We start from the raw sequence: 56,918 nt of genomic DNA, 5'->3' as shown, positions 1-56,918 counted from the left end.
GGATCTCGCGGCCGATGTCCACGGTCCACCCCGCCGAACGGGCCCGGCCGGTCTCCGCCGCGATGCCGAGCCGCAGGTCCGCGTACCCGTCGAAGCCCACCGCCCGGCAGAACCGGGTGATCGTCGCGGGCGAGGTGCCACTGCGCTCGGCCAGCTCGACGATGGTGGCCCGGGACGCCGCGGCCGGGTCCGCGAGAACCTGCTCGGCCACCCGCTGCAGCGCACCGGTGAACTCGGGAAGCAGCGTGCGCACCCGCAGCAGCACCCCCTCGCCACCGCCCATCTCGGGCCGCGCGGGCACCGCGGTCGCGATCCGCTGGCTCCCGTTCAGGGCGGCCTTGTCGCGAACCAGCGAGTCGGCGACCGCAATCCGCGCGGTGCCGTCCATCTCCGGCTCAGCCATCGGACACCCTTTCAGGAAGGACTGTTTACTGTCGCGGTAAAAGTTCTTACTAACCGCCCCTTCGTGTCAAGACCGTGGGTGAAGTTTTCAAACCGTTACCTGACCTGCGGTGATGAACTTGTGTTTCGGAGCAGGCAGATGACGTCCATCAATCAGCAAATAACCCTTACGATGTGTCCGCCATCACATGTCCGCGTTAAGCGCGTTTTGTCATAGGCCGTTCGTCCAGTCGCGCGCTAGCCGTTCGAACCATCCGCTATCAACCGTTAGGCTGATCTCCAGGACGCGGCGAAATCTTCCCGACACCCCGGAAACATTTCTCGTACGGGGCCGGCCCCACCACAGACGCAGCCACAACTCCCACAACCACCCAGGCCGGCGCGGCACCGCGCCGGCCGATCCCGCCCCCACCAACCCGGCCGACCTGACGCAACCAGCGCCCACCGGTCACTCACAGCGACTTCCACACCCGCCCGGCCGCCCGGAATCGGCGGCGGAGGGGTGTCGGGTTTGTCGCTTTACCACGACTGGAGCGGTGCTTCCTGACACTCGCGCCACCCCACCCCACGCCACGCCACGCCACGCCGCGCCGCGGGCCGGAGCCGGGATGCGGGGCCGGGACCGGGATTGCGCGCCGGGGCCGGGATGGGGCGCCGGGACGGGATGCGGGACCTGATGTGGGGCCGGGGCCAGGCCGGAATGTGGCGCCGGGACCGGGATGCAGGGCCGGGATGTGGGCCGGGGCCAGGGCCGGGATATGGGCCGGGGCCAGGGCCGGGATATGGGCCGGGGCCAGGCCTGGATATGGGGCCGGGGCCAAGGCCGGGATGCGGGCCGGGGCCAGGCCTGGATATGGGGCCGGGGCCAAGGCCGGGATGCGGCGCGAGGCTTGGGGTCGGCATTCAGGGCGAGGCTGAAGCCGACTGCCGGGAACCGGCGTTTGGGGCCGCATGGGGAGCCGACCGGCCGCAACGCGGCTGGAGGCCGGCGGATCAGAACGCGCCCGAGCGTCAGCGGGCCGGAACGCCACTAAGGACCAGTGGGCCAGGACGCAGCGGGGAGGTCGGGGTCCGGGGTCGGCGCCGAGGCCGACGGCGGCGCGGCCCACCGAAGGGGGAGCCGGCGGGTCGTCCACGAGCTTTCACCGAATAGGCAGGAGCCCTCGCCGGATACTGGCCGCCCCAACCAGCGACGCTGACAGCCCGCTGCGCTTTCTGATCAACCCTGGAGAGCCGATTGGTCGGTGCGATATGTCTCGCGTCGAGACCAGCAAGCGCAGCTGTCACCCACGGTCGCCCCACAGCACCCTCCGCCAGCCATGAGTGACAGCCAGCAGCCAGCTGTCACCCACGGTCGTCCCGCAGCACCCCGCACCAACCGTGGATGACAGCCCGCAGCCAGCTGTCACCCACGGCCGTCCCGAGGCACCCTGCACCAACCATGAGCGACAGCCCGCAGCCAGCTGTCACCCACGGCCGTCCCGCAGCACCCCGCACCAACCGTGGATGACAGCCCGCAGCCAGCTGTCACCCACGGTCGCCCCGAAGCACCCTGCACCAACCATGAGCGACAGCCCGCAGCCAGCTGTCACCCACGGCCGTCCCGCAGCACCCCGCACCAACCGTGGATGACAGCCCGCAGCCAGCTGTCACCCACGGCCGCCCCGAAGCACCCTGCACCAACCACGAGCGACAGCCAGCAGCCAACTGTCACCCACGGCCGTCCCGCAGCACCCCGCACCAACCACGAGCGACAGCCGGCAGCCAACTGTCACCCACGGCCGCCCCGAAGCACCCTCCGCCAGCCATGAGTGACAGCCGGCAGCCAGCTGTCACCCACGGTCGTCCCACAGCACCCTCCGCCAGCCGTGGGTGACAGCCAGCCCGGCTGTCACCCACGGTCGTTCCACAGCACCCTCCGCCAGCCATGAGTGACAGCCAGGCCGCCCGGCTGTCACCCACGGTCGTCCCACAGCACCCTCCGCCAACCATGAGTGACAGCCGGCTGGACCGGCTTGTGCTTGTGCTTGTGCCACCGCGAGACGTTCTTCGCGACCACCAGCACGAGTTGGGCAGAGCCGGCTTGCACTTACGGTCGCCGCCGGCCGTCTACCGGCGGCACGGTCCGGACCGATTCGCGCTCGTGGTTGCTGCGTCGATCCCAGGGTCGTGATCATGCGCTGTGCGCTGCAGTCGGGCAGGGTGAGAGCCGGGCACGGCAAGTAGGCCCGATCCGAACCGGGCGGAGCAGGGCAACCCGATGGAAACGAAGGGGATCAGGCGAGCCCTGCAAGCCAAGCCCAACCTGCGAACCTGGCCAACCCTGCGAACCGGGCTACCCCCGTAAACGAACGACCCTCGCAAATTAGGTTGCTCGCGAACCGGGCTAACCCCACAAAACGAGCGGCCCCGCGAGCCGCGCCGGCCCCTGCGGATTGGGCCCACCCCGCAAGCCGAGCCGGCCCCCGTGAATTAGGCCCACTCAGCAAGCCGAGCCGGCCCCCGCAACCTGGGCCCGCCGCCGCGGATCGGGTGGGAGTGGCGGATGGGTGGGGGCGCCGGGAGTGGCTGCCCGGGAGGGGCCACTCGGCGGTGGGGGGCCACTCGGCGGTGGGGGGCTACTCGGCGGTGGCTTTGATGGCCTCCAGGAAGGCCTCGGACCGGTGTTCGAAGTTGCGGAAGCGGCCGTAGCTCGGCGCTGCCGGGGACAGGAGGACCACTCCGCCGGGTGGGGTCAGGGTGCGGGCCAGGCGTACCGCGTCGGCCAGGTCTTCGGCGGAGGCTGTTTGGATGCCTGACAAGTCCGACAAGTCGGAGAGGATGCGGGGGCCACTGTCGGGGAGGCCGATCACGGTCAGTGTGCGGGAGGAGAGGAACTCACGTAACGGTGCGTAGTCTAGGCCCCGGTCGGTGCCTCCGACGAGGACGGTCAGGGGGCGGTCCTCGTACGCCTCGATGGCGTGCATCGCCGAGTATGGGCTCGTCGACAGGGTGTCGTCGACGAAGGTCAGGCCGGAGGGGTCGGCGATCTCGGCCAAGCGGTGCGGCAGGCCGCCGAAGGTGCGCACCGCCTGCTCCAGGACGTCGCGCAAGGCGAGCACGTCCAGGCCCATGCCGTCCAGGACGGCCAGGGCAACGCACAGGTTCCGCTCGTTGTGGCGGCCCTTGAGCGGCAGCGACGCGCGCGGGAACAGGGGCTCGTCGCTGCAGAAGACGGTGCCGTCCTCGACGCGGAAGCGGGAGTCGCCGGCGGCCGCGGGTACGGGCGGGAAGCCGTTGCGGTCGATCTTGCCGCGGATCTCGTCGCGCAGCCGTTTGTCCTCGCCGTTGACGACGATGAGCTCTGGACCGTACGCCAGGAGGTTGAGTTTGTCCCGGTAGTAGGCCTGTTCGCTGCCGTGCGAGTCGAGGTGCTCGGGGAAGAGCGAGGTGACCACGGCGACCCGGGGCGAATCGGTCAGGTCGGCGCACTGGTAGCTGGAGAGTTCCAGCACGTACAGCTCGGACTCGGGCAGGTCGAGGAGCGGGACGCCGATGTTGCCGCCGTACGCGTTGGGCCGCCCCGCCGCCGCCAGCAGGTGACTGATCAGGCTGGACGTGGTGCTCTTGCCCTTGCTGCCGGTGACGCCGACGGTGCGTTCCGCGTTCGCCGCCATCCAGAGGGCGCTGCCGCTGGTCACCGTGACGCCGCGGCTGCGCAGCTCCCCGAGGTACGGGTGGGTCAGCGGCACACCCGGCGAGCGCACCACCACGTCGGCCGTGTAGAGCGCCGCCTGCGCGTGCTCCCCGCCGGCCAGGGGCGCGAGCGTCGCCAGCTCACCCTCCCACGGCGTGGCCAGGTAGTTCGCGCTGTCGTCGACGGCGATCAGCCGGGCCGGCTCGTGTTTCGCGATCGCGGTCACCGCGGCCCGGCCCTCCCGGCCGGTGCCCCAGACCGCCACCGAGCGGCCACGCAGATCCTCCAGGCGCACGTCTCTCCCCCACCGTTCGCTGTGACCCCGGCCGGGGTCGAACTAATATTGCCCGTCGGCCAGATGACAGGAGTTTCCGGGTGCAGTTCGACGTCATGCGTTTCCCCTCGTACTCGTTCGATCCCTCGACCGGGGTGGCGACGTTCGACTACCTCCTGGAGGGTCCGGAGCCACTGCGCTTCACCGAGACGATCACGTTCCCGCTGCCGGACTCGCGGGCGGTCCCGGAGGAGTTCCTGCTGGTGCTGGACCTGCTGCACGTGGTGGCCGGGGTGAGCTACTACAAGGTGGGCGCGCCGGGCCGGGTGGTGGCGCCGATGCCGGTGCCGGAGGTGGTGCAGGATTTCTTCACGGCGGTCTACACCGAAGGGCTGGCGGAGTACGCGTACCGCAACCAGCTGCCGCACGTGCTGGAACTGACCGTGGAGACGCCCGGCGACCTGCAGCCGGCCGAGGTCCGGGACATGCCGGGCCGGCCGCTGTCGGCCGTCGGCGGCGGCAAGGACTCGATCGTCACCCTGGAGATCCTGCGCGCCGCGGGCCTGGACCCGGTGCCGTTCTCGGTGAACCCCAATCCGGTGATCGAGAACGTGAACGCCGCGTCCGGCCTGCCCGCCCTGGCCGCCCGCCGCAAACTCGACCCGCGGCTGTTCGAGCTCAACAAGGCCGGCGCGCTGAACGGGCACATCCCGGTCACCGCGATCAACTCGCTGATCGCGATCGCCACCGCGGTCTGGCACGGGCTCGGCCCCGTGGTGATGTCGAACGAGCGGTCCGCCTCCGACCCCAACCTGATCTGGAACGGTCACGAAGTCAATCACCAGTGGTCCAAGGGCGCGATCGCCGAGGGGCTGCTGCGGGACGCTGTCACGGCGTACACCGGGCTGGCCGACCCGTATTTCTCGCTGCTGCGCACGCTCTCCGAGCTGCACATCGCCAAGCTGTTCGCCGGTCACACAGCGTACGACGACGTCGTCACGAGCTGTAACAAGGCGTTCAAGCTGCACGACCCGACGGCCCGCTGGTGCGGTGACTGCCCGAAGTGCCGGTTCGTCTTCCTGGCGATGGCGCCGCACATGTCCCGGGAACGGCTCACGCACATCTTCGGGCACGACCTGTTCGCCGACCCGGCGCAGGTGCCGGGTTTCCTGGAGCTGCTCGGCGTCGACGCGCACAAGCCGTTCGAGTGCGTCGGCGAGGCCGAGGAGTGCCTGGTGGCGCTCTCGATGCTCACCGACGACGCCCCGGTGCTGGTGGCCCTGCGCGCCGCCGTGCCGGCCTCGGCGTGGGACGACGCCTCGCACAGCGCCGTGTTCACGCCGGGCGGGACGAACCACATCCCGGCGGCGTACCGGAAGATCCTCGACGAGGCCGTGTGATCGCGCACGGCACCGCCGGTGGGGCGTGGGCCGAGGTCGCCGAGGTCTTCGCGGCGCTCCCCGAGGACCCGGGCGCCCAGCTGGTGGTCCACCACGACGGGCGGCTCGTCGTCGACCTGTGGTCGGCCGCGTCCGGCGGCGGGGACGCGCTGACCGGGATCTTCTCGGCGACCAAGGCCGCGGCCTACCTGGCGGTCGCGCGCCTGGTCGACGACGGCGTCCTGGAGCTGTCCCGGCGGATCGTGGAGTACTGGCCCGAGTTCGGCGGGGCCGGCAAGGACGGGCTGACCCTGCGGGACCTGCTCGCCCACCGCACCGGCGTGATCGGCGTGGACGGCGGTTTCACGGCCGCCGAGCTCGCCGACGACCGGGTCCTGGCCGAACGGCTCGCCCGGCAGCAGCCGTTCTGGCGGCCCGGCGCGATGTACGGCTACCACGCCTTCGTGATCGGCGCGCTGCTCGGTGCCGTGGTGTGGCGGGCCACCGGCCGCACCCTCCAGCAGCTCCACGCTGATCTGATCCGGGCACCCTACGGCGTGGACGTCTTCCTCGGCGGGGCCAGCGAGGAGCGGTACCGGCCGGTCGTGCGCGACGGCCGCCGGACCCGGATCCCGCCCGGCAGTCTCACCGAGGTCGCCTTCAACCAGAACGCCGACCCGCCCACCGACGCCGTCGAGTGGATCAACACGCCGCACGTGCGGGCCCTCGGTCAGGCGTCCGGTGGCGGCGTCGCCAGTGCCCGGGGGCTGGCCGGGATGTTCGCGGCGGCCCTCTGGGGCGCTGCCGGCGCCCCGCCGCTGGTCAGTCGCCAGACGCTCGCGGAGTTCGCCGAGATCTCCTCGCCCGGCTTCGACCGGGTCACCGGCGAGCGCTCCCACTTCGGGCTCGGCTTCGAGGTCCAGCACCTGCGGCACCCCGGCCTTACAGCGACCGCTTTCGGTCACAGCGGGGTGTCGGGCACGCTCGCGCTGGCCGATCCGGGGCACGGTCTCACCTATGCGTACACGCGACAGCGGTGCACGTACCCGGGAGGCGCCGCCGCCGAGAACGCCGCGCTGATCCAGGCGGTCCTGCGGGCCGCGCGGGGCAACGGGCGGACCGGGTGACCGAACCGGGCCGATGGGCGGGCCGGGTGACCGCGAACCGGGCCGGTGGGCAGGCCGGGTGACCGACCGGTAGCGTCGGCGGGCGTGACAGACGGGATCTATGTCGGGAACGCCGACCCGGACGCGCTCGCCGACCACGGCTGGCTGCTCGGCCACTTCAAGCCGGAGGGCGACCTGCGGCACAGCACGGATGTGGAGATCAAGTGGGGCCGGCACCCGAAGGGTGACCGCCGTGCCGCGTGGGTGCGCGGCGAGCACCGTACCGCCCTGCTCGTGCTGATCAGCGGGTGCTTCCACATGGAGTTCCCGGAGCGCACCGTGGTCCTGGACAAGCAGGGCGACTACGTGGTGTGGGGGCAGGGCGTCGACCATTCGTGGGTCGCCGCCGAGGAGTCGGTGGTGCTGACCGTGCGCTGGCCGTCGATCCCCGGTTACGCCGTCCGCTGAGCCGGAGATCCCCGGTTACGCCGTCCGCTGAGCCGTAGATCCCCGTTACGCCGTCCGCTGAGCTGTCACTCCGGCGGGTCGTGGTGGAGCCGGCTGATGTCGATCCCCAGGTACCCGAGGGCGGAAACGGCGGAGGCGACCATCAGTGGCGGCCCGGCCACGTAGATCTCGTGCCGGGCCCACTCGCCGTGCGCGGCCACCGCGTCGGTGACGACGCCTGCCGCGTACGGCCCGGGGCTGCCCTCGGACACGACGGGTACGACGGTGGCCCGGGGCGCCTCGTGGGCGATCGCGAGCACGTCGTCGAGGTCGTAGAGCTCGGTCAGGTCCCGGACGCCCCAGAACAGCGTCGCCGGCCGCGGATCGCCGGTGGCGGCGAGCTGGGCGAGCAGTGCCTTCATCGGGGCGATGCCGGTGTCCCCGGCGATCATCAGGAGGCCCCGGCCCGGCTCGGACGGCAGGACCATGTCGCCCTCGGGCCGGCTCAGCCGGATCCGGTCGCCGACGCGCACCCGGTGCACGAGGGCGTGGCTGACGCCGGCTGCGGACCGGGCGCGGACGTGCAGTTCCACGACCTCGTCGCGGTGCGGCGTGCCGGCCGGCGAGTACGGCCGCCAGACCCCGGGCAGCCCGTCGACCTCGACCCGGGTGTACTGGCCGGGCCGGTACGGCATCGGCAGGAACGGCCGCACCCGGATCACCGCGAGCTCCGGCCGGCGCAGTTCGTGGTAGACCACCTCGGCGGTCCAGAGGGTCGGCTCATACGCCGCGAGCGTCCCGCCGTGCACGATCCACTCGTAGGTGTGCTGCCACGTCCAGCGCCACGTCTGGTCGAAGTCCTGCCGCCACGCCCCCGGCGCCATCCCGGCCCGCATCGCCTCGGCCAGGGCGGCACCGACGAGCTGCAGCTGGTTCCACTGCACGCCGCACTCGGCGAGCGCCGCGCCGAGCCGTCCGCAGCCGGCGACCACGGTGGGCGGCGCGTCCAGGTTGTGCACCAGCCAGGTCAGCGCCCGGGCCAGCTGGCGGCGCTGGGTCTCGGGCGTGCCGGGCAGGGCCGTCAGCAGGTCCGGCTGGGCCTGCATCAGCGCGTCCCAGAGCCGCTCGGCCACCTCCGCGGTGCCGCCGGCGAAGGTCAGGCTGGTGCTGAGCAGGCGCTGCGTGTCGCGCAGGGCGGCGTCGTCGGCCGGGTCCATGCCGTCGGACCCGGGCGCGTTGCGGATCGGCGGCGGGTCGTGCGGCGCGCGCGGCGTGTAGCCGGACTGGGACGGGTCCGGCATGAACTCGGTGCCGGACGGGCCGATCGGGCGGATCCCTTCCAGGCCGGGGATCGGGCCGACGGGCGTGGTCGGCCCGCCCGGGGTGATGCCGGTGATCGGGTTGATCCGGCCGGCGGCGGCACCCCAGACCCCGCGCGAGGCGGCGGCCTGCCGGCGACCGGGCGGGGTACCCAGGCCGGACCGGCCGAGGGTGGCGCCGGGGTCACCGCGCCAGAGCAGTTCGGAGGTGGGGCGTTCGGCCGGTTTCTCGGCGGGACGCGCCGGCCGGGGTGGCGGCGGTGGCGGGATCCGGCTCGGGTGGGCGGCGGGCTCGTCGGGGAAGCTGCTTCCCGGGGACACTTCGCCTCCGTAGCCGGGGTCGGGCGCCTGGCCGGTACGCGATCTGCCGCCTGATCCGGAGCCGGAGCCCGGCGTCCCTCCCGGGGCGTCCCGGGTCGAGGGATCCTTGCCGGAGGCCCGCTCCTGCGACGCCCGGGCGTTGGCGGCGATCTCGGAGAGCGCGGCGGCGGTGTCGGCCGCGCCCGCGGCGGCCGCGTCGGGCGCGTTCTGGCGCAGCCGGATCGCTCGCAGCAGGGCGAGCAGATGCGGGTCGGAGCCCGGTCCCGATCCAGCCGACACTGACACCCCCAGAGCGATCCGTCGTCAGGTCCATCCTCTCTCACCATATGCCTGATCTGCCGGAAAAATCCGGCCTCATCGGGCCGCCGCGGGTGGATGCCGGCGGCTCCGGCGCGACTCGGCACAATGCCCTGGTGCCAGCTCTCAGCATCACCAGCCCCGACGACCCCCGTATCGCCGACTACCGCGCGCTGACCGACGTCGAGCTACGGACGAAGTGGGAACCCCCGAACGGGCTGTTCATCGCCGAAGGTGAACTCGTCATCGAGCGTGCGCTGCGCGCCGGGTACCGCCTGCGGTCCGCCCTGGTCGACGAGAAGCGGGCCGGCCAACTGACCGCCCTCCCGGCGGACGCCCCGCTCTACACCGCGCCACCGGCGCTGCTCGAGTCGATCACCGGGTTCCACGTGCACCGCGGCATCCTGGCGTCGTTCCACCGCCGCCCGCTCACCCCGCTGGACGAGCTGCTGTCCGCCGCCAAGCGCATCGCCGTGCTGGAGGGCCTCAACACGCACACCAACCTGGGTGCGCTGTTCCGCAGCGCCGCCGCCCTCGGCATCGACGCCGTCGTCCTCTCCCCCAACTGCGCCGACCCGCTCTACCGCCGGGCGGTGCGGGTCAGCATGGGCGAGGTGTTCGCCATCCCGTACGCCAAGGCGGAGGACTGGCCGGCGACGCTCGCCGCCGTCCGCGAGGCCGGGTTCACCCTGCTGGCGATGACCCCGGCCGACGACGCGGTGGCCCTGCAGGAGCTCACCCCGGCCCACCGCGAACGCCCCGCCCTGCTGCTCGGCGCCGAGGGACCCGGCCTGACCCGGCAGGCGCTGGCGGCCAGCGACGTCCGCGTCGCCATCCCGATGCGCAACGGCGTCGACTCCCTCAACGTGGCCACCGCGGCGGCCATCGCCTTCTGGGAGTTGTGCCGCTGAGCGTGCAAGCGGGAACCCGGCGCGGCTTGCTAGCGGGAACCCGGCGCGGCCGGCGCGTCGGCCAGTTCGTCGGTCACCAGCAGGTCCTCGCGGACCCGGCCGGAGCGGTACCCGGCCCGCCCCACCATGTGTGCCGCCACCGGGGCCGTCGCCATCTGGAAGACCGCGACAAGCGCCATCACGCCGACATGGTCGCGCATCCGCAGCGCACAGCCGGTCAGCACCAGCAGCAACCCGAGCACCTGCGGTTTCGTGGCGGCGTGCATGCGGGACAGCAGGTCCGGGAAGCGGACCAGCGCCACCCCGGCGGAGAGGCCGAGGAGCGCGCCGGTGATCAGGCAGAACCAGGCGATCGCGTCGATCATCGCGGCGGCCTCCGGGTGGCGAAGCGGGCCACGCTCACCGACCCGATGAAGCCCAGGATCGAGAGCACGACGAGGATCGGCAGGGCTGTCGCGTCGCGGGAGAACGCCGCCTCCGCGCCGATCGCCGCCATCACGATGGCGAGCAGCACGTCGGTGGCGATGATCCGGTCCAGCAGGGTCGGCCCGCGGACCACGCGAACCAGGGCCAGCGCGGCGCCGGCGGTGAGCAGCACGGTGATGATCACCGCGACGACGGTCGTCACCGTCATGGTGTCGCCTCCTCGACGATGCGGCGTTCGGCGGCGGAGCCGAAGGCGTGGACGATGCGGCGTTCCAGGGCGAGTACCTCGCCGCGGAACCGTTCCACCTCGGCCAGCGACGACACGCCGAGGACGTGCACGTAGAGCACCCCGCGCTCCCGGTCCACCTCGACGATGAGGCTGCCCGGCACCAGCGAGAGCGCCTCCGCGGTCAGGGTCAGCCCGAGGTCGCTGGGCGCGCGCATCCGGACCGCTATGACAGCGCTGCGGGGTACGGTGCCGAACCGGAACGCCAGGACCGCCACCTGCGCGCTCGCCACCACCATGTCGACGGCGAACCGGGCGGCGAAGCGGAGCACGCCGATCGGGTGGATCCGGCCGGCGTAGGTGACCGCCGGCAGCGGGAAGACGGTCAGCACGACGGCCGAGACGATCAGGCCCCCGACCACGGTGAGCGGGGTGACCGAGCCCCAGAGCATGGTCCAGATCAGGGTCAGGGCGGCCGCTGCCACACACCTGTCCCGCCGGCGCCCGGTGATCACGGCGTCTCCTCGCCGAGGACGGCCTGCGCGTAACCGGCCCGGTCCCGCAGATCGCCGGCGGCCTGGTCACCGACCTCGAACAGCGGACCGGCCACCACGGTCAGGGCCACCCCGAGCGTGACCAGGGCCAGGGTCGGTACGACCATCATCGGCGGGCACCTTCCGGCGTCGGGGGCGGGCATCGACGGGTGGGGCGCTCGCCAGAACGCGAGGTTCCACACCCGGGCGATCGCGTAGAGGGTGAGCAGGCTGGTCAGGACGCTGCCGACGACCAGCAGCCAGGCGAGGGGCCCGCCGTCGGCGACACCGGCCTCGATCAGGCCGAGCTTGCCGATGAAACCGGAGAACGGCGGGATGCCGGCCAGGTTCAGTGCCGGTATCAGGAACGCGATCGCCAGCACCGGGTTGAGCCGGGCCAGGCCGCCGAGCCGGTCCAGGGCGGTGCTGCCGCCCCGTTTCTCGATCAGGCCGGCGGCGAGGAAGAGCGTGGTCTGCACGGTGATGTGGTGGACCACGTAGAAGATCGCGCTGGACATGCCGAGCCGGCTGGTCAGGCCGACACCGAACAGCAGGTACCCGATGTGGCTGACCAGGGTGAACGACAACAGCCGTTTGATGTCGGACTGGGCGACGGCGCCGAGGATGCCGACCAGCATGGTCAGCAGCGCGGCGACGAGCAGCACCACGGTGGCCCGGCCGCCGGGGAAGAGCAGCGTCTCGGTCCGGATGATCGCGTAGACGCCGACCTTGGTGAGCAGGCCGGCGAAGACCGCGGTGACCGGTGCCGGCGCGGTCGGATAGCTGTCCGGCAGCCACGAGGAGAGCGGGAAGACCGCCGCCTTGATGCCGAAGGCCAGCAGCAGCATGCCCTGGAGCACCAGTTTCAGGTGGTCCGGGAGCGTGTCCAGCCGGCCGGCGAGCTGCGCCATGTTGAGCGTCCCGGTGGCGGCGTAGATCAACCCGATCGCGGTCAGGAAGATCACCGAGGAGAGCAGGCTGACCACGACGTAGGTGGCGCCGGCCCGGATCCGGTTCTCCGTGCCGCCCAGGGTGAGCAGCACGTAGCTGGCGACCAGCAGGATCTCGAACCCGACGAACAGGTTGAACAGGTCGCCGGCGAGGAACGCGTTCGTCACGCCGGCGGTCAGCACCAGGTAGGTCGGGTGGTAGACCGAGAGCGGCGTCTCCTCGTGGCCGTCGGCCATGCCCTGCCCGATCGAGTAGATCAGCACGCAGACCGTGACCGCGGCGGAGACCACCAGCATCAGGGCGGCCAGTTCGTCGGCGACGAGCACGATGCCGAGCGGCGCCGCCCAGCCGCCGACCGCCACCACCAGCGGTCCGCCGGTGGTGGTGAGCGCGAGCAGGGCCGCCGAGACGAGCAGGGTCGCGGTCAGGGCGGTGAGACTGATCGTGCGCTGCGCCCGCGGCCGCCCCGCCAGCATCAGCGTGAGTGCCGCCCCGAGCAGCGGGATCGTCACCGGCAGCGGTACCAGCCAGGTCACGACTGTTCCTCCGTGTCGTCGGTGCCGGAGCCCTCGTCCCGCTCGGCGAGCAGCATGATGCGCCGGTCCTCCATGTCGTCCTGCACCTCGTCGTGCCCGGACATGGCCCAGCTGCGATAGGCCAGGGCCAGCAGGAACGCGGTCATCCCGAGCGTGATCACGATGGCCGTGAGGATCATGATCTGGGGCAGCGGATCGGCCATCTCCGCCTGCGGGGCGCCGCCCACGATCGGCGGCGCGCCGGCCCGGCTGCCGAGCAGGATCAGCAGGTTGACCCCGTTGCCGAGCAGGATCATGCCCATCAGCACCCGGGTCAGGCTGCGTTCGAGCAGCATCGACACCCCGGCGGCGAAGAGCACGCCGATCACCACGACGTAGACCAGGTTCGGCGTCATACCGGCTCCTTCGCCAGCCCGGGCGTGGCCTCGGGGGAAGCGGTGGCCGCGCCGGGCGGGGCATCGGCGGGTGCGTGCGGCGGCAGCTCCGGCGATTCCTGCGGTACGGCGTCCGACGCGGCCGCCTCGTGCTGGCGGTCCAGTTCGGCGCCGAGGCTCCGCAGGATCTCCAGGACCAGGCCGACGACGATCAGGTAGACGCCGATGTCGAAGGCGACCGAGGTGGCGAAGTGGAGGTGGCCGAGAACCGGCAGGTGCACGTCGACCAGGGCGCTCTGGAGCACCTGGCCGCCGGCGACCATCGCGGCCAGGCCGGTACCGACCGCGGTGAGCAGGCCGGCGCCGAGCACCAGGCCGGCGTCCACCGGCGCGGCGGCGTTCAGTTCGGGCTTGCCGCCGGCCAGGTACCGGGTGGTGAGCGCCAGACCGGCCACCAGGCCGCCGGCGAACCCGCCGCCCGGCTCGTTGTGGCCGGAGAAGAGCAGGTAGATCGAGAACAGCACGATGGTGTGGAACAGCAGCCGGGCCACCACCTGCAGGATGATCGACTGGCGGCGGGCCTCCGGAATGTCACCGGCACGCAGCCAGCCCGCGCCCGGCCCGGCCGCCGGCACCCCCTGCTCGGCGAGCCGGCCGCGCAGCGCGCCGTCCCGCCGGAAGATCAGGCTCGCCACCCCGGTCGCGGCCACCACCAGCACCGAGATCTCGCCCATCGTGTCCCAGGCCCGGATGTCGACAAGCGCCACGTTGACGATGTTGGTGCCGCCGCCGTAGGAGACGGCCAGGCCGGGGAAGTCCACGGAGATCGGGACGGCCTGCCGGCCGCTGACCGCGGCGTACGCCATGCCGGCGGCGGCCAGCCCGGTCCCCACGGCCAGCACGTTGCGCATCACCCGGCTGGCGACAAGCGGCCGGGCCGAGAAGAAGGCCGGCAGCCGGCGCAGCACGAGCAGGAACATCACGATGGTGGCGGTCTCCACCAGGAACTGGGTGAGCGCCAGATCGGGCGCACCGTGCAGCACGAAGATCACCGCGATGCCGTAACCGCTGACCCCGACCAGGATCATCGCCGTCATCCGGCGCCGGGCCCGGGCCGCGAGCAGCGCGGACACCGCCACGACGGAGCCGGCCACCAGTTGCAGCGGGCTGTCCCAGAGGCGGATGCCGGCCGGCCAGGGCGCGCCGAGGCCCAGCGTGACGGCCCCGATGACGACCAGGACCACGAGGATCGTGCCCAGCGAGAACGGCAGGGAACCGCGCTGGGTCGCGCCGGTCACCTCGACGGCGGCCCGGTCGACGGCGGACATCACCCGGCGGTACGCGGTCTCCGCGGCCGGCAGGCGCTGCTCCGGCCACGCACCGCGCCGGGCCGGGCCGAACCAGACCGACAGGCCGATCGCCAGGACCACCACGGAGAGCAGCACCGGCAGGCCCGGGCCGTGCCAGTGGGCGAGGTGGTAGGCGGGACCGCCGAAGGTGTCCGCCCACGGCGCCAGCACCGTGTCCAGCGGCGTCGCGAGCAGGCCGGCGACCAGTCCGGCGACGGCGAGCAGCGCGGCCGGCGCGACGAGCCCGGGACCGGCCCGTTCCGGCACGGCGGCCGGCACCCCGGGCTTGGTGGCGAAAGCACCCCAGAGCAGGCGCAGCCCGTACGCCACCGTCAGGCCGGACCCGGCAACCAGGGCGAGCAGAACCGCCCGGTCCAGGTCGCCGCCCTGCTCGAAAGCCGCGAAGGCGGCCTCCTTGCCCACGAAACCGGCAAGTGGCGGCACACCGGCCATCGACGCCACCGCAAGGCCGGCCGTGACCGCCACCGCGGGCATCCGCCGGCCCAGACCGCTGAGCTCCCGCAGGTCCCGGGTGCCGGTTGTCCTGTCGATCACGCCGACCACCAGGAACAGCGCCGCCTTGAACAGCGCGTGGGCGAGCAGCAGCGCGGCACCGGCCAGCGCGGCCGCCCGGCTGCCCGCACCGAACGCCACGGTGAGCAGGCCCAGCTGGCTGACCGTCCCGTAGGCGAGGACCAGCTTCAGGTCGTTCTGCCGCATCGCCGCCCAGCCGCCGAGCAGCATCGTCGCGACACCCGCGGCCAGGGTCACCGACCGCCACGCCACGACGCCGTCGAAGGCCGGGCCGAGCAGGCCGATGAGGAACACGCCGGCCTTCACCATCGAGGCCGCGTGCAGGTAGGCCGAGGCGGGCGTGGGCGCGGCCATCGCGGCCGGCAGCCAGAAGCTGAACGGGAAGATCGCCGACTTGGAGAGCGCGCCGGCCAGGATCAGCACGGCGGCGGTCGCGAGGTACCCGCCGTCCGGCAGCGGACCGGCCGCGATCTCGGACCAGCGGTAGGTGCCGGCGTGCTCGCCCAGCATCACGAACCCGACGAGCATGGCGAGACCACCGGCGGTGGTGACCACGAGCGCCTGCATCGCGGCACGACGGGCCGCGGCGCGCTCCGGGCTGTGCCCGATCAGCAGGTACGAGAAGACGGTGGTGAGCTCCCAGAAGACGTAGAGCACGATCAGGTCGTCGGAGAGCACCAGCCCGGTCATCACACCGGCGAAACCGAGGAACGTCCCGGCGAACCGGCCCAGGTCCGGGTCGCCCTCGGCGAAGTACCTGGCGCTGTAGGCCAGCACGACCGCGCCGACCCCACCGACGACAAGCAGCAACAGCCAGGCCGGCGGACCCAGCCGCAGCGCCAGGCTGACATCCAGGTGCGGGACCCAGGGATAGGTCTCGGTCCGGAGCTGCCCGGTGTTCGCCAGCGCCCACCCGGAGGCGGCCGCCGGCACCAGGGCCAGGCCGTAGAGCACGCGATTGCCGCCGATCCGCACCAGCAGCGGTGCGGCGAGGGCGGCCACGGCGTGCAGGACAAGAAGAAGTAGCACGCCACACCTTTCCGACTCGCAGGCCGCCCAGCCTGCCCGCGCGATGTGGCACTCCCACCCCGGAACCACGACAGCTTCGTGACGCTTTCCGGCCCGGTCCGCGTCAGGCCGGCACGATCAGCTCGCTGTAGTCCCAGCCCCGCAGCGGCCGGTCGGTGAGGGAGCCGTCGGCCCGGGGAACCCGCAGCGGGTCACCGCCCCGGGTGAACGACACCGACGCCACGTCGGCGCGGGCGGTCAGGGTGCAGACGATCTGGGCGTAGGCGAGCACCTCGTCGGTGCGGGACGCCGCCTCGGCCACCTCCACCGTCACCCCCGCACCGTCGCTGCGCACCGACAGGGTGGTCCCGGCCAGCGCGGTCGCCAGGCCCAGCCCGCGTTCGGCCGCGTTCGGGCCGGCGGTCAGGTCGTCGAGCTGCCGCTGCGGGGTGGGCACAGCACCGACCCGGCGGACCGCCTGCACCAACCGGCCGTCCCGGACCAGGCAGAGCACCTCGGCGACCTCGCCACCCGGCGCCGGGCCGGCCGGCACGGTGTTCAGCGGGCCGCGCGGCAGGTCCACCGGGTGCGGCTCGTCCTGCGCCGGGATGCCGCAGCCCGCCAGCAGCACCAGGGCCACCGCCGCGGCCGTCAGTCTTCTCATGGCACGCATCCGGCCAGCTCCACCCTGAATCGCGCCCCGCCACCGGGCCGGTCGCCCACCGTGGCCCGTCCGTCGTGCGCCGCGGCGTGCCCGGCCACGATCGACAACCCGAGGCCGGTGCCGTCCTTGGCGCCGCGGGCGTTCGCCGCCGGACCCCGCACGAACCGGCTGAAGATCGCCGGCCGGTGCTCCTCGGGCACGCCCGGCCCCTCGTCGTCCACCTCCAGGAAGCACCGCCCGCCACCGGCCGCACCGAGGCGCACCGCGATCGGGCCGCCGCCGTACCGGATCGCGTTGTCGATCAGATTGGCGAGCGTCTGCTCGAAGCGGCGTCGGTCCACCCGCCAGGTGCCCGGCGTGCCCGGCACCACCTCGACGAGCGAGCCCGGCAGGCCCCGGGCGGTGCACACCCCGCGGGCCAGTTCCGCCACGCCGGTCGGCTCCCGGTGGACCGGCTGGTCGCTGCGGGCCAGTTCGAGCAGGTCGTCGACGAGGTTCTGGAAACGGGACACCTCGGCGGCGATCAGCCCGACCGCGGCCGCGGACCGCTCGTCCAGACTGTCCTTGCGGCGGTGGACCACGCTGACCGCGGCCTCCAGGGTCTGCAGCGGCGACCGCAACTCGTGGCTCACGTCGGCGGCGAACCGGCGGTCCCGTTCCAGGCGGCGGGCCAGCTGGTCGGCCATGTCGTTGAAGGCGTGCGACAGCCCGGCCAGGTCCGGTTCGGTGGCCGGGTCGAGGCGGGTGGCCAGGTCACCGGCTGCCACGCCGCGGGCGGCCTCGGCGACCACGGTGAGCGGGCGCAGGGCGTACCGGGTGACGTACCACCCGACGGCGGCGCCGCCGGCGGCCACCATGATGGCGACGGCGGCGAGGACCACCGCGAGCAACTGGAGAGTACGGTCCAGCTCGCGCAACGACACGATCTCGTAGAAGGCGGCCGACCCGGACAGCGGGATCCCGACCACCAGCGCCGGGCCCGAGTCCCGCCGGATGCGCTGGGCGCCGGCCTCACCACGGCCCAGCATCTCCTGCAGCCCGGCCGGGACCGCCGAACCGGCGGCCGGTTCGGCGGTACGCGAATACCACTCGCCGTTCAGGTGCAGCAGCACGTACCGGTCGGCGCCGGTGTCCAGCACCCGCAGCGCCTCCGCCACCTCCGGCGCCGGGCCGGCCACCCCGGCGTTGACCACCGTGGCGTCGACGTAGGCGGCCCGGACCGCGGTCCGCTCGCGCTCGGCGAACAGGGTGTTGCGGATCAGCTCGTACGACACCAGGCTCACGCAGGCCGACAGCAGCAGCGCGCCGACGGCGAACGCCGCGCTCACCCGGGCACGCAGGCCGATCGGCCTCACGGCTGCAGCTTGTATCCCAGGCCGCGCACCGTGACCAGGTGGCGGGGCTTCGAGTTGTCCGTCTCGATCTTGTGCCGGAGCCGCCCGACGTGCACGTCGACCACCCGCTCGTCGCCGAACTCGTAACCCCAGACCCGCTGCAGCAACTGCTGGCGGGAGAGCACCAGGCCCGGATGCGCGGCCAGCTCGCAGAGCAGCCGGAACTCGGTGCGGGTGACGGCGACGGGCGCGCCGTTCAGTCGTACCTCCCCCGCGTCCGGACTGACCTGCAGATCACCGAACGTCAGCACGGTGGCCGCCGGGGCGGTCGCCGCCGCGGCGGCCACCCTGGACCGGCGCCGCAGCGCCCGCAGCCGTGCCGCCAGCTCCTTCACCGCGACCGGCTTGATCACGTAGTCGTCGGCACCGGCCTCCAGTGCGGCCACGATGTCGTGGGTGTCGTCCCGGGCGCTGATCACGATGATCGGCACCTCGGTGTCGCGGCGCAGCTGCCGGATGCACTCGAAGCCGTCCATCCCCGGCAGCATCAGGTCGACGAGCACCGTGTCGGCGGGCCGGCGGCGCTGCTCGGCGAGCCCCTCCTCGGCGGTGGCCGCGGTGTACGCGGTGTAGCCCTCGTCCTCCAAGGCCATGGACAGCGACAGCCGGATCCGGTCGTCGTCCTCGATCAGCAGCACGGCGGTCATATCCGCATGATGCCGCCCCGACCGCCCGGACACCCGGTGGAGGGGCGAGACGAGGACTTTGTCACGCAACTGTCACGCCCGCGGGGAGGGATCGCCACGCCACCGGGCCACGCTGGGCTCCGTTGACGTTTGTTGCTGAACCGGAGGTACGCATGTCGGCCGTCAGCCTGGCAGCCGCGGTCGCCGTCGGTCTCGTCGCCGGGCTCGCCGCGTGCGCCCCGCTGCGCCGCCGCGGCCTGCCCGTCTGGCTGCCGTTCGCGGCGGGCGTCGGCGCCGCCGTGCTCGCCAGCATCGTCACCCGCCTCTCCAACGCCGAGCGGACCAGCCTGACCCTCGTCGAGGTCGTCCTCCAAGTGCTCTTCGCCGCCGCCGGGCTGGCCGCTGTCGCCGTCACCGCGAGGAACGACCGATGACCATCTCCACCTGTTTCGACCTGACGGAGAACCGCGACGCCACGGTGCTGACGCCCCTGGCCGACCTGGACCGCGACATCGCCGAGGAGATCCGGCCGGTGCTGATGTCGGCCGCCGGCAAGGGCCGCGACGTACTCGTCGACCTGCACGCCGTCCACCTGATCGACTCGGCCGGGCTGGGCCTGCTGGTCCGTGCCCACCAGGAAGCCAAACAGCACGGCGGGCGGCTGGCGCTCGTCGCGCCCTCCCGCTTCGTGCAGACCGTGCTGCACACGATGCGGCTGGACGGCGTGTTCCCGCTCTACCCCGACCGCGAGGCGGCCCTCCGCTCCCCCTGAGCGAGGCGCCCCACCGGTCCCGCCGGCGAGGCGCTCTCCGGTACTGGTAGCCAGGCGCCCCGCCAGTCCCGCCGGCCGGGGCGCCTCTCCGGTCCCGCTGGCAGTGCGCCCTCCGGTCCCGCCGGCAACGTCGGCACGGCGCGGGGCGTTGCTTGCCTCCGCCTCCGCTGCGCTGCGCCCGAGCGGCGAAGTTGATCTGCTAGCGATGCGAAATCGCGGTTTCAACCCCATGATCACAGCGATTTCGTAGCGCTAGCAGATCAACATCTCGACCGATACGGGCGCGACGGGGGTGACCGGGGCCAGAACCGGCGCGCGGAGTCCACGCGCGGGCGGTATCGGCTGGACGGCGACCGGGGGCGGCGCCCGCGGGGTCGCGTCAGTCGAATCGGTAGGTCACGTGCGTGGCCTGCCCCGACCCCCGGACGTGGATCTGCCGCATCGACCGGGCCGACAGCCCCGTGAACAGCGGCGTGCCACCGCCCAGCAGCACCGGCGACACGTGCAGGCGCAGCTCGTGCACCAGCCCTTCCTCGATCGCCCGGCGCACCGTCTCGCCGCCGCCCATGATCACCACGTCCCGGTCGCCGGCCATCGCCGCGCCCTTCGCCACCGCGCCGGCCAGCCCGTCGATCACGAAGGTGAACCGGTCGGCGAGCCGCACGTGCTCCGGCGGCGTCCGCGTGACAACGAGGACCGGTGGTTCAGCGTTGCGGCCGGCGCCGTAGCCGCGCTCCTCGTTCCACCCGTGCGGCCCGTCGACCACGTCGAACAGCCGGCGCCCCATGATCACGACCCCGGTGGCGGCGACCGCCTCGTCGAGCACGTCGGCGTCGACCGGGTCCGGCCGCAGGGCCCACGTGTGCAGTGCCTCGCCGCCACGCCCCAGGCCGGCGTCGGGGCCGGGCGCCGGACCGGTCACGTAACCGTCCAGCGAGATCGAGATGTCAGCGATGACACGGGTCATGCGCCAACCCTATGCGCCCCTGCGGATCCCCGCCGCCCGCAACAGCCCGCCGCGGTTCACGAGCGCGGCACGAGACGGCCGCCGGTCCAGGCCAGCCCCATCCCGGCGGCCAGCAGCAGGAGGGCACCCACCGTGGGCAGCGGTTTCGCCGCGTACGACTCCGAGGCGATCGCCACCGCCGCCAGCATCAGCAGCACCCCGTCGGCCGGGTTGACGAGTTTCGACCGGAACACCGCCCAGCCCAGCAGCAGCAGGCCCAGGCCGGTGATCGTGCCGGCGGCCGCGAGCAGCAGCGGCACGTGCCCGGCCATCAGGGGTGCGCTCTCCACCACGGCGTTCTGGGGCAGTACGGCGAGCGGGACCAGCGCGGACGAGCCGGCGAGTGTGATCAGCAGGCCGGCCAGGGCGCTGCGGCGGGTCCGGGAACCGGCGAGGAGGCCGGCCAGGGCGATCAGGGCCACGGTGGCCAGCCAGGCGGCGAGCAGCCGCACCACGAGCGGGCCCGGTGCGCTCGGGACACCCAGCGTCAGCCAGCCGTAGAGCACGGCGGCGATCGGGAGGCCCCACAGCGCGAGACGGGCGTACCTGCGCACCGACCAGATCCACACCGCGTCCCGTACCGGAACAGGGTGGTCCTGCGCCACCAGGCCGGAAGTCGGCGTCGGCGCGCCGACCCATGCCGGTGCCACCCGCAGCGGGCGACCACTCGCGGTCTGACGTTGGCTGATGCTCATGGCTCCGCCTTCTCACAGGGGCCTTGTCGGGGCAACAAGCCGAGCGGCCGGGGGGAACCGGTCGGATCCTGAGGCGAAGCATGCCAAAAAGCGCGGGAGTGTGGGGCGCATCACCTGAATCCGGGAAAAGTCGGGCCGAAAAAGCCCGGTCCCCGAGGGGACCGGGCTGATATCGCCAGGCGCCGCGCCTCCGTGCCTAGCGCTTCTCCACCTGCACCTGCCGGGCATCGACCGGCTCGGGCTGGTCGCCCTCGGCCTCGGAGTAGTCGGCGCTGCCCAGGGCGGCCGCCGACGGCATGGCCGAACCCGTCAGCTGTGCCGTGCCGGTGCTCTCGGCTTCCGCCGCGCGTACCTCATCGTTCACCTTCTGCGCCTCCGCCGCTGCCGCCTCCGCGGCCGCGACCGCCTCGCGCTCGACCGCGCCCGAGTCGACCCGGGGCGACGGCTCGTCACCGACCATGTTCGCCAGGCCGCCCAGCGCACCGCCCAGACCCTCCAGTGCCTTGGTCAGCTCGGTCGGCACGATCCACACCTTGTTCGCCGTGCCGTTCGCGATCTGCGGGAGGGCCTGGAGGTACTGGTAGGCCAGCACCTTCTGCGACGGGTTGGCCGTGTGGATGGCGTCGAAGACCGTCCGGATCGCCTTCGCCTGGCCCTCGGCCTGCAGGATGCGGGCCTGCCGGTCACCGTCGGCGCGCAGCACCTGGGACTGCTTCTCACCCTCGGCGGTGAGGATGGCCGCCTGCTTGTGACCTTCGGCGTTCAGGATCGTGGCGCGACGCTCCCGCTCGGCGCGCATCTGCTTCTCCATCGAGTCACGGATGCTCGGCGGCGGCTCGATCGCCTTGATCTCCACGCGGGTGACCTTGATGCCCCAGCGGCCGGTGGTCTCGTCGAGCACGCTGGAGAGGTGCTTGTTGATCTGGTCGCGGCTGGTCAGGGCCCGCTCCAGGTCGAGCGAGCCGATGACGTTGCGCAGCGTCGTGACGGTCAGCTGCTCGATGGCCTGCAGGAAGTTCGAGATCTCGTACGTCGCCCGCACCGGGTCGACGACCTTGAAGTAGAGCACCGTGTCGATCGAGACCACCAGGTTGTCCGAGGTGATCACGGGTTGCGGCGGGAACGAGACGACCTGCTCGCGCATGTCCACCTTGGTGCGCACCGCGTCGACGAACGGCACCAGCAGGTTGAGGCCCGGTGACAGCGTGCGCTTGTACTTGCCGAGCCGCTCCACCACGTCCATCCGCTGCTGCGGGACGATCCGCACCGACTTGACGAGGGTGGTCACCGCGAGGACCGCGATGGCTATGACGAGGACCAGAAGGATCGCTTCCATGACGCCTCTCAGATAGTTCGTCGTGTGTTTCTAGACGTCGGGAACGTCGTCGTGCCACACCAGCACCGTGGCGCCGCGGACACGGACGACGCGCACCCGGTCGCCGGGCTGGAACGACTCCTTGCCGTCGAACGAGCGGGCCTGCCACAGCTCGCCGTCGATCTTGACCATGCCACGACTCTCGTCGACCTCATCCAGGACGACGCCACGGGCGCCCTCCATCGCCTCGATGCCGAACGGCGTGTCGCCCGTCTCGACCGCCGGGCGGGCATGCCGCATGACGATCGGGCGGACGGCCGCCACCGAAAGACCCGAGACCACCGCGAAGACGATGATCTGGAGCAGCACCGGGGCGCCGAACGCCGCCGCTGCGGCAGCTGCCGCAGCGCCGGCCGCGAAGAAGATGACGAGAATCGTCGCGGTGAAGGCCTCGCCGATCACCAGCGCGATCGCGAGGACGATCCAGAGAACGGCTTCCACATCATCGATCGTGGCACGTTCGCGCACATACGGCACATGACGATTTGGCGTAGCCGATCCGTCATCCAACAGTTAAACCCGTCAGTCCCCCACCCGAGAGGTTTTCCACCGTGTCGCTGCTTCCGGAGACCGCCCGCCGCGTCGACGAGATCGCCGCCCGGGCACAGGCCACCGGTCAGGTGCCGTCACTCGCCCTCGCCGTCGTCCGGGACCGCGCCGTGCTGCACTTCGCCGGCGCCGGGGAGCAGCCCCGGCCCGACCCGAAAACGCAGTACCGCCTCGGCTCCATCACCAAGACGATCACCGCGACGCTGGTGATGCAGCTGCGCGACGAGGGTGCCTTCGCCCTCGACGACCTGCTGTACCGGCATCTGCCCGGCACCCCGATCGGCGGCGTCACCCTGCGCCAGCTCCTCGGCCACGTCTCCGGCCTGCAACGCGAGCCGGACGGCCCGTGGTGGGAACGCAACGCCGGCGGGACCGTGGAGCAGCTGCTCGCAGGGCTGACCTACGAGAAGCTGGCCGGCCCGCCGTTCCGCCGGTACCGCTACTCCAACCTCGCCTACGGCCTGCTCGGCGCCGTCCTGGAACGGGTCACCGGGCAGGGCTGGGCCGAACTCGCCGGTAAACGCGTCCTCGACCCGCTCGGCATGAAGCGCACCAGTTACGCGCCCGTCGAGCCGTACGCCCGGGGCTATGTCGTCCACGAGCTCGACAAGACCCTGCACGAGGAGCCCCGCCTGGACAGCGGCGCGATGGCACCCGCCGGGCAGCTCTGGTCCACGGTCACCGACATGGCGAAATGGGCCGGCTTCCTCGCCGACCCGGCGCCCGCCGTCCTCGCCCGCGAGACCGTCGACGAGATGTGCACCCCGGTGGTCATCGCCGACCTGGAGTCCTGGACCGGCGGCCACGGCCTCGGCCCGCAGCTCTTCCGGGTCGGCGAACGCGTCTACGTCGGGCACGGCGGTTCCATGCCCGGCTACGTCGCACACCTGGTCGTGCACCGCCGCTCCCGGCTGGGTGTGATCATCTTTGCCAACGCGTACGGGCTGAGCGGCGGCCACATCAGCGAGGTCGCGTTGCGGACCCTCACCACGGTCCTCGACGCCTCCCCGGAGACCGTCGCACCGTGGCGTCCACCCACCGCTCCGGTCGGCGAACAGGCCGAGCTGTGCGGCCGCTGGTGGTGGATGGGCCGGGAGTACGAGGTCGCTCCCGACGGCGAGGCGCTGGTGATGACCGGCCCGAACCATCGGACCCGGTTCGTCCGCGAGGCGCCGGACCGGTGGCGCGGCACCGAGGGCACCAACGAGGGCGAGATCCTCGCGGTCGTCCGCTCCGCCGAGGGCGGCGTGGACGCCCTGGACATCGCCACGTTCGTCCACAAGCGCTCACCCGCCCACCTCGCCTGACGCGGTCCCGTCACCGCGGCCCGGTCGTCAGCCGATCACCGCGGCCCGGTCGTCAGCCGATCATCGCGGCCGGGGATCGGGCCGCCCCGGTCCGGCGTTCGGTGAGGCCGAGGGCCAGACCGGCGGCCACGGTGGCGATGCCCAGCCAGACCAGGGGTTGCGGGGGCGGGCCGCCGAGCAGCATCCCGACGAGGGCGGCAGAGACCGGGGCCACGCCGGTCAGCAGGCCGGCGCGGCCGGCGCCGATGCGGGCGACGCAGGTGTACCAGAGCAGGAACGCCACCGCGGTCACCGCCACTGCCAGGTAGGCACCGGCCAGCAGGTCGTCGGCCCGCAGGCGGCCGGCGGCGGCCGGGCCTTCGAGGAGAAGCCCGGCCAGACCGAAAAGGACCGCGGCGAGCCAGGTGGTGTGCACGGAGACGCCGAGCGGGCCATGGCGGCCGAGCAGCGGTACGGCCAGGAGCGTGAACGCCGCCTCGCACGCGAACGTGACGAACGCCCAGACCAGTCCGGTCGCGTCGGTCCGGCCCAGACCCTGCACCAGGGCGGCGCCGGCGGTCACCACGGCGGCCGCCGCGAGCACGCGGGCGGCCGGCTTACGGCCCTCCAGCAACGGGCCGCCCATCGCGAGCAGGATGGGTACGCAGGCCACGGCAACGCCGAGGACGGCCGGTTCGGCGTGCTCGGCCCCGCGGACCAGCGCGACGTTGAAGAGCAGCAGGCCGGTCCCGGTGACACCGAGCAGCCACAGCCACTCGGTTCCGCGCGGCCGGTGCAGCGCGGCACCCCGGGCCCGGTGCAGCGCGGCACCCCGGGCCCGGTGCAGCGCGGCACCCCGGGCCCGGTGCAGCGCGGCACCCCGGGCCGGGTTTCGCGGGGGCGGGACGCTGGCCGAGGCGAACCATCTGGCCCAGGCGACGAGCAGCAGGCAGGCCGCCGCGTAACGCAGGGCCTGGACGGTGAGGAGCGGGGCATCGGTCAGGTGGCCGGAGACGGCGACGCTGCCGCCGACGAAGACCATGCCGGCTGCTCCGAACGCTACGGGTAAGGCTGTCACACCTCGATCCTGCGCCGCGATATGGTCCGGTTGGAGGACCAATCGGGCGCGGACGAAGAGGACCAAAGCCGGTGGCGGGATCGGACTTCCTTCAGCTGCGGGCGGAGACGGCGCCGGCTGGTGGGCTAACCGCCTGGCTCGCGGACGGCCTGCGCGAGGCGGTGGCCACCGGGCGGCTCGTGCCGGGCGACCGGCTGCCGGCCACCCGCCTGCTCGCGGCCGAGCTGGGCGTCTCGCGCGGCGTGGTGGTCCAGGCCTACCAGCGGCTCGCCGACGAAGGCCTCACCGCGGCACGGACCCGTTCCGGCACGGTGATAGCGGGCGGCGGAGCAGCCGCGGCGGGCAGCGGCGCGGGCGATCGGCGGCGGGCGCTGGCGGAGCTGCGGCTGCCTCTCTCCACGCCGGACGGTATCGACATCGACCTGTCGCCCGGCGTGCCCGACCTGTCGGCGTTCCCGCGCGCCGCCTGGTTGCGGGCGGAGCGCGCGGTACTTCACCGCGTGACCGGAAACGATCTGGGTTACGCCGACCCGGGCGGTGTCCCGCGGTTGCGTGCCGAGCTGGTGGGATGGCTGGCCCGTACTCGTGGGTTGCGTGCCGACGCGGACGACGTGATCGTCACCGCGGGTATGGCGCAAGGCCTCGCCCTGCTCGCGCAGGTGCTGTGCCGGGACGGCACGGACGCCGTCGCCGTCGAGGACCCGGGGTCACGCGGGGTCGCCGACCAGCTGGCCTACTGGGGGTTGCGGCCGGTGGGTGTGCCGGTCGACGGGGCCGGCATGCACGTGGGCGAACTGATCAGAACCGGTCTCCGGGCGGCCGTGCTGACGCCTGCGCACCAATTTCCGACCGGGGTGGTGCTGAGCCCCGAGCGTCGCCGGGCCCTGCTCGAATGGCCAGGATTGATCATTGAGGACGACTACGACGCCGAGCACCGCTACGACCGGGCGCCGGTCGCGGCGATGCAGGGGTCAGCGCCGGACCGGGTGGCGTACCTCGGCAGTGTCTCCAAATCGCTGGCACCCGGCATGCGTCTGGGCTGGCTTGTCGCGCCGCGCCGGATGCGTGCCCGGCTGCTCGCCGCCAAGCATGCCGGTGACCTGGGCAATCCGGTGCTGCCCCAGCTCGTCCTCGCCGAACTGATCGCCACCGGCGACCACGAACGGCACCTGCGCGCGGTCCGCGCCCGACAGCGGCGCCGGCGGGACGCGCTGCTCGGCGCGCTGCGCGCCCACATCCCGGGCGTGCGGGTGGAAGGGGTCGCGGCGGGGCTGCACCTGCTGATCACTTTCGACGGGTACGGGCGGACGCCCGACACCCTTCTCGCGGACCGGGTGGCCGCCGGCGGCGTACTCGTGCATCCGCTCTCCTGGCACCGGCAGCGACCCGGACCGCCCGGTCTGGTGCTCGGTTACGCCGCGCACCCGCCGGACCGCCTCGCCGAGGCCGCCGCCCGCATCGGCCGCGCCCTCACCGCCGAGCGTCTCAGTGGTCGAGAACAGTGACGAAATCGATCAGCCGCTCCATCGAGTTGATCAGAGGTGTCTCGACGTCCTTGTAGGTCCGCACCGACGCCAGGATCCGGCGCCACATGTCGGCCGGCTCCCGCACGCCGACCGCCTCGCAGACGCCCTCCTTCCACGGACGACCGGGAGGGATCACCGGCCAGGCCCGCAGACCGACCCGTTCCGGCTTCACCGCCTGCCAGATGTCGATGTAGGGGTGACCCGTCACCAGCACGTCAGGATGGGTCACCGCGGCCACGATCCGGCTCTCCTTGGAACCCGGCACCAGGTGGTCGACGAGCACACCCAGTTTGCGCCGCGGCCCGGGCCCGAACGCGGACACCGCGTGCGCCAGCTCGTCGATGCCGTCCAGCGGCTCCACCACGACGCCTTCGATGCGCAGGTCGTCGCCCCAGATCCGCTCGACCAGCGCGGCGTCGTGGATGCCCTCCACCCAGATCCGGCTCGCCTTGGCGACCTGCGCCTTCACCCCGTCGACCGCGACCGAGCCGGACGCGGTGACCCGGCGCTGCCGGGCGACCGGTGACGCCACCGGGCGGCGCAGCGTGACAGGCTTCCCGTCGAGCAGGAACCCGGCCGGGGCGAGCGGGAAGTTGCGGCGCCGGCCGTGCCGGTCCTCCAGCACCACGGCGCCCAGTTCGAAGCCGACCACCGCACCGCAGAAACCCGAGTCGGCGTCCTCCACCACCAGATCCGGTTCGGCGTCCACCTCGGGTGTCACCCTGCGGCGGCGCCAGTTGCCGGACAGCACATCCTCCCCATACATGACCCGCACGGTAACTCGCGATCACGAACACACCGACGGTGACGCTCCGACCCGAGACAACCTTCCTTACCGGCACGTACCCTTGCTCGCATGTCTCCCGCAACTGGGGCGGCCACCCGCACCGCCCGCCGGTCCACCCGGTTCGTCGCCTGGGTGCGCGCCTGGCGCGCCGGTCTCGTGCCGTTCGACGAGCTGGCCGACGAGATCGCCGTCGGCGAGGAGCACCTGGTCGCCGACGCGCCGGGCACGTGGACCGACGTGCCACTCGCCCAGGGTCTGCCGGTCTTCGCGAAACTGCATCCCGACGACATCCGGCTGGTCCTGCCGGTGCCCGGCGACCCCCGTGGCCTGCCCGGCCCGAGTGACCTGACCGGCGCCGCGCTGGTGGCCGGCGAGGCGGTGATGACGCCCGAGTTCGGTGTGGTGCCCGAGGTGCGGCGGCACACGTCGGGGTCCGGCGTGGAGTTCGAGACCGTGCTGTGGCGGGTGCTGCCGGCGCCCGAGCACCGCCCGGTCTTCCAGATGGGTGCGGCCGAGGCGGAGGCGGAGCTGACCGTCGCGCTCGGCGAGGCCACCACGCAGCTCACCAAACTGGACGTGGCGCAGTGGAAACCGGAGCTGGCAGGCGCGTTGCAGGCGCTGCGCCGACCGGAGAGCACCGCCACCCTGCCACCCGGCTTCGACCCGCGCTCGCGCCGCCTCTTCGCCCGCGCCAGCGTGCTGGACCAGGTGCTGGCGCTCGCCGAGACGAACGCCCCGGGCGGCGCGGTGAACGGCTTCGAGGCCCAGGCGCGGGATGCGGCCCTGCGCCCGCTCACCCGGGCGTGCCGGCAGGCGCTGGTGGCGGCCTGCAACTCCCCGCTGCATCCGTGACATGCCGGACCGGCATGCGCACTGCCCGTTCTGCGGAGCGCGTTTCGAGCCGGGCCGGCCCTGGCCGCGGCGGTGCACGGCCTGCGGCGAGACCAGTTACCTGAACCCGAGCCCGGTCGCCGTCGCCCTGCAACCGGTCGGCACCGGCCTGCTCGCGGTGCGGCGCGGCATCGCACCGGCGCGGGGCCGGCTCGCCCTGCCGGGCGGCTTCGTCGAGCAGGGCGAGACCTGGCAGGCCGCGGCGGTGCGCGAGCTGGGCGAGGAGACCGGCGTGGTGGCGGACCCCGAGGGCGTACGCCTTTTCGACACGATCAGCGCCCCGGACGGCACGATCCTCATCTTCGGCCTGCTGCCCCCGCTGGCCGGCCCGCTGCCGCCGGTCCCCGACACCACGGAGACGTTGGGCCGCGAGGTCCTCGACGGACCGGCCGAGCTGGGTTTCAGCATCCACACCACGATCGCGAACCGCTGGTTCGCCCGGTCAGGAGGGGATGTTCCACGCTGAGGCCCGCAGCGCGATCGTCCCGTCCTGACCCACAGCGGTCACCGACATGACGAGCATCCGCCACGGGATGCCGGCGGTCCTCGCGTCGTTCCGCGAGCTGGTCAGGCAGTAGATGTTGCCCTGACGTACCGGCTCCCGCCCCTGGTACGCCAGTGGGCTGATGGCCAGGAGATCCGCGCAGGCCACCGGCTGGACGGCCTCGGACTCCGCCTTGGCGGCCCGGACACCGGGGCGCAGCGCGAAGTACGGCGGGTCGTTGCCGCACGGGTCCTCGAAATAGAGCTCGGCGATGCCGGAATCCACCTGGACCTGCGGCTCGTCGAAGTCCACGTTCACGGCGTTGTTACAGGCGGCGGGCACCTTCATGGCCTTCTCGACATATGCCTCGGTGTACTGCGTCTGCGGGTCGAGCGTCGGATCCCCGGTTCCCGTGGGGTCCGCCGGGTCGGTGGGCAGCGGCTCGGCCGACGGTGCCGTGGTGGGCGGCGGGGTGGTCGCGGTCGGCTCGGCCGGCACGGCCGGCGCGTTCCCGGCGTTCTCGGCGGCTTCCACGGCGTCGGCCGCGAGGTTGCCGGCGCGCCACGCCAGGACGGCGGCGGCTCCGGAGAGAAGCAGCGCGAGCACCGCCACGAACGTGACGAGCGGGCTCCCCCGGCGCGGCGACCGGGCGGGCTTGCCGGTCGGGGCGGCCGGATCGGGCGGGGTCGGATCGTTGCGGAAGGCGCTGTCGTGGCTCACGGTTGCCGTGTCCTCTGTGATCAGTTCCCGAAAGGTATGCGGCACCCTATCGGGACTCGGGTGCCGCGAAGCTGTCGTACATGCGTCAATGAATGGCACACACGGTCATGGATGGCTGGTCGATAATTTGTGCCCGCATCCGGCGATCCTCAGGTGGGCGACATCGTGAGCACCACTTCCTCCGGGGCTCCCCCGCCCTCCCGGGACGACGCCGCCACCGGCGGCCCACCACGGCGCCGCGGCCGCCGGGACCCGGCGACCGTGCTCGGTGTCCTGGGCCTGCTGCTGACGGTGGTGAGCGTTCTCGTGGCGGTCGGTGCCTGGCTGTGGCCCAACTCGCCGCCGGCGCCCGAACCGTCCGGCTCCGGCTCCGGTCCGGGCTCCGGTTCGGGCCCGAGCCCTTCGCCAGCACCGGCACCGACGACCACCGGCACCACCACGGCACCGGCACCGGCGGGTGTGTTCCTGGACAGCCTTCGTCCGGAGGCCGGCGGTGAGCACCTCACCGAGCTGCCGCGAAAGATCCGCGACGACCCCGCGTACGGTGACCGGCCGCTGGCGATCCGCTGCCCGTCGAACCAGACCGGCGACCAGACGCACGACGTGACGTGGGACCTCGGCGGCTACTACCTGGACCTGCAAGCGGGGGTGCACCCGTTCTACCCGGCGGGCTCGGACACCCGGTCGGCGACGTTCGTGACAGCCGTCGTGGGGACCCGCCTCACCGACGGGACGCTGCGCACCGTCCGGGCCGGCGAGCAACTGCAGGCCCGGCCGGGCAGTCCGCAGCCGCTGGCCGCCGACGTCGAGAAGGGTGCGAAGCTGACCGTCAGCGTCCGGTGCGGTGACCCCCGAGGCACCGTCGTCCTGACCGGCGGCTCGCTGACATCCGCCCGCTGAGTCGCTCAGTCGATCAGGCCGGCCGCGGCCAGCTGGGACACCAGGATCTGGATGGCGGGGGCGCAGCGGGCGATGTCGGCGGTGCCGAACCAGGCCAGCTCGGCGATCTCGTTGGCGGGTGCCGGTTCGGTGGCCGCGCCGGCGTCCGGTTCGCCGGTGAAGCAGATCAGGCGGACACGGGTGCCGGGCGGCCGGTTGTGTGCCGGGGCCTCGATCGTGGTGAACGGGCGCAGCGCGGCCGGGTTGAGCCGGACACCGACCTCTTCGAAGGTTTCCCGGGCGGCGGTCGCGGCGTGGGTCTCCCCCGGTTCCGGTTTGCCGCCGGGCAGGTAGAAGGCGTCCGACCCGGCGGTACGCACCACCAGCACCCGCCGGTCGCGGACGTGGACCCAGGCGGCGGCGACGACGTCGGCCGCGGTGCGGCCCGGTGCGGCGGTCATGCGAGCACGAACGAGGCGCCGGCCTCGAACCGGGCCAGGTCTGCCAGTGCGGCGTGCACCGAGTGGGTGGTGCCGTCCGGCAGGGCGCCGGGCATGTGGAACGCCGCGTCGGTGGTCTCGTCGGTCTCCCGGAGCAGGTCACCGGACCACTCGTCGACCCGGACCGCCAGCGAGACGTGCTGGTAGGGGTGCCCGTACGCGCTGACCGTCACATGCCCGCCGGAGTAGATCGCGAACGGGGTGATCCGGTGCGCGGTCAGGCCGGTCTCCTCGTACACCTCGCGGACCGCGCACTCGTGCAGGTTCTGCCCCAGCTCCATGGTGCCCGCCGGCAGCGCCCACCGGCCGTTGTCGCTGCGCCTGATCAGCAGGACCCGGCCGTCGGGGTCGCGCAGCACCGCCCGCGCCCCCACCGTCATCAGGACCCGGTCCGGTCCGGCGAGTTCCCGCAGCTGTCCCAGATAAGACTCTTCCCAAGCAGGCACGGCAGCGACGCTACCAAGTGCGGGCGGGCACCCCCGCCCGCACCACGGCGGGTGTTGTCAGATCTCGTCGATCAGGTCGGCCACCGAGTTCACGATCCGGGACGGCCGGTACGGGTACGTCTCGCTCTCCATCCGGCTGCTGATGCCGGTGAGCACCAGGATCGTCTCCAGCCCGGCCTCGAGACCGCACAGCACGTCGGTGTCCATCCGGTCGCCGATCATCGCGGTGGTCTCGCTGTGCGCGCCGATCGCGTTGAGTGCCGAGCGCATCATCATCGGGTTCGGCTTGCCGACGAAGTACGGCTTCACGCCCGTCGCCTTGGAGATCATCGCGGCGACCGAGCCGGCGGCCGGCAGCAGGCCCTCGTTGGACGGGCCGGTGGCGTCCGGGTTGGTGCAGATGAACCGGGCCCCACCGTTGATCAGCCGGATCGCCTTGGTGATCGCCTCGAAGCTGTAGGTGCGGGTCTCGCCGAGCACCACGTAGTCCGGCTCGAACTCCGTCAGCACGTAACCGGAGGCGTGCATCGCGGTGGTCAGGCCGGCTTCGCCGATCACGTACGCGGTGCCACCCGGCCGCTGGTCGGAGAGGAACTGCGCGGTCGCCAGCGCGGCCGTCCAGATCGACTGCTCGGGGACGTCGAAGCCCATCCGGTTGAGCCGGGCCTGCAGGTCCCGCGGGGTGTAGATGGAGTTGTTGGTGAGGATCAGGAACGGCTTGCCGGACTCCTTCATCCGGTTCACGAACTCGGGAGCCCCGGGCACCGGCACACCCTCGTGGACGAGCACGCCGTCCATGTCGGTGAGCCAGCTCTCGATAGCCTTGCGTTCCTTCATCGGGGGGCTCCTCGTCGCTGTGGGGGCGGGCAGCAGTTCTCGGGACAGAAGTCCCAGGTCGGGAGCGTACCGAGCGTGGTGTGCGCGGCTTCGGCGGTCCGTTCCTGGACCAGCTCGCGCACCATCGCGACGAACCGGGGGTGGACGCCGGGGGTGGCGGCCCGCGCGTATCCGAGTCCGAGCCGCTCGGCGGTCTCCTTGGCCTCGTTGTCCAGGTCCCAGAGCACCTCGAGGTGGTCGGAGACGAACCCGACCGGGCTGACCACCACGTCGGTGATGCCCTTCTCGGCGAGGGCCTCCAGGTGGTCGTTGATGTCCGGCTCCAGCCACGGGATCTGCGGCGGGCCGGACCGGCTCTGCCAGACCAGGTCGTACTCCAGGTCCTCGGCGGCCGCGGCGTGCACCAGCCGGGCGGTCTCCTCGAGCTGGGCGTTGTAGCGGCCACCGGTCGGTCCGGCCGTCTTGGCCATGCTGACCGGGATGGAGTGGGCGGTGAAGACCAGCCGGGTGCTGGCGCGGCGCGCCGGGTCGAGCGTGCCGAGGGCGGCCCGGACCGCCTCGATGGTGGGCTCGACGAATCCGGGGTGGTCGTGGAACTGACGCAGCTTGAGGATGCGTGGCGCTTTCGGGCCGACGTGGGCCCGGGCCGCGGCGATGTCCTCCCAGTACTGCTTGCAGGAGGAGTAGCCGCCGTACGCGCTGGTCGCGAACCCGAGCGCGGTCTCGATGCCGTCGTCGCGCATCTGCGCCACGGTGTCGGCCAGCATCGGGTGCCAGTTGCGGTTGCCCCAGTACGTCGGCAGGTCGATGCCGTGCGCGGCGAACTCGGTGTCGATAGCGGCCAGCAGATCGCGGCACTGCTGGTTGATGGGTGAGACCCCGCCGAAGTGCATGTAGTGCTCGTACACCTCGGCGAGGCGCTCATCCGGAACTCCGCGCCCGCGCACCACATTGCGCAGGAACGGCATCACGTCATCGGGCTTCTCGGGCCCGCCGAAGGAGAGCAGGACGAAGGCGTCGTATACCACCCACCCATCCTGCCACCGCCTCACGCAGTGCTGGCTGTTGGCCTGCCCTTCTGGCCCTCGCGCACAACGCCGTCGATGGCCGCCGGCTGGGTGCCGCTCGGTGCAGGCGGTCAGGCCCCTACCGCGTGGTAACCCCCGTCGACGTGCACAACCTCACCCGTGGTGGCCGGGAACCAGTCGGAGAGCAGGGCGCAGATCGCCCGGGCCGCCGGCTCCTGGTCGGTCAGGTCCCAGCCCAGCGGCGCCCGCTCCGACCAGGCCTCCTCGAACTGCTCGAAGCCCGGGATCGACTTGGCGGCCATGGTGCGCAGCGGGCCGGCGGCGACCAGGTTGCTGCGGATGCCCTGCTTGCCGAGGTGTACCGCGAGGTACCGGCTCGCCGACTCGAGGCCGGCCTTCGCCACGCCCATCCAGTCGTAGACCGGCCACGCCTGGGTGGCGTCGAAGGTGAGACCGACGACCGAGCCGCCCCGGCCCATCAGCGGCAGGGCCGCCATGGCGAGCGACTTGTACGAGTACGTCGAGATGTGCAGCGCGGTCGCGACGTCCTCCCACGGCGCGTCCAGGAAGCCACCGCCGAGGCAGCTCTGCGGGGCGAAGCCGATCGAGTGAACCACGCCGTCCAGCCCGTCGACGTGCTCGCGGACCTTGTCGGCCAGCCCGTTCAGGTGCTCCGGGTTCGTCACGTCCAGCTCGATCACCGGAACCGGTTCGGGCAGCCGCTTGGCGATCCGCTCGACGAGCGAGAGCCGGCCGAAGCCGGTCAGCACCACGGTGGCGCCGTTCTCCTGCGCGACCTTGGCGGCCGAGAAGGCGATCGAGGCGTCGGTGATGACACCCGTGATGAGCAGCCGCTTACCGGCCAGAAGTCCAGACACAAATCTCTCCTGAGGGTATTGCCGTGGAACCGGGGTTCCCGGGGCTTCAGTGGCCCATTCCGAGGCCGCCGTCGACCGGCAGCACGGCGCCCGAGATGTAAGCCGCGCTGTCGCTTGCCAGGAAGGTCACCGCGGCGGCGACCTCGTCCGCGGCGGCGAGGCGCCCGGCGGGTACGGACTTGATGATTTCGGCCTTGCGGGACTCCGGCAGCACGGCGGTCATCTCGGTCTCGATGAAGCCGGGTGCCACCACGTTCGCGGTGATGTTGCGGGAGCCCAGTTCGCGGGTGATGCTGCGGGCCATGCCGACCAGGCCGGCCTTGCTCGCCGCGTAGTTCACCTGACCGGGGCCGCCGTAGAGGCCGACCACCGAGGAAATGAAGATCATCCGGCCCCACTTGGCGCGCAGCATCTTGCCGCTGGCCCGCTTCGCGCACCGGTAGCTGCCGGTCAGGTTGGTGTCGACGACCCGCTCGAACTGCTCCTCGGACATCCGCAGCAGCAGCGTGTCGTCGGTGATCCCGGCGTTCGCCACCAGGACCTCGACCGGGCCGAGCTCGTTCTCGACGTACGTGAAGGCGGCGTCGACGGCCGCCGAGTCGGTGATGTCGCACTGCACGCCGAGCAGGCCTTCGGGCGCGCCCGAACCGCGGTGGGTCACCGCGACCCGGTCGCCCTGCTTCGCGAACGCCTGCGCGATGGCCAGGCCGATGCCGCGGTTTCCTCCGGTCACCAGAACGGTGCGAGCCACAACCTGCTCCTTCGACGTCATACCCGGGTAGGGGGTGCCGGGTGGCACCGTAGGGTCACGACACCGTCACCGGCCCGCCGTAACCTGCTGGGAATGGAGACTAACGGCCCTGTCCCGCATGGCGGTGTGACGGGGCCGCTGACTTACCTAACGTTCAAGCAGGAGATTCCCAGGCCACCGGCCCGGCGGCGATGGAACGGGTACGCGCTGCCGCTGTCCCTGTTCACCCTCGTGGGTCTCGGGATCATCGCCGGCGAATACCTGGCGGGCACCCGGAACCTGCCGAACGCCGCCGCCGCCGTGCTCGCGGTCGGCTCGGTGCTGCCGGTCGCGGTGTCGTACCGGCGACCCGTGCTGGCCTGGCGGCTCGCGTTCGTGATGCTGTTCGCCGGCGTGATCAACGCCGCGCCCGCCGAGTCCTGGCCGTGGAACACCGTGCAGATCTTCGGCACGCTCGTCGTGCTCGGCCGGCTCGCCGCCACGCAGGAGTCCCCGGTGACCGCCTGGGCCGCCACGTTCACCCTGGCGCCGGTCTTCCTCTTCGCGCCGCGTGGCAACGCCTGGGGCGCCGCGCTGCTGATCGTCGCGGTGGCCGCGCTCGGCGACATCGCGTCCCGCCGCCGCCGGACGCGCGAGCTGCTGGCCGAGCAGACCGAGCTCAACGAGCTGGAGCGGGCCCGCCGGGCGGTCCTGGAGGAACGGGCCCGGATCGCCCGGGAGATGCACGACGTGGTGGCGCACCACATGTCGATGATCGCGGTGCAGGCGGAGACCGCGCCCTACCGGGTGGCGGACCTGCCGGAGGCGGCCCGGGCCGAGTTCACCGGAATCGCGGGGGCGGCGCGCGAGGCGCTCACCGACATGCGGCGCCTGCTGGGCGTGCTGCGGGCCGAGCAGGAGCAGGCGCCGACGGCACCCCAGCCGGGGTACGGGCAGATCGCCGATCTCGTGGCCACCGCGCGACGGGCCGGCCTGCCCGTCACCGGGGAGCTGCCGGACATCGCCGGCCTGCCCGAGGCGGTGGGGCTCACCGCGTACCGCATCGTGCAGGAAGCCCTCGCCAACGCGGCCCGGCACGCGCCCGGCGGCCCGGTGCGGCTCGACGCCCGCGCCGAGGCCGGGCGGCTGGAGTTGCGGGTGCACAACAGACTGACCCGGGAGAACACCGCGCACACCGACGGGCACGGGCTGGTCGGCATGCGGGAGCGGGTGGCGCTGCTCGGCGGGGAACTCGACGCCGGCCCGGACGGTGACGGCGGCTACCAGGTGACGGCACGCATCCCGCGGCAACCGGAGGTCAGATGATCAAAGTGCTCATCGCGGACGACCAGGCGATGGTCCGGCAGGGCTTCGGCGCGCTGCTCGCCGCCCAGCACGACCTGCTCGTGGTCGGCGACGCGGCGAACGGGGCGGACGCGGTCACCGCGGCCCGCGAACTGAGCCCGGACGTGGTGCTGATGGACGTCCGGATGCCGGTGATGGACGGGCTGGAGGCCACCCGCCGGCTGGCCGGCGGCCCGAAGGTGCTGATCCTCACCACGTTCGACCTCGACGACTACGTCTACGAGGCACTGCGCGCCGGGGCCAGCGGATTCCTGCTCAAGGACGCGCCCGCCGCCGACCTGGTCAATGCGGTACGGGTGGTGGCCGCCGGCGAGGCCTTGCTGGCGCCCTCGGTGACCCGCCGGCTGATCGCCGAGTTCGCCGCCCGGCCGCACCGGCACCGGCCACGCCCGGTCGAGCTGAACGCGCTCACCCCGCGCGAGACCGACGTGCTGCGCCTCATCGCCCGCGGCCGGTCCAATCAGGAGATCGCCGCCGACCTCGTCGTGGCCGAGCAGACCGTGAAGACGCACATCGGCCGCATCCTGGCGAAACTCGGCCTGCGCGACCGGGCGCAGGCGGTCGTGCTCGCCTACGAGACCGGGCTTGTCGCGGCCGGGGAACAGCCGTCCGGGTGACCCGATTTCATTAAGTGGAGCGCGAGGAGTACGCTCCCAGGCGGTTCCCAGGTCGGACGAGCTATGGAGGTGATCGCTGTGCGAGATAGCGATCCTCCTAGTCGCGGCCGGGACGCTCGTCAGCGTTTCTGACCGCTGACCAGACTCTTCCGCCCGCACCCACCGGCCCCGCCGTCTCCTCGGCCCGGCCGGGCCGTCGTGTGCGCCACGACATCGGGTGCCGGGTTCGGCCGCGACGTGACCAGCGCCTCACCCTCGCTCAGTCACCAGCGGAAGTGGTTCAACCATGAAGAACTTCGTCGCGCCCCTCGGTTTCACCCTGCTGTCGGCATGGGTGCTCATGCTCTTCGTGCTCGCGCACAACACCCCGTGACCGCCCGGACCCGGCCGTGGGTTGCCACTGTCATGAACGTTCCCTGACAGCGGCAACCGACGGCCGCCGATCAGGCGATCACGGCAGTCTCGACGTCCACAGCAGGCTCATGCCCGCGCCGATCAGGCCGAGCAGCAGGCCCGCCGCGGCGTACCACTGCGTCACCTCGCGTGGCTCGGTGCGGTGCCCGATCGAGCTGCCCATGTCCTCGTAGACCTGCTTGAGCTCGCTCACCGACGCGGCCTCGTAGAAGTACCCCTTGGTGTTCTCCGCCAGGTCCTGCAACGACAACCGGTCCACCGGCACCCGCTGCACCGAACCCCGGATGTCCACCACACCGGTGTCGGTGCCGAACGCGATCGTGGAGACCGGCACGTTCGCCTGCGATGCCGCGGTCGCCGCGTCCTCGATCGACCGGCCCGACGTGCGGTAACCGTCGGAGAGCAGCACGATCCGGGCCGGCGGCGCACCGTCCGCGCCGTCGGAGGGCACCGAGCGGATGGCGTCCAGCGAGGTGAAGACCGCCTCACCGGTGGCGGTCGCCTCGGCAAGCGTCAGCCCGTCGATGGCCGACACCACGGCCGACCGGTCCTTGGACGGCGGAACCAGCACGTTCGCCGCTTTCGCGAACGAGACCAGACCCAGGTTGTACGAGGCCGGCAGCTCGTTGACGAACGCCTTGGCCGCCTCCTGCGCCGCCTCGATCCGGCTCGGCGCCACGTCGTCGGCCTGCATTGAGAGCGACACGTCGATGGCGAGCATCACCGTCGCCCGCTCCAGCGGCTGCTCCGTGTCGACCGACGGCCGGGCCGTGGCCGCGGCCAGGGCCGCCAGCATCAGCAGGAACGCGCCGGCCGAGACGTGCCGCCGCCAGCCCAGGCCTTTCGGCGCCAGGGTGCGCAGCAGGTCGACGTTGGTGAAACGCATCGCGTAGTTGCGTTTGCGGAACTGCCGCCACACATACGCACCGGCCATCAGCAGCACCGGCAACAGGGTCAGCAGCCACCACGGCTCCAGGAAACGGATCATCGTGTGGTCCCTCGGGTACGGGCGTGGCGCTGAGCGGCCACGAAGCGGACCATGTCGAGCAGCCAGTCGGTGTCGGTGCGCAACCGCAGGTGGGCCGCGCCCGCGGCACGCAGCGCGCGGGCGATCCCGGCGCGCTGCTCCCCGGCCGCCTCCGCGTACCGCCGGCGCAGTTTCGGGTCGGCGGTCTGCACCTCGTGCAGCTCGCCGGTCTCCGGGTCGGCCAGGGTGAGCACCCCGACGTCCGGCAACTCCAGTTCGCGCGGGTCGACCACCTCGATCGCCAGCACGTCGTGCCGGACGCCCAGCTTGCGCAGCGGCCGGGCCCAGCCCTCCACCGGCGCCAGGAAGTCGGAGATCACCACGGCCACGCCGCGCCGGCGCGGCGGCCGGTTCAGCATGTCGATCAGCTCGCCTAGGTCGGCGCGACCGGGCCGGATCGGGGTGCGGGCGATCGCCCGGAGCAGCCCCTGCGCCTCCTTGCGGCCGGGACGCGCCGGCATCCGCACCATCGCCGGGCCCGGCGGGGCGGCCGGCTGCGCCGCCGGCCTGCGCCACCACCGGCCCGGCTTCCGCTCGGGCAGGCCCGGCCCGGTGCCGACCACCGCGCCGACCCGGTTGCCGCCGCGGGCGGTGAGGTGCGTGATCGCGGTCGCCGCGGCCACCACCAGGTCACGTTTGAGCCAGCGCGCGGTGCCGAAGTCCAGGCTGGCCGACAGGTCGATCGCCATCCACGTCTCCAGCTCGCGGTCGGCGACCGTGCGGCGCACGTGCGGCAGCGTGGTGCGGGCGGTGACCGGCCAGTCCATCCGGCGCACGTCGTCGCCCGGCCGGTACTCCCGGGACTCGCCGGCCTCACTGCCCGGCCCGGGCAGCAGGCCGACGTAGTCACCCTGAAGCAGGCCGTCCAGTTTGCGGGTGACGAGGAGCTGAAGCCGGCCGAGGACGGCCTCGGCCCGCGCCGACTCCTCCGGCGCGACGGGCGCCGGGCCCGGACCGGTCACGGCTGGCCGTGCCATCCCTGGCCGCCGGCCTGCGGATAGTGCTGCTGCTGGCGGTTGTCGAACCCACCCGGCTGCTGCTGGTTGTCGAAGGGCCCCGGCTGCTGGCGGTTGTCGAACGCGCCCGGCTGCTGCTGGCGGTTGTCGAACGCGCCGGCCGGGACGCCGCTGGTCGGCGGCAGGCCGCCCGGCACGACGGCCGGGGCACCGTGCCCGTTGGGCGGGACGCCGTGCCCGTTGGCCGGGACGCCGTGGCCGTTCGGCGAGGCGCCCTGGCGGGAGGCGACCGACGGCATCGGGACGGTCTGCATGATCCGGGCGACGATGTGGTCGGCCGGGATGTCGTCGGCGAGCGCGTCGTAGCTCAGCACCAGGCGGTGCCGCAGGATGTCCGGCGCGATGTCCTGCAGGTCCTGCGGCAGGGCGTAGTCGCGGCCGCGGAGCAGCGCCAGCGCCCGGGTGGCCCGGACGATGCCGAGGGAGGCGCGGGGACTGGCGCCGTACTGGATCAGCTGCGCGACGTCCGGCATGCCGTGCTGTGCCGGCGCGCGGGTCGCGAGCACCAGGCGGACCGTGTAGTCGATCAGGGCGTTGTGCACGAAGACCTGGTCGGCGCGCTGCTGGAGGGCGAGCAGGTCGGCCGGGGTGAAGACCTGTTTCGGCTCGGGCGCGCTCACGCCCATCCGGTAGACGATCTCGCGTTCCTCGGTGTCCGTCGGGTAACCCACGACGATCTTCATGAGGAAGCGGTCGCGCTGCGCCTCGGGCAGCGGGTAGACACCCTCCTGCTCGATCGGGTTCTGGGTGGCCATCACCAGGAACGGGTCGGGCACCCGGTGGCTCTTGCCGCCGATCGACACCTGGTGCTCGGCCATCACCTCGAGCAGCGCGGACTGCACCTTGGCGGGCGCGCGGTTGATCTCGTCGGCGAGCAGGAAGTTCACGAAGACCGGACCCAGCTCCACGTCGAACCGCTCGCTCGACTGCCGGTAGATCCGGGTGCCGACGATGTCGGCCGGCACCAGGTCGGGAGTGAACTGGACCCGGGAGAAGGTGCCGCCGACCACCTTGGCCAGGGTTTCCACGGCGAGGGTCTTGGCCACGCCCGGCACACCCTCGAGCAGGCAGTGACCGCGGGCCAGCAGGGCCACGAACATCCGCTCGACCATCCGGTCCTGACCGACGATGACCCGCTTGACCTCGAACATGGCCCGCTCGAGCTGCGACGCGTCCTGCGCCGGGGGCACGAACGACGGCGCCGTTGCCTCCTGCGCCGGGGGCGCCGGCGCAGCGGCGTCGGGATCGGTATCGGTCTCGGGCGTGCTCGGCTGCGCCACCGGTCCTCCACAACGGTCGTGTGCGCCGGCATGGATGCCGACGCTCAAGACTTACACGACAGACAACACCACACGGCTGGGAGGTTCCTAAGAGACCACCGGCGCCTCATCGTCATCATCGCCGCTACCGGTCCGCCCGCGCAGCCCGAGCACCATAGGCCAGATGTGTTGATCTTTCTGCGCGATCCGCCGGATCGGGCACGTTCACCGGGTGGCGGCACGCCCCGCGCAAGCGTGTAGCATTTGCCTCGTCGCCGGGCGGCTTCCCCCGTGGCCGCCCGGCGCTAAAACTCCCTTCCGTAAAGTGCACGGAATGGTCGAGGAACTCTCATCACCTCAGGTGCTGACGCCGCAGTGCTCGGCCAAGGGCTGCCGCGCCGACGCCGTCTGGCAACTGCACTGGAACAATCCGAAACTGCACACCCCGGACCGCCGCAAGACCTGGCTGGCCTGCGCCGATCACCGGAAAAGTCTCGGCGATTTCCTGGACGCGCGCGGATTCCTGCGCGAGGTCACGCCCTTCACGTCGGCATCGGATGCGGTCATCTCCTAGGCTTCAGGTGTGAGCGAGCCGTACCGCACCGCTGTCGATGCCCTGGAGCCGTGGCCCGACACGGTGCAATGGCGCCCCGTCTCGAGCAAGCTGATCGTCGTGGAGCTGATCGGGCTGGCCATCTGGATCGCCGTGCTCGTCGCCGGCCTGGTCGCCGGCTGGCTGATCGGCGGCCAGTCCTTCTGGCCGTGGGTGATCGCCGGGGTGCTGGTGCTCGGCGCCTGGCGCGCGGTGATCGAGGTGCGCGCCGTCCGGGCCTGGGGTTACGCCGAGCGCGACAACGACCTGCTCGTCCGGCACGGCCTGCTGATCCGGCACCTGTCCATCGTGCCGTACGCCCGCATGCAGTACGTCGACGTCACCGCCGGCCCACTGGAGCGCGCGTTCGGTCTGGCCACCGTGCAGCTGCACACCGCCGCGGCGGCCAGCGACGCCCGGGTGCCGGGCCTGCCACCCGACGAGGCGTCCCGGCTGCGCGACCGCCTGACCGCCCTGGGCGAGGACCGGGCCGAGGGCCTGTGACAAGCCCCGGCCTTCCGCCCTCCCTCCCGCCGCCGGGCACCCCGCCCTACCCGGCCCCGCCGCCCTACGCGGGCCCACCACCCGGCACACCGCCCTACGCGGGCCCACCACCCGGCACGCCGCCCTACGCGGGCCCACCACCCGGCACGCCGCCCTACGCGGAGCCACCGCCCGGTTGGGCTCCGGCCGGTCATCCGGCCGGCCCGCCGCCCGGGCACCCGGCGGGCGACCCCGCTGCCGGTCTGAACACCCGGCAGCGGCTGCACCCGCTCAGCCCGCTGCTGAAGGGCGCGAAAAGCCTCGTCGTCATCGTGGCCGCGCTCTCCTGGCAGACGCTCTCCCAGCTCGGACCCACCCACTTCGCCATGGTCGTCGGCGCCCTCGCGATCGCCGTGGTGATTTTCTCGGCGATCGGCTGGTTCAACACCGGCTACCAGGTCATCGGGCGGGAACTGCGGATCGCCGAAGGACTGGTCTGGCGGCGCAACCGGGCCATCCCGCTCGACCGGCTCCAGGCCGTCGAGTTGCGACGGCCGCTGCTGGCCCAGCTCACCGGGCTCGCCGAGCTGCGCCTCGAAGTGGTCGGCGGCGGCAAGACCGAGGCGCCGCTGGCCTACCTCACCGTCCGGGACGCCGCCGAACTGCGGGAACGGCTCCTCGCGCTCTCCGGCCGTACCCCTGCCGCGGTGGCCTCGCCGGAGACCGGCCCGGCGGCCGGGGTCGCCGCCGCACCCGCCGCCCCGGTCCCCCTCTACCGCGTCCGGAACCGCGACCTGCTGATCAGCCAGTTGCTCACGCCGCAGGCGTTCTTCCTGCCCGTCGGTGTCGCCTGGGTGATCACGCAGTTCGCGATGGAGAGTTCCTGGTCGTTCATCGGCATCGCCAGCACGGTGACCGCGATGGCCGGTGTGCTGCTGCAGCCGATCCGCCGGGTCCTCAGCGACTGGAACTTCCAGCTCGGACGCGACCGGGACCGCCGGCTCGTCCTGCACTACGGCCTCGTCGAGACCCGCAACCAGGTGGTGCCGCCGCACCGGGTGCAGACCGTGCGCGTCACGTGGCCGCTGCTCTGGCGCCGGTCCCGCTGGCTGACCCTGCGGCTCGACATCGCCGGTTACAGCGGCCCCGAACCCGGCGAGGACAACAGCTCCGACCGCCTCATGCCGGTCGGCGACCTGCCCACCGCCCGCGGTCTCGTCGCGGCCGTGCTGCCCGGCGTCGACCTGACCACCCTCGCCACCTCGCCGCCCCCGCTGCGGGCACGCTGGCTGCACCCGTTCGGGCTGCGGTTCTACGGCGCCGGACTGACCCCCGACGTCTTCGTCACCCGGCAAGGGCGGATCACCCGGGAGATGAGCCTGGTGCCGTACGCGCGGATGCAGAGCGTCCGGGTCGTGCAGGGCCCGTTGCAGCGCCGGCTGGGGCTGGCGACCGTCTACGCGGACACCGCGGGCGGGCGGTCCGGGGTCGCGCACGACCGTGACCTGGCGGAGGCGTACGCGATCGCCGAGCAGCTGGAGGTGCGGGCCCGGCAGGCGCGCACGTAGCTCTGTCCGGCGGCGGCGATGCCGGCGTGTGGCGTGAGAGGCTGAGCCGGGAGCCGTGGAGGGGAACAGGCATGGGCTACGCGATGGTGATGGGTGAGGCACTTGTCGACCTGCTCGAGGCCGAGGCGGACGGCGAGCAGATCTACCGGCAGGCGATCGGCGGGGCACCGCTCAACGTGGCCGTCGGGGTGGCGCGGCTCGGTGGCGACGTCGAGTACGCGGGCTCCATCAGCGACGACGTGCTCGGCGACCGGATGGCGGCCTTCCTGCGGGACGCCGGGGTGGGGCGCACCGGGGTACGCCGGGTGCCCGTGCCGACCACGCTGGCCGTCACGACGTTCGAGGGCGCCGAGCCGACGTTCACGTTCTACGGCGAACCACCCTCGTACGCCCTGCTCGGCCCCGGTGACCTCGACACCGCGACCGTCGGCGGCGCGTCGGTGCTCTACACCGGCTCCATCTGCCTGCTCCGGGAACCGTTCGTGTCGGCCGCGCGGGCGGCGTGGGGGACGCCCGGCCCGCTGAAGGTGTTCGACCCCAACGTCCGGCCCACGCTGCTGCCCGACGACGCCGCCGTGGCGGCGCTGCGCGGCCTGGTCGAGGAGTTCTTCGCCACCGCCGACCTGGTGAAACTGAGTTCCGCCGACGCGGTGGTGCTCTACGGGGAGGCGGATCCGGCGGCCGCAGCCCAGCGCATCCGCGCCCTCGGCGCCTCCGCCGTCGTCGTGACCTGCGGTTCCCGGGGCGCGTTCGTCGCCTCCGCCGACGGTGCCGCCATGCTCCCGGCGCCGGAGGTCCGGGCCGTCGACGCCACCGGCGCCGGCGACTCGGTGATGGGTGCCCTGATCCGCCGGCTGCTCCAAGACGGCCGGCCGTCCGGGCAGGCGGACTGGGAACGGCACGTACGGTTCGCGCTGGCCGTGGCCGGTCTGGTGTGCGAGCGGCGGGGCGGCGCGACGGCCATGCCCACCGCAGCGGAGCTCACCGGCCGGTGGGGCGCGCTGGTCTGACCGGAGGGGCCGCCCGGTCCGGCCGGAACGGGTGCGCCGGTCAGTCGCCGAAGGCGCGGGCGATGAACTTCTGGCGGTCCAGGATCACCCGCTCGATGCGCACCTCGGCCACCACCGCGTCGCCGTCACGCACCACCACGTCGAAGTGCAGCTTCCGCCCGTCCACCGTGGTCAGCGTCGCCTGCGCCACCACGCGGCGGCCCAACGGGGACGGCGCCCGGTGATCCACTTCGGCCCGGCTGCCCACCGTGGTGACACCCCCGGGGATCTGCCGCGCGGTGGCGGCCACGGTCGCCGCCTCGGCCAGCGCCAGCAGCCGGGGAGTGCCGAGCACCGGCACGTCACCAGATCCGAGGGACTGCGCGGTGTCGGCGTCGGTGACCGTCAACTCGACCCGGGCGCTCATCCCCGGTGTGAACTCCGGAAACTCCATGCGCACAGCTTAAGCCGTGTCTCGTCGATCACGCGGGGCTGCGACGCGGGGCTTGTCCGCCAGGCGGCGTGACGTCGTTGCCACCGGGCGCCGTGGTGCCGCCGGGCGACCTGGAGCCGCCGGGCGACCTGGAGCCGCCGGGCGACCTGGAGCCGCCGGGCGACCTGGAGCCGCCGGGCGACCTGGTGCCGGGCTGCCGCCGGGCGACCTGGTGCCGGGCTGCCGCCGGGCGACCTGGTGCCGGGCGGCGTGGGGTCGCCTGCCACCGGGCGGCGTGGGGTCGCCTGCCCTCGGCCGCTGTTGCCGTCCCTGGTGCCGTGGTCGGCCTGCGGAGTCCGCGCAACGGTGTTGATCTGCTAGCGATGCGAAATCGCGGTTTCGACCCCTTGATCACAGCGATTTCGTAGCGCCAGCAGATCAACATCTCGAATCCGGCGCGGCCGGGAGCCAGAACCGGGGAGCTGGGGCCAGAACCGGGATCGCTGCGCGGGGGTATCGGCTGGACGGCGATCGCGGCGCGGCGACAAAGCCGGCAACGCGGCCGGGAAACGGCACGCGGCCGGCAGACGGCACGCGGCCGGGAAACGGCACGCGGCCGGCAGACGGAACGCGGCCGGGAAACGGCACGCGGCCGGGAAACGGCACGCGGCCGGGAGACTGCAACGCGGCCAGGTGTCGACGGCGCATTTCGGACTTACAGGGATGAGCTGGGCAGTTATATGGGTGATTTTGGGACAATTCGGGGATGAAGCTACGAGTTGCGATTCTGGCGGCACCGCTGGTGCTGGGTGCGTGCAGCAGTGCGATGGCGGTTCCGGCCGGTGGGCCGAGCACGGCCGCGGTTCCGGACACCGCGCCGGCGCTGGTGCCCGCGCCGATCAGTTCGGGGACGTTCCGCGGATGGAGTGAGGGTGCCACAGCCGTCACGTACGACACTGCCGCTGTGCCGGCCGGCGCCACTGCCGAGGTCGCCGTCACGGACAGCGGCAACGGGGTACGGGTGCGGGTGACAGCCGGTGGGCTGGTGCCGGGCCGGGCCTACGGTGCGCACCTGCACGCCAATCCGTGCACAGCGGACCCGGCCGAGGCGGGACCGCACTACCAGCACCGGGTGGACCCGGCGGCCAGGCCGGGGAAGCCGTCGGTGGATCCGGCGTACGCGAACCCGAAGAACGAGATCTGGCTGGACTTCGTGGCCGGTGCGGACGGGTCCGGCACCACGACGAGTGTGCAGAGCTGGCGGCTCGACCCGCAGCGGCCGCCGTGGTCGCTGGTGCTGCACGCGCAGCACACGAACACCGAGCACGGCGAAGCCGGCACGGCGGGGGCACGGCTGGCGTGCCTCACGCGGGATCCGATCCCGGCGTACGCGAGCAGCCCCGGCCGCGGCTGACCCGGCTGCCGTTCCGGCGGGGCGGGGCCGACCGGCCCCGTCCCACCCGCACCTCTTTGATCGTCCCAGTCGGGGAGGCCGAGCCAAGGTGCCGGCGCCTGCGACGCGGTCCCCGTCAACCCCTGCCCCTCGCGTTCTGGTCCCGGTGGCGCCGGAGTCGAGAAGTTGATCTGCTAGCGCTACGAAATCGCTGTGATCAAGGGGTCAAGACAGCGATTTCGTAGCGCTAGCAGATCAACAACGGCCGCGCCGGCGCACCGCAGTAGGTCGCCGCCGGTCATGCGCAGGCCGTGCCGAGGGCGCGGGCGCAAGCACGGCCGAGAGCGCAAGCACGGCCGAGGGTGAGAAAGGCCGCGCCGCGGGCGGCTCGCCGGGTGCCGCCATGCCATTGGGGGCGGGACTGCCGGTTCCCTCCGACGGCCGCGAGGACGCGATTGCTCGTACATCTCGGGGAAGCACCAACCGCGCCTGCCGCGCCCACCGCTGGGGTTGTACCGTCGAGCCAGCGAGAACGGAGGCTTTCCCTGATGGCCGAGCAAGCCAAGACGGAGTCGCACGACCCGGACTTTCCGGAGGCGTTTCTGCAGTTCATGCGCAGTGGCTGGCGGGAGGATCCGCTTGCGGTGACGCCGCTGCCCGAGGTGCCGAACTACGCGAAACGGCGCGCGGTGCTCTCCGAGGCGTTCCCGGGCGAGACTCTCATCATCCCCAGCGGCAACGAAAAGGTGCGGGCCAACGACACCGACTACCCGTTCCGGCCGGGCAGCGACTTCTTCTACCTGACCGGTGACCGTGACCCGGACAGTGTGCTGGTGCTGCTGCCGACCGGTGCCGGGCATGACGCGGTCCTGTTCACCCGGGAACGCAACTCCAAGGAGACCGACCGGTTCTTCCGGGACCGCAACGGTGAGCTTTGGATCGGCCGCACCCACACCCTCGGCGAGAAGTCGGCCGAGCTGGGCCTGGAGACCGCCTCGCTGGGCGCGCTCGGCCCGGTGTTGGCCGGTTCGGCGCCGGGGCGGACCCGGGTGCTCCGCGGCTTCGACGTGAACGTGGACCGGGCGGTGCTCGCCTACGAGCCCGACCGCAGTGCGCCGCGCGAACGCGAGCTGGCCTGGGTGATCTCCGAGATGAAGCTGGTCAAGGACGAGTGGGAGATCGCCCAGCTGCAGGCGGCGATCGACGCCACAGTCCGCGGCTTCGAGGACGTGGCACGGGTGCTGCCGGCGGACCGGTCCGTCAAGGAGCGGCTGCTGGAGGGCGTCTTCGGGCTGCGGGCGCGGCACGACGGCAACGACGTGGGTTACAGCTCGATCGTCGGTTCCGGGCCGCACGCGACGATCCTGCACTGGGTGCGCAACACCGGTGTCACCACGCCCGGTGAGCTGCTGCTGATGGACATGGGTGTGGAGGGCGACAACCTCTACACCGCCGACGTGACCCGGACCGTGCCGGTGAACGGCACGTTCACCCCGCTGCAGCGCCAGGTCTACGACATCGTGCACGCGTCGCAGCAGGCCGGCATGGACGCGATCCGGCCCGGCGTGAAGTTCAAGGACATCCACCGCACGTGCATGCACGTGCTCGCCGAGGGCCTGCACGACCTGGGCCTGCTGCCGGTGAGCGTGGACGAGGCGATGAGCGAGAACAGCACCGTCTACCGCCGGTGGACGCTGCACGGCTTCGGCCACATGCTCGGCATCGACGTCCACGACTGTTCGAACGCGCGCGGGCAGAACTACCGCGACGGAGAGCTGAAGGAGGGGTACGTGCTGACGGTCGAGCCCGGCCTCTACTTCCAGCCCGAGGACGACCTCGTCCCCGCCGAGCTGCGCGGCGTCGGTGTCCGCATCGAGGACGACGTGGTCGTCACGGCGGACGGCTGCCGGAACCTGTCGGACGGGCTGCCGCGCACGTCCGCCGAGGTGGAGACGTGGCTGGCGGCGCAGCGCGAGGCCGGGCCGCGGCTGCCGGGCTGATCGGCGCGGGGTCCGGCCCCGCGGGCCGGACCCTGGGCTGTCAGGCCAGGTAACCGGAGACGATCCAGCACTCGGCGCCGTCGGCCGTGTCCGTGACGTTGATCGTCACCTTGACCGGATGCCCGTCGGTGGCGTCGAACTCCGTCGCCACCTCGGCGCCGTCCTCGCTGGCGGTCGCGGCCATCGCGACGAGTTCGCCGAGGGTCGGCACCTCGATCTCCTCGCCCTCCTGACCGGTGACCGGGCCGAGGTCCACTTCGGCCGACGCCGCCGGCGCCCCCGACGGCGCACCGGTCCGCTCGGCCGCCGTCACGGCGCCACCGGAGACCGTGACCTGGTAACTGCCCAGCGGGGCGGCCGGGTCGCAGCCGCGGGTAAGCAGGTAGGAGTAAGAGGCGGGTTCGGTCCACGGCGGCCCACTGGTGACCGGCGCCGCGGACGAGGACTGCGCCGGATCCGTGAACGCGGGCTTCTCCGGTTCGGACGTGCATCCGCCGGCCAGACCCACCAGGACCAACGCGCACAGGGCACGCTCGAGCCGCACCACGACCTCCGCTCCGCGGCCACCGACCGTCGGTACGCCGTCGCGGCCGCAATCTAACCCATCGCCGCCACCCACCGGCGCGGCGGGCGCGGAGCGTCAGGGAAGGTCGCTGACGAAGACGGCGACCGACCGGGCCGGCACGACCAGGGTGCCGCCGTCGGCGGTGGCGGTCCGCAGCACCGGATCCACCGACCCGGTCAGCTCGGGGTGCGGGTGCAGCGGCGGCAGGCCGGGGACCCGCTGCTCGGTCGCGGTCTCGGTGGCGTTGAAGACGACCACGACGGAACGCACGTGCGGGTCCAGGCCGGTCGCGTCCAGGCACATCACGATCACGCCGGGCGTCTCGTCGGGGCCGCCCAGCGGGAAGGTCAGGCGCCGCTGCACCTCGTCCGCGGTGGGCAGCCCGAAGACGGGTGACGACTGCCGGATCCGGAGCAGTTCGCGGTAGCGCTCGGCGGCCAGGTCCATCACGTCCGCGGGCGGGATCAGGTGCGGCACGGACAGCAACGGCCGCGAGAAATCCCATTTGTCGCCGTTGTCTTCCCAGGGCGGCAGTCCGGCGCCGAAGCCGTTGCCGAGCGCCGGATCCCACCGGATCTGGTTGAACCAGTCGCCGGAGTTGTACGAGTTCCGATCCAGCGACTTGGACCGCAGCCGCTCGGTGCCCAGCGCCACGAACCCGGCGCCCTGACTCAGCACCACCACCGCCAGCGCCAGCACCTGCATCCGGGCACGGTCGACCGGCGGTGTGCCGACCGGCAGCTTGAACGCCATCGCGTCGTACAGGATCTCGTTGTCGTGGGCGTCGACGTAGTTGATCGCCTCGCCCGGGTCGTGCGCGTACCCGCTGGGTGAGCCGTTGTAGTCGATCTGCGCGCCGCTGCGCTCGACCCCGTCGTGGTTGACGAAGCGGTAGGTCGCGAGCGCGCCGGACAGGCCCACCTTGATCCGGTCGTGCAGCCACAGCGGGATACCCGAGCCGAGTCCGGTGGCGAAGCCCCGCACCCCGGGGTCGTCGCCGAACGAGCCGCCACCGCGGACGGCGTCGCGCAGCCGGTCGTTGAACGTGCCCACCCCGGTGCCGGCCATGTTGACCTGGGTGGCCTGGGCGAACCGGGCGTCGTACGCCACCTCGCCGAAGTTCCACCCCTCGCCGTAGAGGCAGATGTCGCGCCCGTCGTCGCCGAGCCGGTCCAGGGCGATCCGCGCCTCCAGGATGTTGGCGCGCGGGTGATGGCCCATCAGGTCGAAGCGGAAGCCGTCGATCCGGTACTCCCGGGCCCAGGTGACGAGCGAGTCGATGACCAGTTTGCTCATCATCATGTGCTCGGTCGCGGTGTTCGGGCAGCAGGTGGACTCGGCGGTGCTGCCGTCCGCGAGCAGCCGGTGGTAGTAGCCGGGGACGATCCGGTCGAGGACGCTGAACCGGTCGAGGCCGTCGCCCATGGTGTGGTTGTAGACGACGTCGAGGACCACCCGCAGCCCGGCCGCGTTCAGGGCGGCCACCGCCGCGCGCAGCTCCCGGATCCGCGCGGAGCCGGCCGGGTCGGTGGCGTAACCGCCCTCCGGCGCCGTCCAGTGCCACGGGTCGTACCCCCAGTTGTAGCCGTCCCGGTCGGCGATCTCCGCGACGGCTCTCTGCTGCTCCGGGGAGTCCGGCGGGAACGACGCCAGGTCGCACGCCGGCACCGCCTGGTCGGCGCGCCGGTCCGGGATCGAGGCGAAGTCGTTGACGGGCAGCAGGTGCACGTGCGTCAGCCCGGCGTCGGACAGGGACCGCAGGTGGCGCATGCCGTCCGAGCCGGACCGGGTGAACGCCAGGTAGGTGCCGCGCTCCTCGGCCGGCACCGACGCGTCGGCGATCGAGAAGTCCCGGACCGACACCTCGGTGATCTGCATCCGGGCGGGTGCGACAGCGGGCGGCTTGACCAGGGCGTCCCAGCCGGGCGGGCAGAGTTCCGGGTCGGCGAGGTCGACCAGCTGACTGTGGGTGGAGTCGGTGGCGAGCGACACCGAGTACGGGTCGGTCACGCTCGTCGTCACCACCCGCTGGGCGGCGGGGTGCCACACCTCCACCCGGTACCGGTAGTAGCGGCCCAGCCACTTGCGCCTGCCGGTCAGCGACCAGATCCCGGTCACCGGGTCCCGGTCCATCGGCAGCACCCGGGGTTCCTCACCGGGCTCGCGGAACAGTTCCAGCCGCAGGTCACGGGCGGTCGGCGCCCAGACGGCGAGCTGCGGCCGGTCCTCGTCGTCGAAGGTGAGGCCGAGCTCGGCGTCGGCGGCGTCCGCGTACAGGTCGTCGAGGACCCCGGCGAGCTGCACCGCGGTCAGCGCCACGACCGCGCCGTCCGCGTCCCGCCCGGCCACCAGCAGCTGGCCGCGCAGCAGGTCACCGAGGGCGGTGTCGCCGAGTTCGCGGACGGCGAAGGCACGGTAGGCGCGCAGGTGCGGGAAGCGGCGGCTCTGCGCCTGGAACAGACCACCGGGACGGGGTACGAGTGACAGCTCCTGGTCCTCGCCGGCGAGCTCGTCACCGGTGCGGCTCAGGCCACCGCCGGCCGACGCGACAAGGGTGAACGTGACGGCACGGGCCGCGAACCACTCGGGCAGCGCGACGGTGCCCCGGTCGACGAAGACGGCGTAGGACCGGGCCGGGTCGAGTTCCGGGCCGAGGGTGCCGAGGTCGGGGCGGACCGGCGCGGCCACCCCGGCGAGCAGCCACACCTCGCGGGCGGCGGTCAGGTCGAGGCGCTGGTCGTCGGGGAGGTCCTTGACCTCGCCGCGGTGCAGGACGAACCGCAGGCCCACGGCGTCCGGGTGCAGCGGCACCTCGAAGACGGCTCCCCAGGCGTCGAAGCGGGACGGCCGCAGCGGCGTACCCCATCGGGTCCGCTCCTGCCGCGGGACGCCCTCCCAGCAGTGCAGGCCCCACCCGGCGTAGTCGCCGTCGGGTCGCCGGTAGTGGACGACGGCGACGCCGGGGGCCGGGGTGCCGCCACCGGACGGCGCCTGCTTGCCGACCCGGCGGTCGTTGGCCTCCAGCCAGATCTCGGACGTCTGCGTGACGTCGACCCAGCGGTCGATCTCCACGTCCTTGGCGCCGTGCCGGTGCACGACCAGGAAGCCGACCTCCCGGGCATCCGCCGGCAACCGGACCCAGGCGAAGCGGCCGTGCTCGTCCTCGCCGGCGAACGGCACCCCGTCGGGGTAGACGAGCGCGTCGGCGACGTCGCCCCAGGCGTGCAGGGACCAGTCGGCGTAGTCCCCGTCGGGGCGGTGATAGTGCACGATGAGCCATTGCGGACGAGTCCGGCTCTGTGGCGGGGCGGTCGCAGTGATCTCGATCGTCGTCACCGGACCATGGTCGCACCGATTCGCCGGCGCGTGTCGCCTTCAGCGGGTCGCGATCACCGTTGTGATCAACGGGCCGTCGGCGTCGGAGCGGATCAGGTAGCGGTACCGCTCCCCCGGCACCGCCGCGCCCTCACCGTCCAGGTACTCCCACTCGACCGCGACGAGCGTCAGCGCCGCGGAGAGTCGCTGCACGTCGAGCAGGTTGGCGTGCGCGGCGACGATCCGGTGCTCCCGGTACGCGGGGGCGGCACCCAGGAAGGAGAGCGCCACCGCCGCCGGCGAACTGAACGTGAAGCTGTACGAATCCGACACGACCAGCCCGGGCAGCGCGTGGCAGCGGGCGATCGCCGCGACATCGCCCGTCGTGAGCGCCGTTCCGTAGCGCCCGAAGAAGTCGGTCAGCTCGTCCGTCGGTGCCGGTGCGGTCATGCGGGCGCGTATGCCCGTCTATCGACCGCCCCAAACCCGCCGATCGCTGGGAGGATCGAGCGGGAGAACCGACCCCGGACCCCGCCTTGCGATGTCTAGCAAGACGGACGTACGGTTTAACAGAGACATGAACCGAGAGTTAGGCCTACCTAACCCGAAGGTCGCCCTTTCGGTGCGAAAGACTTGACTTCCAGTCGCTGGGTGTGAAGGAGATGACGGTGGCCAGCCTCGACACCTTTGGTGCGAAGAGCGAGCTTCGCGTCGGAGACGCGAGCTACGAGATTTTCACGATCGACAAGGTGAAGGGGCACGATCGCCTGCCCTACTCCTTGAAGATCCTCCTGGAGAACCTGCTGCGCACTGAGGACGGCGCGAACATCACCGCCGACCACATCAACGCGCTCGGCAGCTGGGACCAGAACGCCGACCCGAGTGTCGAGATCCAGTTCACCCCGGCACGGGTGCTGATGCAGGACTTCACCGGCGTGCCCTGCGTGGTCGACCTCGCCACGATGCGGGAGGCCGTCAAGGACCTGGGCGGCGACGCCACCAAGGTCAACCCGCTGGCGCCGGCCGAGCTGGTCATCGACCACTCCGTCATCGCCGACCTGTTCGGCCGCGCGGACGCGTTCCAGCGCAACGTCGAGCTGGAGTACCAGCGCAACCGCGAGCGCTACCAGTTCCTGCGCTGGGGCCAGACCGCGTTCAACGAGTTCAAGGTCGTCCCGCCCGGCACCGGCATCGTGCACCAGGTCAACATCGAGTACCTGGCCCGCACGATCATGGAGCGCAACGGCCAGGCGTACCCGGACACCGTCGTCGGCACCGACTCGCACACCACCATGGTCAACGGCCTGGGTGTGCTGGGCTGGGGCGTCGGCGGCATCGAGGCCGAGGCCGCGATGCTCGGCCAGCCGGTCAGCATGCTGATCCCGCGGGTCGTCGGCTTCAAGCTCTACGGCGAGGCCCCGGCCGGCACCACCGCGACCGACCTCGTCCTCACGATCACCGAGATGCTGCGCAAGCACGGCGTGGTCAGCAAGTTCGTCGAGTTCTACGGCCCCGGCGTGAGCGCCGTGCCGCTGGCGAACCGGGCCACCATCGGCAACATGTCGCCGGAGTACGGCTCGACCGTCGCGATCTTCCCGATCGACGAGCAGACCATCGAGTACCTCAAGCTGACCGGCCGCTCCGAGCAGCAGGTCGCGCTCGTCGAGGCGTACGCGAAGCGGCAGGGCCTCTGGCTCGACCCGAACGCCGAGCCGGACTACTCGGAGAAGCTCGAGCTCGACCTGTCGACGATCGTCCCGTCGCTCGCCGGCCCGAAGCGCCCGCAGGACCGGGTCCTGCTCTCCGAGGCCAAGCCCGCGTTCCGCGACGCCCTGGGCAACTACGTCCAGGACGAGGGCCCGGCGGACGAGGCCAGCCAGGAGTCCTTCCCGGCCAGCGACCCGCCCGCCAACCACACGGACTCCGAGGCCGACAAGCCGCACCTTTTCTCCGCCGCTCTCGGCTCGACCGGCCGGGTCTCCAAGCCCGTCCGGGTCAAGGGCGACGACGGCGTGGAGTACGAGCTCGACCACGGCGCCGTCGTCATCGCCGCCATCACGTCCTGCACCAACACCTCGAACCCGCAGGTCATGATCGGTGCGGCGCTGCTCGCCAAGAAGGCCGTCGAGAAGGGCCTGACCCGCAAGCCGTGGGTCAAGACCACCCTGGCGCCCGGCTCCAAGGTTGTCTCCGACTACTACGACCGGTCCGGCCTCACGCCGTACCTGGACAAGATCGGCTTCAACCTGGTCGGCTACGGCTGCACCACCTGCATCGGCAACTCCGGGCCGCTGCCCGAGGAGGTCTCGGCCGCGATCAACGAGGCCGACCTGACCGCGGTCTCCGTCCTCTCCGGCAACCGGAACTTCGAGGGCCGGATCAACCCGGACGTCAAGATGAACTACCTGGCGTCCCCGCCGCTGGTCGTGGCGTACGCCCTGGCCGGCTCGATGGACATCGACATCACCACCGAGCCGCTGGGCACCGGCTCGGACGGCAAGCCGGTCTACCTCAACGACATCTGGCCGTCCGCGCAGGAGATCGACGAGGTCATCGCGTCGGCCATCGGCGCCGAGGGCTTCAGCACCGCCTACCAGGACGTCTTCGCCGGCGACGAGCAGTGGCAGTCACTGCCCACCCCGACCGGTGACACCTTCGCGTGGGCGGAGGACTCCACCTACGTGCGGAAGCCCCCGTACTTCGAGGGCATGGCCGCCGACCCCACCCCGGTGCAGGACATCGCCGGCGCCCGGGTGCTGGCGAAGCTGGGCGACTCGGTCACCACCGACCACATCTCGCCGGCCAGCTCCATCAAGGCCGACTCGCCCGCCGGCAAGTACCTCGCCGAGCACGGCGTCCCGCGCGCCGAGTTCAACAGCTACGGCTCGCGCCGCGGCAACCACGAGGTCATGATCCGTGGCACGTTCGCGAACATCCGGCTCCGCAACCAGCTGGTGCCGGGCGTCGAGGGCGGGTTCACGGTCAACCACCTGACCGGCGAGCAGACCACCATCTACGACGCCTCGGTCGCGTACCAGGAGGCCGGCATCCCGCTGGTCATCCTCGCGGGCAAGGAGTACGGTTCCGGCTCCTCGCGTGACTGGGCCGCCAAGGGCACCATGCTCCTCGGTGTCCGCGCCGTCATCGCCGAGAGCTACGAGCGCATCCACCGCTCCAACCTGATCGGCATGGGCGTGCTGCCGCTGCAGTTCCCGCAGGGGCAGAACGCCGAGTCGCTGGGCCTCACCGGCACCGAGACCTTCTCGTTCTCCGGTGTCACCGAGCTCAACGACGGCACCACCCCGCGCACGGTGAAGGTCACCACGGACACCGGCGTCGAGTTCGACGCCGTCGTCCGGATCGACACCCCCGGCGAGGCGGACTACTACCGCAACGGCGGCATCCTGCAGTACGTGCTCCGCAAGATGCTCCGCAGCTGACCCTGTTCCTCGGCGCGTCGCGCTCCCCGGAAGCCCCGTCTCATCGTGAGGCGGGGCTTCCGCGTTCCGCCCCGTCTTCCGCCCCGTCTCACCGTGAAGCGGGGCTTCCGCGTTCCGCCCCGTCTCACCGTGAAGCGGGGCTTCCGCGTTCCGCCTCGTCCGCCGCGGCGTGCGCCTCCTGTTCCCGGCCCACCCGCTCCAGGAAGACGGCGTGCCGTCGCAGCGCGCCGGCCAGCCGCTCCTGCGCGGTACGCCGCCGGTGCGCCACACACTCCGCACTGAACTCCACCGCGTCCGCCCAGCGGCCCAGCTCCGACAACCGGTCGGCGTGCTCGCTCAGCGACTGCCCGAGCCGCTGGTCGACCCCCGGGTCCCGCTCCGCCAGCTCCCGCCACATCGCCAGCGCCCGCTCACTGATCACCACGGCGTCGCTGTGCTCACCGGCCTCGGCCAGCGCGTTCGCCAGATCCGACAGCGCCCCCGCCAGGACCGGCTCCGGCACCGCCCCCACGATCGCCGTCGCGTCCCGCTCCGCCTCCAGCGCCTCCGTCAACCGGCCCGCCTCCACCAGCCGGTTCGCCAGCGTCACCAGCGCCGTCGCGAGCTGCTGGGCCCGCTCCGGCTCCGCCCACGCCAAGCCGGCGGCCTCCTCGGCCAGGCGCAGCGCCTCCGGATGCCGGCCCAGCGCGGCCAGATGCGCGGACTGGCTGCCCAGCGCGCGCACCAGCACCGGCTCCGCCGCACGCACCCCCTCGGCCGTCAGCGCCCGCAACGCCCGCACCGCCTCGTCACCGCGCGCGGCCGCCCGCGCCGGGTCACCACCCCGGAACGCGCGCGCCGCATCGTCGACCGCCTCCGCGGCCCGCCCGAGCGCGCCGCCTGTCTGCCGCAGTTTCTGCATCCAGCCCACACCCGGAATCTAAGAACACCGATCAACTCCGCGCCAACCGGGTGCCCCCGACCGCCGCACCCGATCGCCGTCCAGCCGTCCCCGCCCACGCGTCAACCCGGTCTGCCTCCCGCCCCGGGCGCCGCCCGACACGCCGCCCACGGCGAGAATCGGCGCGTTCCCCACCGCCGTGCGCATGTTGATCTGCTAGTACGGCAGCCGCCGTTCGTGAGGTGACCTCGGATCCCGCGGGAACGAGGACGGCCACCGCATGATCGTCTGTGCGTTGTGGACACAACATCAGACCTTGCGGTGGCCGAGAGCCACAGCGTA

Annotated in this window: 52 protein-coding genes and 1 pseudogene (1 of these 53 running past the window's edge); 20 read left to right on the top strand and 33 right to left on the bottom strand. The window is 72.5% G+C overall.

Features of this window, described 5'->3' with window-relative positions:
• Both LPA41_RS26730 and murD read right to left on the bottom strand, forming a co-directional pair.
• Positions 1 to 403, bottom strand: partial view of a MurR/RpiR family transcriptional regulator gene (locus LPA41_RS26730; protein WP_229073625.1) — the 5' end (the start) only. The gene continues 596 nt to the left of window position 1, outside the view; the window shows 403 of its 999 coding nt (coding positions 1-403); it begins with the start codon at positions 401 to 403; the stop codon falls past the left edge of the window.
• A 2,617-nt stretch (positions 404 to 3,020) separates the two neighbouring features.
• Positions 3,021 to 4,373 (bottom strand): UDP-N-acetylmuramoyl-L-alanine--D-glutamate ligase, encoded by a 1,353-nt coding sequence (murD, locus tag LPA41_RS26725; RefSeq protein ID WP_229073623.1) that lies wholly within the window; start codon positions 4,371 to 4,373, stop codon positions 3,021 to 3,023.
• A 95-nt stretch (positions 4,374 to 4,468) separates the two neighbouring features.
• Between murD and LPA41_RS26720 the strand changes: the two genes are divergently transcribed.
• From LPA41_RS26720 to LPA41_RS26710, 3 genes are all read left to right on the top strand, one after another.
• Entirely contained in the window at positions 4,469 to 5,752 is a 1,284-nt protein-coding gene (locus LPA41_RS26720) for a hypothetical protein (RefSeq protein ID WP_229073734.1), read from the top strand.
• A complete protein-coding gene (locus LPA41_RS26715; RefSeq protein ID WP_229073622.1) occupies positions 5,749 to 6,858 on the top strand; it encodes a serine hydrolase domain-containing protein in 1,110 nt (369 codons plus the stop codon). The genes LPA41_RS26720 and LPA41_RS26715 overlap by 4 nt, the downstream gene beginning before the upstream one ends.
• An 84-nt stretch (positions 6,859 to 6,942) precedes the next feature.
• The gene (locus LPA41_RS26710) at positions 6,943 to 7,305 is read left to right on the top strand and encodes a signal peptidase I (protein ID WP_229073621.1); all 363 of its coding nucleotides are present in this window, start codon (positions 6,943 to 6,945) and stop codon (positions 7,303 to 7,305) included.
• A 65-nt stretch (positions 7,306 to 7,370) separates the two neighbouring features.
• On the opposite strand, the gene LPA41_RS26705 is transcribed toward LPA41_RS26710, so the two are convergent.
• The gene (locus LPA41_RS26705; protein WP_229073620.1) at positions 7,371 to 9,203 is read right to left on the bottom strand and encodes an FAD-binding oxidoreductase; all 1,833 of its coding nucleotides are present in this window, start codon (positions 9,201 to 9,203) and stop codon (positions 7,371 to 7,373) included.
• A gap of 134 nt (positions 9,204 to 9,337) precedes the next feature.
• On the opposite strand from LPA41_RS26705, the gene LPA41_RS26700 reads away from it, so the two are divergent.
• Positions 9,338 to 10,132, top strand: a complete 795-nt coding sequence (locus LPA41_RS26700) for an RNA methyltransferase (protein WP_229073619.1) — start codon at positions 9,338 to 9,340, stop codon at positions 10,130 to 10,132.
• Positions 10,133 to 10,161: 29 nt separating this feature from the next.
• Here LPA41_RS26700 and mnhG read toward each other — a convergent pair whose 3' ends face one another.
• The 9 genes from mnhG to LPA41_RS26655 form a co-directional block, all read right to left on the bottom strand.
• The gene (gene mnhG / locus LPA41_RS26695; protein WP_229073617.1) at positions 10,162 to 10,497 is read right to left on the bottom strand and encodes a monovalent cation/H(+) antiporter subunit G; all 336 of its coding nucleotides are present in this window, start codon (positions 10,495 to 10,497) and stop codon (positions 10,162 to 10,164) included.
• A complete protein-coding gene (locus tag LPA41_RS26690) occupies positions 10,494 to 10,766 on the bottom strand; it encodes a monovalent cation/H+ antiporter complex subunit F (protein WP_229073616.1) in 273 nt (90 codons plus the stop codon). Before LPA41_RS26690 ends, mnhG begins: the two co-directional genes overlap by 4 nt.
• Positions 10,763 to 11,299: a Na+/H+ antiporter subunit E gene (locus LPA41_RS26685; protein WP_229073614.1), complete on the bottom strand. Its 537-nt coding sequence runs from the start codon at positions 11,297 to 11,299 to the stop codon at positions 10,763 to 10,765. Before LPA41_RS26685 ends, LPA41_RS26690 begins: the two co-directional genes overlap by 4 nt.
• Entirely contained in the window at positions 11,296 to 12,804 is a 1,509-nt protein-coding gene (locus LPA41_RS26680; RefSeq protein ID WP_229073612.1) for a Na+/H+ antiporter subunit D, read from the bottom strand. Before LPA41_RS26680 ends, LPA41_RS26685 begins: the two co-directional genes overlap by 4 nt.
• The gene (locus LPA41_RS26675; protein ID WP_229073610.1) at positions 12,801 to 13,199 is read right to left on the bottom strand and encodes a Na(+)/H(+) antiporter subunit C; all 399 of its coding nucleotides are present in this window, start codon (positions 13,197 to 13,199) and stop codon (positions 12,801 to 12,803) included. Before LPA41_RS26675 ends, LPA41_RS26680 begins: the two co-directional genes overlap by 4 nt.
• The gene (locus LPA41_RS26670; RefSeq protein WP_229073608.1) at positions 13,196 to 16,090 is read right to left on the bottom strand and encodes a Na+/H+ antiporter subunit A; all 2,895 of its coding nucleotides are present in this window, start codon (positions 16,088 to 16,090) and stop codon (positions 13,196 to 13,198) included. Before LPA41_RS26670 ends, LPA41_RS26675 begins: the two co-directional genes overlap by 4 nt.
• Positions 16,091 to 16,193: 103 nt before the next feature.
• A complete protein-coding gene (locus LPA41_RS26665; protein ID WP_374238213.1) occupies positions 16,194 to 16,733 on the bottom strand; it encodes a GerMN domain-containing protein in 540 nt (179 codons plus the stop codon).
• The gene (locus LPA41_RS26660; RefSeq protein WP_229073604.1) at positions 16,730 to 18,088 is read right to left on the bottom strand and encodes a cell wall metabolism sensor histidine kinase WalK; all 1,359 of its coding nucleotides are present in this window, start codon (positions 18,086 to 18,088) and stop codon (positions 16,730 to 16,732) included. Before LPA41_RS26660 ends, LPA41_RS26665 begins: the two co-directional genes overlap by 4 nt.
• Entirely contained in the window at positions 18,085 to 18,774 is a 690-nt protein-coding gene (locus LPA41_RS26655) for a response regulator transcription factor (RefSeq protein WP_229073602.1), read from the bottom strand. Before LPA41_RS26655 ends, LPA41_RS26660 begins: the two co-directional genes overlap by 4 nt.
• Positions 18,775 to 18,926: 152 nt before the next feature.
• On the opposite strand from LPA41_RS26655, the gene LPA41_RS26650 reads away from it, so the two are divergent.
• Entirely contained in the window at positions 18,927 to 19,187 is a 261-nt protein-coding gene (locus LPA41_RS26650; protein WP_229073600.1) for a GlsB/YeaQ/YmgE family stress response membrane protein, read from the top strand.
• Complete coding sequence (locus LPA41_RS26645; RefSeq protein WP_229073597.1) at positions 19,184 to 19,525, top strand: STAS domain-containing protein; 342 nt, start codon at positions 19,184 to 19,186, stop codon at positions 19,523 to 19,525. Before LPA41_RS26650 ends, LPA41_RS26645 begins: the two co-directional genes overlap by 4 nt.
• Before the next feature lie 379 nt (positions 19,526 to 19,904).
• On the opposite strand, the gene LPA41_RS26640 is transcribed toward LPA41_RS26645, so the two are convergent.
• The 4 genes from LPA41_RS26640 to LPA41_RS26625 form a co-directional block, all read right to left on the bottom strand.
• Positions 19,905 to 20,492, bottom strand: coding sequence for a dihydrofolate reductase family protein (locus LPA41_RS26640; RefSeq protein ID WP_229073596.1), 588 nt, complete (start codon positions 20,490 to 20,492; stop codon positions 19,905 to 19,907).
• Between the two features lie 56 nt (positions 20,493 to 20,548).
• Entirely contained in the window at positions 20,549 to 21,226 is a 678-nt protein-coding gene (locus LPA41_RS26635; RefSeq protein ID WP_229073594.1) for a hypothetical protein, read from the bottom strand.
• Positions 21,227 to 21,422: 196 nt separating this feature from the next.
• Complete coding sequence (locus LPA41_RS26630) at positions 21,423 to 22,562, bottom strand: SPFH domain-containing protein (RefSeq protein WP_229073592.1); 1,140 nt, start codon at positions 22,560 to 22,562, stop codon at positions 21,423 to 21,425.
• Between the two features lie 30 nt (positions 22,563 to 22,592).
• The gene (locus tag LPA41_RS26625; RefSeq protein ID WP_229073590.1) at positions 22,593 to 23,042 is read right to left on the bottom strand and encodes an NfeD family protein; all 450 of its coding nucleotides are present in this window, start codon (positions 23,040 to 23,042) and stop codon (positions 22,593 to 22,595) included.
• A 110-nt stretch (positions 23,043 to 23,152) separates the two neighbouring features.
• Here LPA41_RS26625 and LPA41_RS26620 point away from each other — a divergent pair, with 110 nt between their 5' ends.
• Positions 23,153 to 24,457: a serine hydrolase gene (locus LPA41_RS26620; RefSeq protein ID WP_229073588.1), complete on the top strand. Its 1,305-nt coding sequence runs from the start codon at positions 23,153 to 23,155 to the stop codon at positions 24,455 to 24,457.
• Positions 24,458 to 24,509: 52 nt separating this feature from the next.
• Here LPA41_RS26620 and LPA41_RS26615 read toward each other — a convergent pair whose 3' ends face one another.
• Positions 24,510 to 25,514: a DMT family transporter gene (locus LPA41_RS26615; RefSeq protein WP_229073587.1), complete on the bottom strand. Its 1,005-nt coding sequence runs from the start codon at positions 25,512 to 25,514 to the stop codon at positions 24,510 to 24,512.
• Positions 25,515 to 25,585: 71 nt separating this feature from the next.
• On the opposite strand from LPA41_RS26615, the gene LPA41_RS26610 reads away from it, so the two are divergent.
• Positions 25,586 to 27,019, top strand: a complete 1,434-nt coding sequence (locus LPA41_RS26610) for a PLP-dependent aminotransferase family protein (protein ID WP_229073586.1) — start codon at positions 25,586 to 25,588, stop codon at positions 27,017 to 27,019.
• Here LPA41_RS26610 and LPA41_RS26605 read toward each other — a convergent pair.
• Positions 27,000 to 27,806, bottom strand: a complete 807-nt coding sequence (locus tag LPA41_RS26605; protein WP_229073584.1) for a DUF3097 domain-containing protein — start codon at positions 27,804 to 27,806, stop codon at positions 27,000 to 27,002. The two genes, LPA41_RS26610 and LPA41_RS26605, sit on opposite strands and share 20 nt — an antisense overlap.
• Positions 27,807 to 27,896: 90 nt before the next feature.
• Between LPA41_RS26605 and LPA41_RS26600 the strand changes: the two genes are divergently transcribed.
• Together LPA41_RS26600 and LPA41_RS26595 are read left to right on the top strand one after the other, a co-directional pair.
• Positions 27,897 to 28,679: a hypothetical protein gene (locus tag LPA41_RS26600; protein ID WP_229073583.1), complete on the top strand. Its 783-nt coding sequence runs from the start codon at positions 27,897 to 27,899 to the stop codon at positions 28,677 to 28,679.
• A gap of 1 nt (position 28,680) precedes the next feature.
• Positions 28,681 to 29,184, top strand: a complete 504-nt coding sequence (locus LPA41_RS26595) for an NUDIX domain-containing protein (RefSeq protein WP_229073581.1) — start codon at positions 28,681 to 28,683, stop codon at positions 29,182 to 29,184.
• On the opposite strand, the gene LPA41_RS26590 is transcribed toward LPA41_RS26595, so the two are convergent.
• Positions 29,161 to 29,922, bottom strand: a complete 762-nt coding sequence (locus LPA41_RS26590; protein ID WP_229073579.1) for a hypothetical protein — start codon at positions 29,920 to 29,922, stop codon at positions 29,161 to 29,163. The genes LPA41_RS26595 and LPA41_RS26590 overlap by 24 nt on opposite strands.
• A 165-nt stretch (positions 29,923 to 30,087) precedes the next feature.
• Here LPA41_RS26590 and LPA41_RS26585 point away from each other — a divergent pair, with 165 nt between their 5' ends.
• Positions 30,088 to 30,822, top strand: a complete 735-nt coding sequence (locus LPA41_RS26585; RefSeq protein WP_229073578.1) for a hypothetical protein — start codon at positions 30,088 to 30,090, stop codon at positions 30,820 to 30,822.
• Between the two features lie 5 nt (positions 30,823 to 30,827).
• Here LPA41_RS26585 and LPA41_RS26580 read toward each other — a convergent pair whose 3' ends face one another.
• The 6 genes from LPA41_RS26580 to fabG all read right to left on the bottom strand — a co-directional run bounded on the left by LPA41_RS26580 (position 30,828) and on the right by fabG (position 35,241).
• Positions 30,828 to 31,262: an NUDIX domain-containing protein gene (locus tag LPA41_RS26580; RefSeq protein ID WP_229073577.1), complete on the bottom strand. Its 435-nt coding sequence runs from the start codon at positions 31,260 to 31,262 to the stop codon at positions 30,828 to 30,830.
• Positions 31,259 to 31,681, bottom strand: coding sequence for an NUDIX domain-containing protein (locus LPA41_RS26575; protein WP_229073733.1), 423 nt, complete (start codon positions 31,679 to 31,681; stop codon positions 31,259 to 31,261). Before LPA41_RS26575 ends, LPA41_RS26580 begins: the two co-directional genes overlap by 4 nt.
• A gap of 123 nt (positions 31,682 to 31,804) precedes the next feature.
• Entirely contained in the window at positions 31,805 to 32,584 is a 780-nt protein-coding gene (locus LPA41_RS26570) for an HAD-IIA family hydrolase (protein WP_229073575.1), read from the bottom strand.
• Entirely contained in the window at positions 32,581 to 33,612 is a 1,032-nt protein-coding gene (locus tag LPA41_RS26565; RefSeq protein ID WP_229073572.1) for a ferrochelatase, read from the bottom strand. The genes LPA41_RS26570 and LPA41_RS26565 overlap by 4 nt, the downstream gene beginning before the upstream one ends.
• 110 nt (positions 33,613 to 33,722) lie before the next feature.
• Complete coding sequence (gene fabI / locus LPA41_RS26560) at positions 33,723 to 34,490, bottom strand: enoyl-ACP reductase FabI (protein WP_229073570.1); 768 nt, start codon at positions 34,488 to 34,490, stop codon at positions 33,723 to 33,725.
• A 46-nt stretch (positions 34,491 to 34,536) separates the two neighbouring features.
• Positions 34,537 to 35,241 carry a 3-oxoacyl-ACP reductase FabG gene (fabG, locus tag LPA41_RS26555; protein WP_229073569.1) on the bottom strand — a complete coding sequence of 235 codons (705 nt, stop codon included), beginning with the start codon at positions 35,239 to 35,241 and terminating at the stop codon, positions 34,537 to 34,539.
• A gap of 93 nt (positions 35,242 to 35,334) precedes the next feature.
• Between fabG and LPA41_RS26550 the strand changes: the two genes are divergently transcribed.
• Both LPA41_RS26550 and LPA41_RS26545 read left to right on the top strand, forming a co-directional pair.
• Entirely contained in the window at positions 35,335 to 36,546 is a 1,212-nt protein-coding gene (locus LPA41_RS26550) for a sensor histidine kinase (protein WP_229073567.1), read from the top strand.
• Positions 36,543 to 37,202, top strand: a complete 660-nt coding sequence (locus tag LPA41_RS26545; RefSeq protein WP_229073565.1) for a response regulator transcription factor — start codon at positions 36,543 to 36,545, stop codon at positions 37,200 to 37,202. Before LPA41_RS26550 ends, LPA41_RS26545 begins: the two co-directional genes overlap by 4 nt.
• Before the next feature lie 451 nt (positions 37,203 to 37,653).
• Here the strand turns inward: LPA41_RS26545 and LPA41_RS26540 are convergent, their stop codons facing one another.
• The 3 genes and pseudogenes from LPA41_RS26540 to LPA41_RS26530 all read right to left on the bottom strand — a co-directional run.
• Positions 37,654 to 38,604, bottom strand: coding sequence for a VWA domain-containing protein (locus LPA41_RS26540; protein ID WP_229073564.1), 951 nt, complete (start codon positions 38,602 to 38,604; stop codon positions 37,654 to 37,656).
• On the bottom strand, positions 38,601 to 39,620 hold the full coding sequence (locus tag LPA41_RS26535; RefSeq protein WP_229073563.1) for a DUF58 domain-containing protein: 1,020 nt from the start codon (positions 39,618 to 39,620) through the stop codon (positions 38,601 to 38,603). Before LPA41_RS26535 ends, LPA41_RS26540 begins: the two co-directional genes overlap by 4 nt.
• 170 nt (positions 39,621 to 39,790) lie before the next feature.
• Positions 39,791 to 40,849, bottom strand: a pseudogene (locus LPA41_RS26530) (AAA family ATPase); the annotation flags it as partial.
• A gap of 403 nt (positions 40,850 to 41,252) precedes the next feature.
• Between LPA41_RS26530 and LPA41_RS26525 the strand changes: the two are divergent.
• The 4 genes from LPA41_RS26525 (at position 41,253) to LPA41_RS26510 (ending at position 44,571) form a co-directional block, all read left to right on the top strand.
• Entirely contained in the window at positions 41,253 to 41,492 is a 240-nt protein-coding gene (locus LPA41_RS26525) for a hypothetical protein (protein WP_229073562.1), read from the top strand.
• 9 nt (positions 41,493 to 41,501) lie between these two features.
• Complete coding sequence (locus LPA41_RS26520) at positions 41,502 to 42,014, top strand: PH domain-containing protein (RefSeq protein WP_229073560.1); 513 nt, start codon at positions 41,502 to 41,504, stop codon at positions 42,012 to 42,014.
• Complete coding sequence (locus tag LPA41_RS26515) at positions 42,011 to 43,561, top strand: PH domain-containing protein (protein ID WP_374238212.1); 1,551 nt, start codon at positions 42,011 to 42,013, stop codon at positions 43,559 to 43,561. The genes LPA41_RS26520 and LPA41_RS26515 overlap by 4 nt, the downstream gene beginning before the upstream one ends.
• 71 nt (positions 43,562 to 43,632) lie before the next feature.
• The gene (locus LPA41_RS26510; RefSeq protein WP_229073556.1) at positions 43,633 to 44,571 is read left to right on the top strand and encodes a carbohydrate kinase; all 939 of its coding nucleotides are present in this window, start codon (positions 43,633 to 43,635) and stop codon (positions 44,569 to 44,571) included.
• Between the two features lie 40 nt (positions 44,572 to 44,611).
• Here the strand turns inward: LPA41_RS26510 and LPA41_RS26505 are convergent, their stop codons facing one another.
• Positions 44,612 to 45,004, bottom strand: coding sequence for a thioesterase family protein (locus LPA41_RS26505; protein ID WP_229073554.1), 393 nt, complete (start codon positions 45,002 to 45,004; stop codon positions 44,612 to 44,614).
• Positions 45,005 to 45,749: 745 nt separating this feature from the next.
• On the opposite strand from LPA41_RS26505, the gene LPA41_RS26500 reads away from it, so the two are divergent.
• On the top strand, positions 45,750 to 46,397 hold the full coding sequence (locus tag LPA41_RS26500; RefSeq protein WP_229073552.1) for a superoxide dismutase family protein: 648 nt from the start codon (positions 45,750 to 45,752) through the stop codon (positions 46,395 to 46,397).
• Between the two features lie 527 nt (positions 46,398 to 46,924).
• Positions 46,925 to 48,376, top strand: coding sequence for an aminopeptidase P family protein (locus LPA41_RS26495; RefSeq protein WP_229073551.1), 1,452 nt, complete (start codon positions 46,925 to 46,927; stop codon positions 48,374 to 48,376).
• A gap of 40 nt (positions 48,377 to 48,416) precedes the next feature.
• Here the strand turns inward: LPA41_RS26495 and LPA41_RS26490 are convergent, their stop codons facing one another.
• The 3 genes from LPA41_RS26490 to LPA41_RS26480 all read right to left on the bottom strand — a co-directional run bounded on the left by LPA41_RS26490 (position 48,417) and on the right by LPA41_RS26480 (position 52,706).
• Positions 48,417 to 48,920 (bottom strand): hypothetical protein, encoded by a 504-nt coding sequence (locus LPA41_RS26490; RefSeq protein ID WP_229073549.1) that lies wholly within the window; start codon positions 48,918 to 48,920, stop codon positions 48,417 to 48,419.
• 96 nt (positions 48,921 to 49,016) lie between these two features.
• The gene (gene pulA / locus LPA41_RS26485; protein WP_229073548.1) at positions 49,017 to 52,277 is read right to left on the bottom strand and encodes a pullulanase-type alpha-1,6-glucosidase; all 3,261 of its coding nucleotides are present in this window, start codon (positions 52,275 to 52,277) and stop codon (positions 49,017 to 49,019) included.
• Positions 52,278 to 52,316: 39 nt separating this feature from the next.
• Positions 52,317 to 52,706: a hypothetical protein gene (locus tag LPA41_RS26480; RefSeq protein ID WP_229073547.1), complete on the bottom strand. Its 390-nt coding sequence runs from the start codon at positions 52,704 to 52,706 to the stop codon at positions 52,317 to 52,319.
• Between the two features lie 203 nt (positions 52,707 to 52,909).
• On the opposite strand from LPA41_RS26480, the gene acnA reads away from it, so the two are divergent.
• A complete protein-coding gene (acnA, locus tag LPA41_RS26475; RefSeq protein ID WP_308036616.1) occupies positions 52,910 to 55,696 on the top strand; it encodes an aconitate hydratase AcnA in 2,787 nt (928 codons plus the stop codon).
• Positions 55,697 to 55,820: 124 nt separating this feature from the next.
• On the opposite strand, the gene LPA41_RS42520 is transcribed toward acnA, so the two are convergent.
• Positions 55,821 to 56,597, bottom strand: a complete 777-nt coding sequence (locus LPA41_RS42520) for a tetratricopeptide repeat protein (RefSeq protein ID WP_304523800.1) — start codon at positions 56,595 to 56,597, stop codon at positions 55,821 to 55,823.
• Between the last annotated feature and the right edge of the window lie 321 nt (positions 56,598 to 56,918).

It is taken from the genome of Actinoplanes sp. DH11 (assembly GCF_020873875.1).
Classification (GTDB): Bacteria; Actinomycetota; Actinomycetes; order Mycobacteriales; family Micromonosporaceae; genus Actinoplanes.
Note: the sequence above shows the minus strand (reverse complement) of the source record. Positions and strands in the feature narration are given on the sequence as shown.

Coding starts and splice junctions, on each gene's coding strand:
- LPA41_RS26495 (WP_229073551.1), top strand. CDS start 46,925: ATGGCCGAGCAAGCCAAGACGGAGTCGCACGACCCGGACTTTCCGGAG.
- LPA41_RS26500 (WP_229073552.1), top strand. CDS start 45,750: ATGAAGCTACGAGTTGCGATTCTGGCGGCACCGCTGGTGCTGGGTGCG.
- LPA41_RS26655 (WP_229073602.1), bottom strand. CDS start 18,774: ATGACCGCCGTGCTGCTGATCGAGGACGACGACCGGATCCGGCTGTCG.
- LPA41_RS26675 (WP_229073610.1), bottom strand. CDS start 13,199: ATGACGCCGAACCTGGTCTACGTCGTGGTGATCGGCGTGCTCTTCGCC.
- LPA41_RS26540 (WP_229073564.1), bottom strand. CDS start 38,604: ATGATCCGTTTCCTGGAGCCGTGGTGGCTGCTGACCCTGTTGCCGGTG.
- LPA41_RS26525 (WP_229073562.1), top strand. CDS start 41,253: ATGGTCGAGGAACTCTCATCACCTCAGGTGCTGACGCCGCAGTGCTCG.
- LPA41_RS26665 (WP_374238213.1), bottom strand. CDS start 16,733: ATGAGAAGACTGACGGCCGCGGCGGTGGCCCTGGTGCTGCTGGCGGGC.
- LPA41_RS26545 (WP_229073565.1), top strand. CDS start 36,543: ATGATCAAAGTGCTCATCGCGGACGACCAGGCGATGGTCCGGCAGGGC.
- LPA41_RS26580 (WP_229073577.1), bottom strand. CDS start 31,262: ATGACCGCCGCACCGGGCCGCACCGCGGCCGACGTCGTCGCCGCCGCC.
- LPA41_RS26630 (WP_229073592.1), bottom strand. CDS start 22,562: ATGGAAGCGATCCTTCTGGTCCTCGTCATAGCCATCGCGGTCCTCGCG.
- LPA41_RS26645 (WP_229073597.1), top strand. CDS start 19,184: ATGACCATCTCCACCTGTTTCGACCTGACGGAGAACCGCGACGCCACG.
- LPA41_RS26720 (WP_229073734.1), top strand. CDS start 4,469: ATGCGTTTCCCCTCGTACTCGTTCGATCCCTCGACCGGGGTGGCGACG.
- LPA41_RS26605 (WP_229073584.1), bottom strand. CDS start 27,806: ATGTATGGGGAGGATGTGCTGTCCGGCAACTGGCGCCGCCGCAGGGTG.
- LPA41_RS26600 (WP_229073583.1), top strand. CDS start 27,897: ATGTCTCCCGCAACTGGGGCGGCCACCCGCACCGCCCGCCGGTCCACC.
- LPA41_RS26550 (WP_229073567.1), top strand. CDS start 35,335: ATGGAGACTAACGGCCCTGTCCCGCATGGCGGTGTGACGGGGCCGCTG.
- LPA41_RS26480 (WP_229073547.1), bottom strand. CDS start 52,706: ATGACCGCACCGGCACCGACGGACGAGCTGACCGACTTCTTCGGGCGC.
- LPA41_RS26635 (WP_229073594.1), bottom strand. CDS start 21,226: ATGAGCATCAGCCAACGTCAGACCGCGAGTGGTCGCCCGCTGCGGGTG.
- LPA41_RS26535 (WP_229073563.1), bottom strand. CDS start 39,620: ATGGCACGGCCAGCCGTGACCGGTCCGGGCCCGGCGCCCGTCGCGCCG.
- LPA41_RS26570 (WP_229073575.1), bottom strand. CDS start 32,584: ATGAAGGAACGCAAGGCTATCGAGAGCTGGCTCACCGACATGGACGGC.
- LPA41_RS26510 (WP_229073556.1), top strand. CDS start 43,633: ATGGGCTACGCGATGGTGATGGGTGAGGCACTTGTCGACCTGCTCGAG.
- LPA41_RS26650 (WP_229073600.1), top strand. CDS start 18,927: ATGTCGGCCGTCAGCCTGGCAGCCGCGGTCGCCGTCGGTCTCGTCGCC.
- LPA41_RS26690 (WP_229073616.1), bottom strand. CDS start 10,766: ATGACGGTGACGACCGTCGTCGCGGTGATCATCACCGTGCTGCTCACC.
- LPA41_RS26505 (WP_229073554.1), bottom strand. CDS start 45,004: ATGGAGTTTCCGGAGTTCACACCGGGGATGAGCGCCCGGGTCGAGTTG.
- LPA41_RS26595 (WP_229073581.1), top strand. CDS start 28,681: ATGCCGGACCGGCATGCGCACTGCCCGTTCTGCGGAGCGCGTTTCGAG.
- mnhG (WP_229073617.1), bottom strand. CDS start 10,497: ATGATCGACGCGATCGCCTGGTTCTGCCTGATCACCGGCGCGCTCCTC.
- LPA41_RS42520 (WP_304523800.1), bottom strand. CDS start 56,597: ATGCAGAAACTGCGGCAGACAGGCGGCGCGCTCGGGCGGGCCGCGGAG.
- LPA41_RS26575 (WP_229073733.1), bottom strand. CDS start 31,681: ATGACGGTGGGGGCGCGGGCGGTGCTGCGCGACCCCGACGGCCGGGTC.
- LPA41_RS26640 (WP_229073596.1), bottom strand. CDS start 20,492: ATGACCCGTGTCATCGCTGACATCTCGATCTCGCTGGACGGTTACGTG.